Source organism: Mesorhizobium sp. CO1-1-11, assembly GCF_020164995.1.
Classification (GTDB): Bacteria; Pseudomonadota; Alphaproteobacteria; order Rhizobiales; family Rhizobiaceae; genus Mesorhizobium; species Mesorhizobium australicum.
The window spans coordinates 222,730-275,263 of sequence record NZ_JAIUHE010000006.1 but is presented as its reverse complement, the minus strand read 5'-3'; the positions used below and the strand labels follow the sequence as shown (position 1 = coordinate 275,263).

52 protein-coding genes (1 of these 52 cut by a window edge) are annotated in these 52,534 nt (G+C 63.9%); 18 read left to right on the top strand and 34 right to left on the bottom strand.

What is annotated here, in order from left to right; translation table 11 throughout:
* Window positions 1–142: 142 nt before the first annotated feature.
* From LB554_RS09485 to LB554_RS09440, 10 genes are all read right to left on the bottom strand, one after another.
* On the bottom strand, window positions 143–1,276 hold the full coding sequence (locus tag LB554_RS09485) for a glycosyltransferase family 9 protein (protein WP_224584225.1): 1,134 nt from the start codon (window positions 1,274–1,276) through the stop codon (window positions 143–145).
* Between the two features lie 147 nt (window positions 1,277–1,423).
* Window positions 1,424–2,122, bottom strand: a complete 699-nt coding sequence (locus LB554_RS09480; protein WP_224584223.1) for a hypothetical protein — start codon at window positions 2,120–2,122, stop codon at window positions 1,424–1,426.
* Window positions 2,119–2,757 carry a hypothetical protein gene (locus tag LB554_RS09475; RefSeq protein WP_224525446.1) on the bottom strand — a complete coding sequence of 213 codons (639 nt, stop codon included), beginning with the start codon at window positions 2,755–2,757 and terminating at the stop codon, window positions 2,119–2,121. Before LB554_RS09475 ends, LB554_RS09480 begins: the two co-directional genes overlap by 4 nt.
* A gap of 764 nt (window positions 2,758–3,521) precedes the next feature.
* Complete coding sequence (locus LB554_RS09470; RefSeq protein ID WP_224584222.1) at window positions 3,522–4,502, bottom strand: 2-dehydropantoate 2-reductase; 981 nt, start codon at window positions 4,500–4,502, stop codon at window positions 3,522–3,524.
* 2 nt (window positions 4,503–4,504) lie between these two features.
* Window positions 4,505–6,025: an acyl--CoA ligase gene (locus tag LB554_RS09465; protein WP_224584234.1), complete on the bottom strand. Its 1,521-nt coding sequence runs from the start codon at window positions 6,023–6,025 to the stop codon at window positions 4,505–4,507.
* 247 nt (window positions 6,026–6,272) lie between these two features.
* Entirely contained in the window at window positions 6,273–7,859 is a 1,587-nt protein-coding gene (ggt, locus tag LB554_RS09460; RefSeq protein WP_224584220.1) for a gamma-glutamyltransferase, read from the bottom strand.
* Window positions 7,860–7,924: 65 nt separating this feature from the next.
* Window positions 7,925–8,725 (bottom strand): ABC transporter permease, encoded by an 801-nt coding sequence (locus LB554_RS09455; protein ID WP_224584218.1) that lies wholly within the window; start codon window positions 8,723–8,725, stop codon window positions 7,925–7,927.
* Window positions 8,722–9,648, bottom strand: coding sequence for an ABC transporter permease (locus LB554_RS09450; RefSeq protein ID WP_140791978.1), 927 nt, complete (start codon window positions 9,646–9,648; stop codon window positions 8,722–8,724). Before LB554_RS09450 ends, LB554_RS09455 begins: the two co-directional genes overlap by 4 nt.
* A complete protein-coding gene (locus LB554_RS09445; RefSeq protein WP_140620556.1) occupies window positions 9,645–10,730 on the bottom strand; it encodes an ABC transporter ATP-binding protein in 1,086 nt (361 codons plus the stop codon). Before LB554_RS09445 ends, LB554_RS09450 begins: the two co-directional genes overlap by 4 nt.
* A 74-nt stretch (window positions 10,731–10,804) precedes the next feature.
* Window positions 10,805–11,845, bottom strand: a complete 1,041-nt coding sequence (locus LB554_RS09440) for an ABC transporter substrate-binding protein (protein ID WP_023772116.1) — start codon at window positions 11,843–11,845, stop codon at window positions 10,805–10,807.
* 216 nt (window positions 11,846–12,061) lie between these two features.
* Between LB554_RS09440 and LB554_RS09435 the strand changes: the two genes are divergently transcribed.
* Window positions 12,062–12,763 (top strand): GntR family transcriptional regulator, encoded by a 702-nt coding sequence (locus LB554_RS09435; RefSeq protein ID WP_181171410.1) that lies wholly within the window; start codon window positions 12,062–12,064, stop codon window positions 12,761–12,763.
* Between the two features lie 17 nt (window positions 12,764–12,780).
* Here LB554_RS09435 and LB554_RS09430 read toward each other — a convergent pair whose 3' ends face one another.
* The 7 genes from LB554_RS09430 to LB554_RS09400 all read right to left on the bottom strand — a co-directional run bounded on the left by LB554_RS09430 (window position 12,781) and on the right by LB554_RS09400 (window position 20,474).
* The gene (locus LB554_RS09430) at window positions 12,781–13,722 is read right to left on the bottom strand and encodes an alpha/beta hydrolase (RefSeq protein WP_224584217.1); all 942 of its coding nucleotides are present in this window, start codon (window positions 13,720–13,722) and stop codon (window positions 12,781–12,783) included.
* 66 nt (window positions 13,723–13,788) lie between these two features.
* Window positions 13,789–14,571 (bottom strand): carnitinyl-CoA dehydratase, encoded by a 783-nt coding sequence (locus tag LB554_RS09425; RefSeq protein WP_140620564.1) that lies wholly within the window; start codon window positions 14,569–14,571, stop codon window positions 13,789–13,791.
* The gene (locus LB554_RS09420; RefSeq protein WP_224584216.1) at window positions 14,564–16,642 is read right to left on the bottom strand and encodes an acetate--CoA ligase family protein; all 2,079 of its coding nucleotides are present in this window, start codon (window positions 16,640–16,642) and stop codon (window positions 14,564–14,566) included. The genes LB554_RS09425 and LB554_RS09420 overlap by 8 nt, the downstream gene beginning before the upstream one ends.
* Window positions 16,643–16,645: 3 nt before the next feature.
* Window positions 16,646–17,809 carry an acyl-CoA dehydrogenase family protein gene (locus LB554_RS09415; protein WP_224584214.1) on the bottom strand — a complete coding sequence of 388 codons (1,164 nt, stop codon included), beginning with the start codon at window positions 17,807–17,809 and terminating at the stop codon, window positions 16,646–16,648.
* Window positions 17,810–17,813: 4 nt separating this feature from the next.
* Entirely contained in the window at window positions 17,814–18,908 is a 1,095-nt protein-coding gene (locus LB554_RS09410) for a carnitine 3-dehydrogenase (protein ID WP_224584213.1), read from the bottom strand.
* The gene (locus LB554_RS09405; RefSeq protein WP_140719360.1) at window positions 18,905–19,534 is read right to left on the bottom strand and encodes an HD domain-containing protein; all 630 of its coding nucleotides are present in this window, start codon (window positions 19,532–19,534) and stop codon (window positions 18,905–18,907) included. Before LB554_RS09405 ends, LB554_RS09410 begins: the two co-directional genes overlap by 4 nt.
* A 22-nt stretch (window positions 19,535–19,556) precedes the next feature.
* Window positions 19,557–20,474 (bottom strand): 3-keto-5-aminohexanoate cleavage protein, encoded by a 918-nt coding sequence (locus LB554_RS09400; protein ID WP_023772124.1) that lies wholly within the window; start codon window positions 20,472–20,474, stop codon window positions 19,557–19,559.
* Between the two features lie 79 nt (window positions 20,475–20,553).
* On the opposite strand from LB554_RS09400, the gene LB554_RS09395 reads away from it, so the two are divergent.
* Window positions 20,554–21,531, top strand: coding sequence for a GlxA family transcriptional regulator (locus LB554_RS09395; RefSeq protein ID WP_015314601.1), 978 nt, complete (start codon window positions 20,554–20,556; stop codon window positions 21,529–21,531).
* A gap of 10 nt (window positions 21,532–21,541) precedes the next feature.
* Here LB554_RS09395 and LB554_RS09390 read toward each other — a convergent pair whose 3' ends face one another.
* On the bottom strand, window positions 21,542–21,751 hold the full coding sequence (locus tag LB554_RS09390; protein ID WP_015314600.1) for a hypothetical protein: 210 nt from the start codon (window positions 21,749–21,751) through the stop codon (window positions 21,542–21,544).
* A gap of 207 nt (window positions 21,752–21,958) precedes the next feature.
* Window positions 21,959–23,284 carry a xylose isomerase gene (gene xylA / locus LB554_RS09385; protein WP_224584212.1) on the bottom strand — a complete coding sequence of 442 codons (1,326 nt, stop codon included), beginning with the start codon at window positions 23,282–23,284 and terminating at the stop codon, window positions 21,959–21,961.
* Window positions 23,285–23,397: 113 nt separating this feature from the next.
* On the opposite strand from xylA, the gene LB554_RS09380 reads away from it, so the two are divergent.
* Window positions 23,398–23,760 (top strand): nuclear transport factor 2 family protein, encoded by a 363-nt coding sequence (locus LB554_RS09380; RefSeq protein ID WP_140620574.1) that lies wholly within the window; start codon window positions 23,398–23,400, stop codon window positions 23,758–23,760.
* A 299-nt stretch (window positions 23,761–24,059) separates the two neighbouring features.
* Here the strand turns inward: LB554_RS09380 and xylB are convergent, their stop codons facing one another.
* Both xylB and LB554_RS09370 read right to left on the bottom strand, forming a co-directional pair.
* Window positions 24,060–25,514 carry a xylulokinase gene (gene xylB, locus LB554_RS09375; protein ID WP_140719356.1) on the bottom strand — a complete coding sequence of 485 codons (1,455 nt, stop codon included), beginning with the start codon at window positions 25,512–25,514 and terminating at the stop codon, window positions 24,060–24,062.
* 80 nt (window positions 25,515–25,594) lie between these two features.
* Entirely contained in the window at window positions 25,595–26,920 is a 1,326-nt protein-coding gene (locus tag LB554_RS09370) for a tetratricopeptide repeat protein (protein ID WP_140719354.1), read from the bottom strand.
* Window positions 26,921–27,275: 355 nt separating this feature from the next.
* Here LB554_RS09370 and LB554_RS09365 point away from each other — a divergent pair, with 355 nt between their 5' ends.
* The gene (locus tag LB554_RS09365; protein WP_411962622.1) at window positions 27,276–29,933 is read left to right on the top strand and encodes an autotransporter outer membrane beta-barrel domain-containing protein; all 2,658 of its coding nucleotides are present in this window, start codon (window positions 27,276–27,278) and stop codon (window positions 29,931–29,933) included.
* Between the two features lie 30 nt (window positions 29,934–29,963).
* On the opposite strand, the gene LB554_RS09360 is transcribed toward LB554_RS09365, so the two are convergent.
* A complete protein-coding gene (locus tag LB554_RS09360; protein WP_224584210.1) occupies window positions 29,964–30,587 on the bottom strand; it encodes a LysE family translocator in 624 nt (207 codons plus the stop codon).
* Here LB554_RS09360 and LB554_RS09355 point away from each other — a divergent pair.
* The 5 genes from LB554_RS09355 to LB554_RS09335 all read left to right on the top strand — a co-directional run bounded on the left by LB554_RS09355 (window position 30,586) and on the right by LB554_RS09335 (window position 35,512).
* Window positions 30,586–30,855: a hypothetical protein gene (locus LB554_RS09355; RefSeq protein ID WP_224525015.1), complete on the top strand. Its 270-nt coding sequence runs from the start codon at window positions 30,586–30,588 to the stop codon at window positions 30,853–30,855. The two genes, LB554_RS09360 and LB554_RS09355, sit on opposite strands and share 2 nt — an antisense overlap.
* Window positions 30,856–30,919: 64 nt before the next feature.
* Window positions 30,920–31,687: a L,D-transpeptidase gene (locus LB554_RS09350; protein WP_224584209.1), complete on the top strand. Its 768-nt coding sequence runs from the start codon at window positions 30,920–30,922 to the stop codon at window positions 31,685–31,687.
* Window positions 31,688–31,840: 153 nt separating this feature from the next.
* Entirely contained in the window at window positions 31,841–33,007 is a 1,167-nt protein-coding gene (locus LB554_RS09345) for a diphosphate--fructose-6-phosphate 1-phosphotransferase (protein WP_224584208.1), read from the top strand.
* A gap of 51 nt (window positions 33,008–33,058) precedes the next feature.
* A complete protein-coding gene (locus LB554_RS09340) occupies window positions 33,059–33,778 on the top strand; it encodes an MBL fold metallo-hydrolase (protein ID WP_140620608.1) in 720 nt (239 codons plus the stop codon).
* A gap of 186 nt (window positions 33,779–33,964) precedes the next feature.
* Window positions 33,965–35,512, top strand: a complete 1,548-nt coding sequence (locus LB554_RS09335) for a DegQ family serine endoprotease (protein ID WP_015314590.1) — start codon at window positions 33,965–33,967, stop codon at window positions 35,510–35,512.
* 55 nt (window positions 35,513–35,567) lie between these two features.
* Here LB554_RS09335 and coaA read toward each other — a convergent pair whose 3' ends face one another.
* Genes coaA through hisB form a run of 9 tightly spaced genes read right to left on the bottom strand, consistent with a single transcriptional unit; the run spans window position 35,568 to window position 41,336 of the window.
* Window positions 35,568–36,527, bottom strand: a complete 960-nt coding sequence (coaA, locus tag LB554_RS09330) for a type I pantothenate kinase (RefSeq protein WP_140660227.1) — start codon at window positions 36,525–36,527, stop codon at window positions 35,568–35,570.
* Window positions 36,528–36,551: 24 nt separating this feature from the next.
* On the bottom strand, window positions 36,552–36,875 hold the full coding sequence (locus LB554_RS09325; RefSeq protein WP_015314588.1) for a phosphoribosyl-ATP diphosphatase: 324 nt from the start codon (window positions 36,873–36,875) through the stop codon (window positions 36,552–36,554).
* Window positions 36,876–36,935: 60 nt separating this feature from the next.
* Window positions 36,936–37,730 (bottom strand): imidazole glycerol phosphate synthase subunit HisF, encoded by a 795-nt coding sequence (gene hisF, locus LB554_RS09320; protein WP_181177739.1) that lies wholly within the window; start codon window positions 37,728–37,730, stop codon window positions 36,936–36,938.
* Window positions 37,727–38,563, bottom strand: a complete 837-nt coding sequence (locus tag LB554_RS09315; protein WP_224584207.1) for an arginase family protein — start codon at window positions 38,561–38,563, stop codon at window positions 37,727–37,729. The genes hisF and LB554_RS09315 overlap by 4 nt, the downstream gene beginning before the upstream one ends.
* A complete protein-coding gene (hisA, locus tag LB554_RS09310) occupies window positions 38,560–39,309 on the bottom strand; it encodes a 1-(5-phosphoribosyl)-5-[(5-phosphoribosylamino)methylideneamino]imidazole-4-carboxamide isomerase (protein ID WP_140660224.1) in 750 nt (249 codons plus the stop codon). Before hisA ends, LB554_RS09315 begins: the two co-directional genes overlap by 4 nt.
* Complete coding sequence (locus LB554_RS09305; protein WP_224584206.1) at window positions 39,310–39,600, bottom strand: DUF1330 domain-containing protein; 291 nt, start codon at window positions 39,598–39,600, stop codon at window positions 39,310–39,312.
* 3 nt (window positions 39,601–39,603) lie between these two features.
* Window positions 39,604–40,254: an imidazole glycerol phosphate synthase subunit HisH gene (gene hisH, locus LB554_RS09300; protein ID WP_015314583.1), complete on the bottom strand. Its 651-nt coding sequence runs from the start codon at window positions 40,252–40,254 to the stop codon at window positions 39,604–39,606.
* A gap of 1 nt (window position 40,255) precedes the next feature.
* Window positions 40,256–40,732: a DUF2628 domain-containing protein gene (locus LB554_RS09295; RefSeq protein ID WP_224584205.1), complete on the bottom strand. Its 477-nt coding sequence runs from the start codon at window positions 40,730–40,732 to the stop codon at window positions 40,256–40,258.
* 4 nt (window positions 40,733–40,736) lie between these two features.
* Complete coding sequence (gene hisB, locus LB554_RS09290; protein WP_140660220.1) at window positions 40,737–41,336, bottom strand: imidazoleglycerol-phosphate dehydratase HisB; 600 nt, start codon at window positions 41,334–41,336, stop codon at window positions 40,737–40,739.
* 233 nt (window positions 41,337–41,569) lie between these two features.
* Between hisB and hslV the strand changes: the two genes are divergently transcribed.
* From hslV to LB554_RS09265, 5 genes are all read left to right on the top strand, one after another.
* Window positions 41,570–42,121, top strand: coding sequence for an ATP-dependent protease subunit HslV (hslV, locus tag LB554_RS09285; RefSeq protein ID WP_015314580.1), 552 nt, complete (start codon window positions 41,570–41,572; stop codon window positions 42,119–42,121).
* 47 nt (window positions 42,122–42,168) lie between these two features.
* Window positions 42,169–42,684 (top strand): GNAT family N-acetyltransferase, encoded by a 516-nt coding sequence (locus LB554_RS09280; protein ID WP_140660219.1) that lies wholly within the window; start codon window positions 42,169–42,171, stop codon window positions 42,682–42,684.
* Window positions 42,685–42,692: 8 nt separating this feature from the next.
* On the top strand, window positions 42,693–43,292 hold the full coding sequence (locus LB554_RS09275) for a DUF2585 domain-containing protein (RefSeq protein WP_140620598.1): 600 nt from the start codon (window positions 42,693–42,695) through the stop codon (window positions 43,290–43,292).
* A 4-nt stretch (window positions 43,293–43,296) separates the two neighbouring features.
* Window positions 43,297–44,607, top strand: coding sequence for an ATP-dependent protease ATPase subunit HslU (gene hslU, locus LB554_RS09270; protein WP_015314577.1), 1,311 nt, complete (start codon window positions 43,297–43,299; stop codon window positions 44,605–44,607).
* 170 nt (window positions 44,608–44,777) lie between these two features.
* On the top strand, window positions 44,778–45,737 hold the full coding sequence (locus tag LB554_RS09265) for a DUF1402 family protein (protein WP_140620600.1): 960 nt from the start codon (window positions 44,778–44,780) through the stop codon (window positions 45,735–45,737).
* A 232-nt stretch (window positions 45,738–45,969) separates the two neighbouring features.
* Here LB554_RS09265 and LB554_RS09260 read toward each other — a convergent pair whose 3' ends face one another.
* The 3 genes from LB554_RS09260 to LB554_RS09250 are packed head-to-tail and all read right to left on the bottom strand — an operon-like array spanning window position 45,970 to window position 48,638.
* Window positions 45,970–47,199 (bottom strand): NAD(P)/FAD-dependent oxidoreductase, encoded by a 1,230-nt coding sequence (locus LB554_RS09260; protein WP_140620602.1) that lies wholly within the window; start codon window positions 47,197–47,199, stop codon window positions 45,970–45,972.
* 5 nt (window positions 47,200–47,204) lie between these two features.
* Window positions 47,205–47,519 carry a MocE family 2Fe-2S type ferredoxin gene (locus LB554_RS09255; protein ID WP_015314574.1) on the bottom strand — a complete coding sequence of 105 codons (315 nt, stop codon included), beginning with the start codon at window positions 47,517–47,519 and terminating at the stop codon, window positions 47,205–47,207.
* 27 nt (window positions 47,520–47,546) lie between these two features.
* On the bottom strand, window positions 47,547–48,638 hold the full coding sequence (locus tag LB554_RS09250) for a fatty acid desaturase family protein (protein ID WP_224584203.1): 1,092 nt from the start codon (window positions 48,636–48,638) through the stop codon (window positions 47,547–47,549).
* 135 nt (window positions 48,639–48,773) lie between these two features.
* Here LB554_RS09250 and LB554_RS09245 point away from each other — a divergent pair, with 135 nt between their 5' ends.
* From LB554_RS09245 to LB554_RS09230, 4 genes are all read left to right on the top strand, one after another.
* On the top strand, window positions 48,774–49,805 hold the full coding sequence (locus LB554_RS09245) for a LacI family DNA-binding transcriptional regulator (protein ID WP_015314572.1): 1,032 nt from the start codon (window positions 48,774–48,776) through the stop codon (window positions 49,803–49,805).
* Window positions 49,806–49,996: 191 nt separating this feature from the next.
* The gene (locus LB554_RS09240) at window positions 49,997–50,674 is read left to right on the top strand and encodes a hypothetical protein (protein ID WP_224584201.1); all 678 of its coding nucleotides are present in this window, start codon (window positions 49,997–49,999) and stop codon (window positions 50,672–50,674) included.
* 334 nt (window positions 50,675–51,008) lie between these two features.
* Complete coding sequence (locus tag LB554_RS09235) at window positions 51,009–51,950, top strand: sugar ABC transporter substrate-binding protein (protein WP_015314570.1); 942 nt, start codon at window positions 51,009–51,011, stop codon at window positions 51,948–51,950.
* A gap of 108 nt (window positions 51,951–52,058) precedes the next feature.
* Window positions 52,059–52,534: the 5' portion of an ABC transporter permease gene (locus LB554_RS09230; RefSeq protein ID WP_224525057.1), read on the top strand. 601 nt of this gene lie beyond the right edge of the window; 476 of the gene's 1,077 nt are visible here — the first part of the coding sequence; its start codon is at window positions 52,059–52,061; the stop codon falls past the right edge of the window.

Here is a 52,534-nt window from a genome sequence, read left to right as displayed (position 1 = left end):
GGGAAGGGGTGACTTAGGGTTTGCATCGCTACTGGCGATCCTTTACCGCCTGCCTATCACCGAATTGATGATCGCACGATCTCGTCGACATAGGTCTGCAGTGCCTTCTTCACGGTTTCACGCGGGCCGGTCATCGCTGTTTCTACCGGAGTGAGTCTGTTTGATTGGCCGTCTCGTTCGCCTGTTGCCTCACTGCATCCATCAGGTCTCGTGTCGCCTGGGCGACCTTGGCAACGGGTAGTCGATGAACGCAGTACACGCCGCCCGGATTGCCGGGCTTGCACAAATCGGGCGCAATGCACTGGCAAGGCAACGGCGGCTCAACGGTGCGGTGAAGCACCCCAAGAGGTCCCCAGATGTCGGGTGGCGTGAGGCCATAAAGGCCCACAACCGGGGTTCCGACTGACGCAGCCAGGTGCATTGGGCCGCTCTCGTTTCCCAGAAAGATAAATGCATCCGCAAGCAAAGCAGTTAATGTCTCAAGCGAGATCTTACCAACAACGCTCGCCAATGGTGACGCTGCCATGTCCAAGATTGTCTGCGCGGTTGAGCCTTCATTAGGTCCACCAACCAGTAGTGACCGCAGGCCCGTCGCGGCATAAACCTCGTCGATTATTGCAGCGAACCGTTCAGGTTGCCAACACCGCCCTTCGAACCTTGCTCCAGCGTGCACAGCGACGAAAGCTTTTACAGCCAGCTTGCTTTGCGCCAGAACCTGGGTAGACGCGCTTCGCCCAACCGGTGTGGGTTCAAGCCTCGGCGTCACTTCGCGTAATTCTATCCCAAGGGCTTCAAGCGGGGACAAATACCGGTACAAATAGTGCGCGCCTCCATGACCAAAGGGTTTAGCAAATATATTAGCAGGCTGACCTTCCCAAAACTTCAGGGGCTTTTCCGGGGGGTTGTACCCAACGCGCAGCGGAGCGCCGATTGACCTGTGCAATATCCTTGACGTCTTCGAGTCAGTTACATCAATGGTGAGATCGAATTTTCGGCGACGGAGGTCAGCTACCAAGCTTGAATATTCCTTCACCCGCTGAAGCAGACTTCTACCAGCACTTCTACCGTCGAACCCGATGGCCAGGTCCGCGATATTCTGGCTGATTACGAAGTCTCGCAGGCCAGGAGCGCAGAGCATGGCTATCGCAGCGTTTGGGTAAGCGAGGCGCAGATTTCGCACGAGCACCGAAGTTAGAATGATGTCCCCGATGTACTTCGTCTGAATAACGAGAATGGACTTGACAGTCTGCCGATCAACCATCGAGATATTCAGCACACCAACCTCCTGAAGGGCGGGTAATGTTGGTCATTGGTCGGTTCGCATCTCCGAGAAATGGATATCTCTTTTCACCACCGGAGCTAGATCATCTTTGCTATAGCGTTCGGGACAGCCCATGTTGCAAGCTTCCCTAAGAAGCACTCGTCATGGCATCTGTCCCCGCCACAAGGGCAATCCAGTTTCCGCGGCGAAGTCCCTATCCTCCGCGTAGATTGGCTCGCCTCTACTCACTACCAGGCGAAGCAAATACGCATCTTCGTCGGCATGATATCGAAAGGCATTTCGGGTGTCGTATCCATGCCCAGCCTGGGACAGGGAAAACCCGCTGACTACAACAGGGGCGAAGCCGGCGAAACGCGTCAACATGATCGCGAAGGCTCCGGTGGAGATTTTCCGGTGCCAGCCGCGGGACACATGATATTTGCCGCTAAGCCGCCAGACGATGTTGGCAAGTTGCCATTTGGTGAGCGCCTGCAAGGTATCGAAACCATAATTGAAGGTGCGACAACCAGCTTTCAGCTTGTCTTCAACGTCCGGCCAAACCGGTACGATCAGATGTTTCGCCTGCCGTCCCTTTAACAAATCGCGCTTGTAGAAGTCCTGTTCGCTCGCGCCGACCAAAATGCCGCGGCGGATGACTGCGATATCAGGAAGGCGGAGGCCGAACGTTTCCGCCAAAAGCTGGGAAGCATTGACGGTCACTAGGGCCCAATCGACACCATGTCCCTCCGGGAGGCGAAAATTCGGCGCCGACCCCATCACCAAGGCGGGACCAGTGGCCTTGGGCAACCGAAGAGTTGGCTTTGAGAAGATTGGCAAGAAATCCAAAAGCGGAGTTTTCATGCGGGAACCTGAACGGCATGTTCCTCAAACGCGCGCAGAATGCTCTCTTCTCGCCTCCATAATTCGTCCCATTGCGTGGTGCCGGACCAACCCGCAAACCAAGGGCCGCCGAGCGTGTAGTGCGCCAGCGAGACATCGGCGGGATCGAGTTCCGAAGCCGAAGCCCCTACGAGGTAGTTCCATGCCAGAGGCAATTCCCCGATCTCGTGGTCCTCAAGCCATTTGAAGGCGTGGAGGTCACGTCCAGGCCACGTATTGAGCATCTCGTTGGTCAGCCGTTTGTTGGAGGGATGATCTAGATTCCACAAAACGACCGACGACCAGTTTTTGCGGCGATAGAACGTCTGCATTTGTCCGTCCATCTTGACCGCTTCGGATTCGCGTTGCTGGTGCTTAACCGCCATAATCGCGTAGGAAGGATCGACTAGATCGAGCAGCTTGGCTGGATCCTTCAGAAACAGGACATCACAATCGCAGAACATGGCCCAGCCGCCTTGCCTTATAAACGGAACGGCAAAGCGCGATATGGCAAACTCTGTCGCCATCGGTGCCTCGGAAATCGGGCACCAGAGCTTACCATCCCGTACCACCATCGGTCGCTTCATAATTCCTTGGGCTTCAAGGTCTTTGAGCACCAATGGTAGTATCTGCAACGGCGTGCTTGTCCGCCGATAAGCGCTCCATCGCGCTACGTCTAGAACGCGGGATTCCCGTGGATCATAGCCGATGTAGATTGGTATCATGCCGCAACCCTATAATTGTGCAAATTTCCTCGAATTAAGCAGGGAAGCACTGCAAGCGGAAGACCGAAGTACAGCGGATCACTTGGTCACGGTGGCGAGCGTGCACGGTGATCGGCACCAAATGCGCTATTGGAAAAGATCTCGGGAGAAGCGGGCCACGGCCTCTTCCCCGTCCTTGGCGTAGCAAGGGTAAATCGTAGTCTTCGGCATTGCGCGTTCCTTTCAATCTGAAGTCAGCGTTCCGCGCTTGTTCCTACCCCTCTGAAGTAGGTCGCCAACTGTTTTTCTCCACCTTGCGGAAGAAAGTCGGCAGAAGCAGCTATCCACTCCGCGTCGGAGCGCAAATATCTTGACAGAACCCGGCCGCGGCTTGGCCGAGCTCGATCGTGTCTACCGGCTGTGGAACCTTGGCCTGCAGCGCTTTACGAGTGGGAACCCGAGGACAAATCGACATTACACGTTGGGTCACGGCTGGTGCGGTCCTGGCGCACCCGTCACATCTGATGCGTCGTCACTAACGTCCGCTTTTCGGCGGCGGCACAGCTGACTTCGATAATCGAGATGAGGCGCAAAGCGGCCGTCCAACCGTAGAGTTAGGGACGTCTCTCTCGGGTCATTCGGGACGGGCAGGCACTAACCGATGCCGGTTTCCCTATTCACCCATAACACCCCCGCTCCACCGCCAGCCTCTTCACCAGCGCCAGCACCCCATCGATCGCCGGCGTCGGCTTGCCCGTCAGCCGGCCCAGCTCCTGCACGGCGCCCACTAGCGCGTCGATCTCCATCGGGCGGCCGCGTTCCAGGTCCTGCAGCATCGAGGTCTTGTGGTCGCCGACGTCGCCGGCGCCCTTGATGCGGCGGTCGACGTCTATGGGGAAGCGCACGCCGAGGCTTTCGCCGATCGCCTGCGCTTCCAGCATCATGGCGCGGGCGAGCATGCGGGTGCCCTCGTCGGCGACGATCGCGGCAAGCGTCGAGCCGGTCAGCGCTGAGATCGGGTTGAAGGAGAGATTGCCCCACAATTTTATCCATATCTCTGCGCGTATGTCCTCGCGCACCGGCGCCTGCAGCCCGGCCTTGACCATCTCCCCGGCCAGGAGCGTGACCCTTTCGCTCTTCTCGCCCGAGGGTTCGCCGAGCGAGAAGCGTTTTCCTTCGACATGGCGGATCAGGCCGGGCGCATCGACCTCGACGGCGGGGTAGACCACCGAACCGATGACACGCCGCGGGCCGAGCCGGTCCCAGATCGTGCCGCCGGGGTCGACCTGCTGCAGTTTGGTGCCTTCGAGCGCGCCGCCGTTTTTGTGGAAATACCACCAGGGAACGCCGTTCTGCATGGTGACGACCGCTGTGTGGTCCCCAAGCAGCGGGGCGATCTGGTCGAGCGCGGGCGCGACGGAATGCGCCTTCAGCGCCAATACGACATAGTCCTGTTCGCCAAGCTCTTCCGCCTTTGCGGCGGTCCTGACCGGGGCGGTCGTTTCCTGTCCTTCCTCTATCAGGCGCAGGCCATTGGCCTTGATCGCGTCGAGATGCGCGCCGCGGGCGACGATCGACAGCTCGGTGCGGCCGGCAATCGCCAGCTTGGCCGCGAGGTAGCCGCCGATGGCGCCGGCGCCGAAGATGGTGATCTTCATCATCAGAGCCCGAGCTTGGCGGCGAGCCCGATGCGCTGCAGCTTGCCGGTCGCGCCTTTGGGGATCTCCTCCAGGATCAGCACCTTGCGAGGCACCTTGAAGTCGGCGAGCCGCATCGCGGCATGGGCGCGGATATCGCCCTCGCTGGCGCTCATGCCTTCGCGCAGCACCACGGCCGCGGCCACCTCCTCGCCGAGCTTGTCATGCGGCATGGCGAAGGTGACGACCTGCGCCACCGCCGGATAGTCCATCAGCACATTGTCGACTTCGAGCGGCGAGATCTTCTCGCCGCCGCGGTTTATGATCTCCTTCAGCCGGCCGGTGACCCTGAGATAGCCGTCATCGTCGAGCACGCCCTGGTCGCCGGTGTGGAACCAGCCATGCGCGAAGGCCGTGGCGTTGGCGTCCGGGTTCTTCTCGTAGCCTGAGGTGACATTGGGGCCGCGAATGACGATCTCGCCCGTTTCGCCGGCCTGCATCAGCCGGCCGTCCGGCGCCATCACCGCAACCTCGGGTCCGCCGGCCGCACCGACGCTGCCCGGCTTGCGCAGGCCGGGCGGCAGCCGGTTCGACGCCATCTGGTGCGCGGCCTCGGTCATCCCGTAGGACTCGATGACTGGGCAGCCGAAGGTCGCCTCGAGCTCGGCCATCACCTGCGCCGGCAGCGAGGCCGAGGACGAGCGGATGAAACGCAGGCGCGCCGCCGCCAATGCTTCCGGGTTACGCGCCGCGCGCGCCAGGATCGCCTGGTGCATGGTCGGCACGGCCGTGTACCAGCTCGGCCCGGCGTCGCTCAGCCACTGGAAGAAGCGCAGCGCGTTGAAGCCTGGCGTGCAGTAGATGCTGCCGCCCGATGCCAGCGACGACAGCACCGCCGCGATCAGCCCATGGATATGGAACAGCGGCATGATGTTGAGGCAGCGATCGCTAGCCGTCAGGCCGAGCGTCGCGCCGATATGGCGGGCGGAGGCCGCGACATTGGCATGGCTGAGCGGCACCAGCTTGGGCCGCGACGTCGTGCCGGAGGTGTGCAGCAAAAGCGCGATGTCATCATCTCCAGCCATGGCGGGAGCCGCTTGCGGTCCGACCGCCGCGCCTTCGATGGTGAAGCTGCCGGCCGGCGCGTCCGGCGGCGCGATGAGCCGCAGCACGCCGATGCCAAGGCGCTCGGCCACAGTCACGGCAGGGCCAGTCTCGGTCTCGGCGACCAGGATCGCCTTGGCGCCGATGTCGGTCAGGTAGAAATCGAGCTCGTCCGCCCGGTAGGCGGGGTTGAGCGGCGCCGTCGAGGCTGTGGCGGCGACAGCGATGAAGGCCGTCGCCATCTCCGGCCCGTTGGGCAGCACGATCGCCACCCGGTCGCCTCGGCCGATGCCGCGTGCATGGAGCTGCGTGGCGGTGGTGGCGATCAGCGCGCGCAGCCTGCCATGGGTCAGCGTCGGCCTGTCGGGCGCCAGGATCGCCGGCGCGTCGTCGGCGCCGGCGACGAGGCGGTGGGAAAGGTCTGTGTGGATTTGGGTCATGGTCACCAGCTATGTTTCAAGACTATGGCTTGCGAAAGTCCATCTGATGTCAGCGCCGCCCCTCATTGCCCTGCCGGGCATTTCTCCCCGTATAGGGACGGGGAGAAAGGGGCAGTTTCGGTCTCGGCGCCTGTTCAGCGTGGGCGATTGGCGAAACTGTCGATGACAGTGTCCCCTCTCCCCGTCACTATACGGGGAGAGGATGCCGGCAGGCAGGTGAGGGGCAGCGCCCGCGCCCGGTAGTTCCTCAATACCCCAGCGCCATCCCGTCCTTGCGCGGATCGGATGCCCCCGTCAGCGTTCCCTTTTCCCAGTCGATCAGCACCGCCTGGCCGCCGCCGAGCGGATGGTGCGGCTCGGTGATGGCGTGACCGCGCCGCCGCAGGCCTTCGACCGCCTCGGCGGGCACGTTGCGCTCCGCCTCCACCATACCGTCATTGTAGAACACGCGCGGCGCGTCGAGCGCTTGCTGCGGGTCCATGCCGAAATCGATCATGTTGGTCAGAAGATGGACATGGCCGAAGGGCTGGTAGCCGCCGCCCATGACGCCGAACGGCATCACCACGCGGCCGTTTTTGGTCGCCATGCCGGGCATGATCGTGTGCATCGGCCGCTTGCTGGGCGCGATGGCGTTGGGGTGGGCCGGATCGAGGCGGAAGCTCGAGCCGCGGTTCTGCAGCACGACGCCGGTCTTGGGACCGACGACGCCGCTGCCGAACGAATAATAGGTCGAGTTGATGAAGGAGACCGCGTTGCGGTCGCGGTCGACGATCGAGATATAGACCGTGTCGCTGCCCGGCAGCTGCACGTCGGGCAAATGGGTCATGGCGTGCTCGCGGTCGATCTCGGCGCGCAGCCGGTCGGCATAGGCTGCCGACAGAAGCTGCCTCACCGGCACCGGGACATGGTCCTGGTCGCCGACGAAACGGTCGCGGTCGCGATAGGCCAGCCGCCCGGCCTCGATCTCCAGGTGCAGGCGCTCGGCGCCGTTAGGGTCGAGCCCACCGAGCTTGAAGCCCGACAGCACGTTCAGCATCAAAAGCGCCGTCAGCCCCTGGTTGTTCGGCGGCATCTGGTGGATCTCGTGGCCGCCATAGCTGACGCTCACCGGCGCCACATAGTCGCCCCTGGTCGCGGCGAAATCGTCCGCCGTGTGCAGCCCGCCCAGCTCCTTGAGCCGGCGCACCATGTCGTCGGCGACCGCGCCTTCGTAGAACCCGGCGCGGCCCTGTTTGGCGATCACCCGCAAGGTCGCGGCCAGCTCCGGCTGCCTGTGCACGTCGCCGGCCTTCGGCGCCATGCCGCCCGGCAGGAAGATGCGCGCGGCATGCTCGTCGGCGGAAAGATCGGTTTCGGGTTCGGCCCAGTCGAAGGCGACGCGGTCGTGCACGACATAGCCGTTCTCGGCGTAGTGGATCGCCGGCGCCAGCACCTCGGCCAGGCTCTTGCTGCCATGGTCCTCCAGCAGCCGGCACCAGGCGTCGATGGCGCCCGGCACGGTCACCGCATGCGGCCCCTGTTTGGGAAGCTCGCTAAAACCCTTGTCGCGATACCAGTCGACGGTCGCGGCCGCCGGCGCACGCCCCGAGCCGTTGAAAGCCAGCACTTCGCTTTGCCCCTTGGGGCAGTAGAGGACAAAGCAATCGCCGCCGATCCCCGTCGATTGCGGCTCGACCACGCCCTGCACGGCGGCGGCGCAGATGGCGGCATCCATGGCATTGCCGCCGGCGCGCAGCATCTCGATGGCCGCAAGCGTCGAGAGCGGATGCGATGTCGCGGCAATCGCTTCCGTGGCACGAACCGGCGAGCGGCCGGGAAACTGGAAATCACGCATCTGGTCTGGGTATCCCCCGGTGTCTTGAAGCGAATGGGCACTTGAAGCGAATGGGTCCGATGAAATCAATGCCGGCGGCCGAAGATCTGCGCCAGTGACAACAGCGCGACAGACAGCACGATCAGGCAGGTCGAGATGGCGGCGATGGTCGGGTCGATCTGGTCGCGCAGCGCGTTGAACATGCGGCGCGTCAGTGTCGTGGTCTCCCCGCCCGAGATGAACAGCGAGACGACAACTTCGTCGAAGGAGGTGATGAAGGCAAACAGCGCGCCCGAGACGATCGAGAAGCGGATCTGCGGCATCGTCACCTGCCAGAAGGCAGCGACGCGCCCGGCACCCAGGCTGCGCGCCACCCGCTCCTGGTTCATGTCGTAGGAGCGCAGGCCCGACAGCACCGTCAGCACCACCAGCGGCAGCGCCTGTACCGTATGCGCGATGACCAGCCCGGTCAGCGTGTTGTTGAGGCCGATGCGCGCATAGAGGAAGAAGGTGCCGATGCCGACCAGGATCACCGGGATGATCAGCGACGCCGTCAGCAGCGCGTTGATGGTGCCGTTGAAGCGCAGCGTGCCCCGGTTGATAGCATAGGCGGCGGCAGTGCCGAGCGGCGTCCCCACCAGCGCGGTCATGACCGCGACCTTCACCGACACGATGGTGGCATCGCGCCATTCCAGCGACTGGAAATAGCTTTCATACCAGCGCAGCGACCATTGCCGCGGCGGGAACTGCAGCAGCGTCGAATCCGAGAACGACATGATGACGATGATGACCGACGGCGCGATCAGGAACAACAGCACGAGGCCGCCGAAGGCGTAGAGCCACAGCCGTTGCCGATGCGAGATCGGCAATCCGATATCTTCACTCATCGCGAACTCCATACGCCGGTGGCCCGCGCGCCGAGCAGCCACTGGAACAGGCCGAGAAGCGCCAGCGTGACCACCAGCAGCACCACGCCGAGCGCCGCACCGGCGCCCCAGTTGGAATAGAGGCTGGTGGTCTGTTCCATGCGCATCGCCCACATCACCACCTTGCCGCCACCCATCAGCGCCGGCGTCACGAAGAAACCGAGGCACAGCACGAAGACAATGACCACGCCGGAGGCGAGGCCCGGCACCGACAGCGGAAAGAAGATCTGCCGGAAGGTGGCGGCCGGGCCGGCGCCGAGGTTCATGCCGGCGCGCAGGCAGTCGGTGTCGATCGTCTTCATCGAGGCATAGAGCGGCAAAACCAGAAACGGCAGCAATATATGCGTCATGCCGATGACGACGCCCGAAAAATTGTTGGCCAGCGGCAGCGGCTGGCTGATCACGCCGAGATCGATCAGCCAGCTGTTGATCAGGCCCTTGCGCTGCAGGATCACCAGCCAGGCATAGGTGCGCACCAGCACCGATGTCCAGAACGGCAGGATGACGAAGATCAGGCAGATCGACGCGGCCCGGCGCGGCAGCTGCGACAGCATGTAGGCCAGGGGATAGCCTGTTAGCACGCAGGCGCCGGTGACGATGAAGGCGACCTCGAAGGTGGTGATGAAGGTCCTGATGTAGGAGGCCTGCTCGAAGAAGCGCGCATAGTTGGCGGCGCTCAAGGCGCCGGTCTCGTCGAACAGCGACAGCCAGAACAGCCAGCCGATCGGCACGACGATGATCGCGCAGACAAGGAACAGGCTCGGCGCCAGCAGCGCCAGCAGCCGCAATGATTCGCGCCGCGCGTCGGCGCGCAGGGCCTGCGCGTTCAGGTCCTGCCCCGCCGGCCTGGCGGTCTCCGTCATGAGGGCGGACTGCGCGCTCATCCCTCGGCCGCCACCAGGATCGTGTCCTTGGCATCGAGGCCGAGCGTGATCGGCTGGCCGGGCGCCGGCAGCCTTGCCAGCACATCGCTGCGGCAATAGTCGCGCAGCGTCAGCTGGCGGCCGTCGCGCAGGCTGGCATAGCAGACGAAACTGTCGCCCTGGTAGATGATGTCGCTGACCGTCGCATCGAGCACATTGACGCCGGTCGACGGGTCGGATGCCGTGACCAGCCGCAGCTTCTCCGGTCGCACCACCATCAGATGCGGACCGGCCGGCGGCGTCGGTGCGCCGGTCTGGATCAGCCTGTCCTCATACCAGACCGAGCCATTGCGGCTTTCGACCGGGATGAAGTTCGATTCGCCGATGAAGCCGGCTACGAATTGCGTCTTCGGCGCGGCATAAAGCGTTTCGGGCCTGTCGAGTTGTTCGATGCGGCCACCGTTCATCACCGCGATACGGTCCGACATGGTGATGGCTTCGCGCTGGTCGTGCGTGACATAGACCGTGGTCATGCCGAGACGGCGATGAAGCGCACGCAATTCGATCTGCATATGCTCGCGCAGGCCCTTGTCGAGCGCCGACAGCGGTTCGTCCATCAAGACGATGCGCGGCTCGAAGACGATGGCGCGCGCCAGGGCCACGCGCTGGCGCTGGCCGCCGGAAAGCTGGTCCACCCGGCGCTCGCCCAGGCCATGCAGCTTCACCAGCTCCAGCGCCTTCTCCACCCGCTGCGCTGTCTCTGTCACACCGACGCCGCGCTGCTTCAGCGGAAAGGCGATGTTGTGGAAGACGTTCATATGCGGAAACAGCGCATAGTTCTGGAACACCATGCCGATATTGCGCCGGTGCGGCGGCGTGGTGATGATCTCGTCGCCGCCGACCTTGATCGATCCGCCATTGGCTCGCACGAAACCGGCCAGGATCATCAGCAGCGTCGTCTTCCCCGAGCCCGAAGGCCCAAGCAGCGTCAGGAACTCGCCAGCCTCGACATCGAGGTTCAGGTCGCGCAGCACCGGCACGCTGCCAAATCGTTTCTCGATCGCGCGCATGCCGATCGGCAGCGCGGATGGTGCAATGGACAAGATCGTTATCTCCGAGGCAGAGACTGAAGGAGCGGGGCGGCGCTGCTGCCGTCCCGCAAGGTCAGGATTCCCGCCTATTGCTGGATCAGGTTGTTGAACTTTTCCGTCGCCTCGACGAGGTTGTCGCGCCAGAACTCGGCATCCTGCAACACCTGCTTCTTGACGTTTTCGGGCGCCGAATTGATGTCCTTGATCCGCTCCGGCGGGATCTTGCCGGTCTCGAAGGCCTTCTCGTTCACCGGTCCATTGTCGACATAGAGCGGCAGATTGGCCTGCAATTGCGGGCTGACGAACATGGCCAGCGCCTTCATCGCCGCGTCCTTGTTCTTGGCGCCCTTGGGGATGACCATGCAATCGGCGGTGAGCACGCCCTGGTCGAAGGAGAAGCTGACCGGCGCGCCCTCCTTCTTCAAAGTGCCGGCGCGGCCGTTCCAGATGCTCGCCATGTCGACTTCGCCATCCTTCACCAGTTGCATGGCCTGGGCGCCGGAGGTCCACCAGGCATCGACATGGCCTCGGATCTTGTCGACCGATTTCAGCGCGCCGTCGATATCGACGGGATAGACCTTGTCGATCGGCAGGCCGGAGGCGAGTGCTGCGACGCTCAGCGTCTCCGTCGCCTGGCTGCTGCTCAGCGCGCGCCGTCCCGGAAACTTTTCCACGTTCCAGAAGTCGGCCCATGTCTTCGGGCCCTTGTCGCCGAAGACATCGGTCCGGTAGATCAGCACGACGGACGTGTAGGAAATGCCGACCCAATCGTCATGCACCAGCTTGGGGTTGATGCCGCTCTTGTCGATGATGCCGTAATCCAGCTTTTCGAACAGCCCCTCCTTCGAGCCGCGCGCGCATTCGTCGGCGCCGAGTTCGGTGATGTCCCATTTCACCGCATTGCCGGTCACCTGCAGGCGTACGTCATCGAGGCCGTTGGTCGTGTCTTCCTTGATGGTGATGCCGAGCGCATCGGCGGTCGGCTTGAAGAAGGCCTTGGTCTGCGCCTCCTGATAGGTGCCGCCCCATGAGGCGACGGTGATCGTGTCGGCGGCGACGGCGGGCACTGCCACGGAGGCAATGAGCCCGGCTATCGCTAGAGTTCTAAAGCTGGTGGTCCTGTTCATTTCGGTTCTCCGACCGGTGTTCCCATTTGTTTTTTGATTTGGCATGCGATTTTGTATACAATTTAGAATGTAGCCGAGAGATCGGTGTTGTCAACTGCGACGGGCGCGATCGGTTGGACGGCGGGAACGGCGCCGCGGGGCGTGGCAAATTACGCCGACTGCGACTACAAACGAGGCGATGTCCGGCTAAAGCGGCCGGAGAACTGGAAACGGAACTTGGCCAAGGAACCAAAAAACACGCTGCGCGACTCGGTCTATTCCGCGCTCAAGGCGATGATCGTGACCGGCCAGATTCCGCCGGGTTCACGCGTCACCGAAAGCGACATCGCGGCGAAACTCAATGTCAGCCGCACCCCCGTGCGCGAAGCCTTCAATCGCCTTGAGCGCGACGGGCTGGTCACCGGCCGGCCGCGCCAGGGCTATGCCGTCACCGAGTTCGACATCAACATGTTCCGCGAGGCCTTCGCCATCCGCGAACTGCTCGACGGTCACGCGACCGAACTGGCGGCGGCCGCCGCGACCGAGAAGGACAAGGCGCGGCTGCGCGCCATGCTGGCCGAGTGCGAGCGGCTGGCCGCCATTCCAGATCGCACGACGCGGGAAAAATTCCAGGAACTGGAGGTCGGCATCGATCTCCACCGCGTCATTGCCGAGATCAGCGGCAATGTCATGCTGCATGGCATGCTGTGCGGCATCCTCGACAAGTGCCAGCATTATGTCTGGACCGAACTCTTGTGGCTCGATGAATGGAAGATCGCCCGCGACGAACACGCCGAGATCGTCGAGGCGATCTGCGCAAACGATGTCAGCCGCGCCGGCGCCCTGGCCCGCGCGCATGTGCGCGGTTCGCGCGAGAACGTGCTGCGCCTGCTGCAGGCGAAATCGGATTATCAGAGCTTCCTGGCCAAGGCGTCCTGAGCGGACAGCCATTCATCCTACCAGGTCCAGGCACCCTTTCCGAGCGTGGCCACCGCGTCGACGATCCGGGTGAAGCTCGCGCGGGCGCGGCCAACGGTATGCCGAGCCCTGAGATAGCCGTGCACCAGGCCGGGCTCCTCGAACCAGGTGGCGCGCCCGCCTGCCGCGACGATGCGATCGCGATAAGCCTCGCCATCGGATGACAGCGGGTCGCACTGGGCGGTGATCAGCATGGTCGGCGGCAGATTGGCGAAATCGGCATCGGCCAGCGGATACAGCGTGATGTCACCGGTCTGGTCCACGCCGCCGGTACGGATGTTCTTGTAGAATTCAAGGTCGCGTATCGTCAGCATCGGCGCCTCGGCATGCGTCACATAGGAGCCGCGCGCGCGATCGCCGCCGAGGCCGGGATAGATCAGCACCTGGCCGATCGGCTTTTTCGCGTGGCCACGTGTCGCGTGCGCAACGGCGGCGCAAAGATTGCCGCCGGCGCTGTCACCGCACAGCAAGACCGGGCGGTCGTAGGTCCCGGCGGCCCATTCGAAGGCGCTCATCGCATCGTCGAAAGCGGCCGGATGCAGATGCTCCGGCGCCAGCCGGTAGTCGACCGAGACCACCTCATAACCGGTGCGGCCGCAAAGCTCGGCGCAGACGTCGTCATGGCTGTCCAGCCCGCCGAGGATGAAGCCCCCGCCATGGAGGTAGAGCACCATGGCGGCACGGTCCGGCTTTGCGTTGCGGTAGATGCGGATCGGGATATCGCATGCCGGCCCGGCAATAGCGGTGATCTCCGCAGTCACCCCCTCGGGGTAGCCGGCAAAGAACTCGCGGCACATGCGATGGTAGATCTCGCGCTGCTGCGCGATGGTGTAATCGATCGTGTCGGGCGGATAATAGGAATTCGTCCGCTCGATGAAAGCCCAGGTCTCGGCGTCGATGAGTTTGCTGTAGTCGGTCATGCTGCTTGGACCGAATGTGGAGGTTGAGGCCAGAGGGGGGTGTGACGGAACATCATCGTCGGCGAGCTATCTCCCCTTCCAAACCGGCTCCCGCTTCTCCGCAAAGGCGCGGAAACCCTCCATGCCGTCCTCCGACCCGTAGAGCGCATCGACCGTCGGCAACTGCCGGCGCGTCACCTTGTTCATCGCCTCCTGGAAGGTGAGCGATTCCGCCACCCGCGCGGTCTCCTTGATCGCTGCGAACACCAGCGGCGGGCCGCTGGCGAGCAGCCGGGCGATCTCCCAGACGCGGTCCTCGAGCTTTTCCTTGGGCAGCACCTCGTTGACCAGGCCCCAGCGATGCGCCTCGGCGACATCCATCCAGCGGCCGGTGAGCAAAAGGTCCATGGCGACATGATAGGGGATGCGCTTCGGCAGCTTGATCGTCGCCGCGTCGGCCAGCGTGCCGGCGCGGATTTCGGGCAGCGCGAAGGAGGAATGATCGGAGGCGTAGATGAGATCGCAGGACAGCGCCAGCTCGAAGCCGCCGCCCACCGCCATGCCGTTGACGCAGGCGATGACCGGCTTATTCAGGTCGCGCAGTTCCTGCAGGCCGGCGAAACCGCCGACGCCATAGTCGCCGTCGACCGCGTCGCCGCTCGCGGCGGCCTTGAGGTCCCAGCCGGCGCTGAAGAACTTGTCGCCGGCGGTCTTGACGATGGCGACGCGCAGGTCGGGATCGTCGCGGAACGCCTTGAAGGTTTCGCCCATCAGCCGCGATGTTTTCAGGTCGATGGCATTGGCCTTGGGGCGGTCGAGCGTGACCTCGAGGATCAAGCCTTCGCGGCGGGTCGAAATGACGTCAGACATTCTTGTTTTCTCCCAGCACCAGCAATGCATCGGCGATCCAGGCGCCCTTGCCCTCGGAGCAGACGATCAGCGGATTGATGTCGAGTTCCTCGATCTCGCCGGCATTCTCCTGCACGAAGCCGGCAATGCCCGCGATGGCGTCGATTGCGGCCTGGACATCGGCCTTCGGCCGGCCGCGATAGCCCTCGAGCAGCGGGAACAGTTTCAGGCCGCGCAGTGCGGCCTCGATGTCGTCGCGCGTTGCCGGCAGCATCAGCGTGACGCTGTCGCGCAGCAATTCGACCAGCACGCCGCCAGTGCCCAGCGTCATCACGGCGCCGAACATCGGATCGCGGGTGAAGCCGACGATCAGTTCGGCGACGCCGTCGCGCACCATGCGCTCGACATAGAGCCCGGTGCCGAGCGGCAACAGGTCATGCGCCGCGGTGCTGACCGATTCGGCGTCCTTGAGGTTCAGCCTGACGGCGCCCACCTCGGACTTGTGGGTGACGCCAAGCGCCTTCAGGGCGACGGGGAAGCCGAGCGCCATGGACGAGATCACCGCTTCGACCGCATTGCCGGCGCGTTCGCCTTTTGGCACCGGAAGCCCGGCCTTGATCAGCCGCGCCTTGGCTTGCGCCTCGTCGGGCGTAACATGATCGCCACCGGCCGCGCCCGACGCCGATGTATCCACCGGCTGCGCCTGCGGCTCGCGCCAGGCCCAGCCGATGAAGGCCGCCGCCTGGGCGGCGTCCATCGCTTCGGAAATGCCGAAAAGCGGCACCATGCCGCGCGCCATCAGCTCGGCGGTGTATTCCTCCGGCAGGTTCTCCGGCAGCGAGGAGACGATGGCGCCATGCGCCTTGTTGGTCTTCAGCGCCGATTCGAAAGCGCGCAGCGTCGCCCACCAGTCGGTCACCGAGCAGCGATCGGGACGCGGGAAGTCGAGCACCAGCATGTTGAGGTCGAAGCCGCCCGACACCATGGCGGTGAAGGTGGCGGTCATCGCCGGCTCGTTGTTCCAGATGAAGGTGTGATAGTCCAGGGGATTGGCCACCGCGACCAGCGGCCCGAGCGTCGATTTGACATGGGCGCGATGGGTGTCGTTCAGGACCGGGAAGTTGACCCATCGGCCTTCGGCGCTGTCGGCCATGACCGATGCCTCGCCGCCCGAACAGCTCATCGACGACAAGGTATAGCCAGGCAGCGGGCCGGTGATGTGCAGCAGCTTCAGCGCCTCGATGAAGGAGGGGATGGAATCGACGCGAGCGATGCCAAGCCGCTTCAGGAAGGCGCCGGAAGCAGCGTCCGAGCCGGCGAGTGACGCCGTGTGCGAGACGGTTGCCTGCCGCGCCTGTTCGGAGCGGCCGACCTTCATGGCGATGATCGGCTTCTTGAGCTCACGTGCCCTTGCCGCCAGGCGCTCGAAGCCGGCTACCGAATCGAACGCCTCGATGTGCAGGCCAAGCGAGGTGACGCGCTCGTCCTCGATCAGGCCGAGCGCCATTTCGGACAGGCCGGTCTGCGCCTGGTTGCCTGCGGTCATCAGGAAGGCGATCGGTAGGCCGCGCTTCTGCATCGTCATGTTGATGGCGATGTTGGACGACTGGGTGATGATGGCGACACCCTTGCCGCCCTCTTCCAACCTGATGCCGCCATGCTGGTCTGGCCACAAAAGCGCGCCGTCGGCATAGTTGATCAGGCCGTAGCAGTTCGGGCCGATGATCGGCATCTGGCCGGCGGCGGCCACCAGTTCGGCCTGCAGCCTTTCGCCGTCCTCGTCATAGGCCTCGGTCTCGAGGAAGCCGGCGGCAAAGCAGACGGCGCCGCCGGCGCCGCGTTCGGCCAGCGCCTTGACCACCTCGATGGTGAGGTGCCGGTTGACGCCGACAAAGGCCGCGTCCGGCGCGCCGGGCAAATCGGCGACGGATCGGTAGGCCTTGCGTCCGGCCACTTCGTCCTTGGTGGGGTGCACCGGCCAGATCTCGCCGGCAAAGCCCATCTTGATCGATTGCGCCACGACGGCGGCGGCCTGCACGCCGCCGAACACGGCGATCGATTTGGGGCGCAGGAGGCGTTCAAGTTTATGCATCGATCAAGCCCCGAACGCGCGCAGCAGCGCCCGCGAAATAATATGTCGCTGAATCTCCGACGTGCCTTCCCAGATGCGTTCGACGCGGGCGTCGCGCCAGATGCGCTCCAGCGGCAGGTCGTCCATCAGACCCATGCCGCCATGGATCTGGATGGCCTCGTCGGCAACGAAGGCGAGCATTTCGGTGGCCTTCAGCTTGGCCATGGCCATGTCCTGGTCGGTGACAGTGCCCTGATCGTACTTCCAGCCGGCTTCGAACACCATCAGGTCGGCGGCCTTGAGTTCCGTCGCCATGTCGGCGAGCTTGAACGACACGCCCTGGAACTTGCCGATCTGCTGGCCGAACTGCTGGCGCTGCGCGGCGTATTCGACCGCATGGCCAAGCGCGCGCTCGGCACGGCCGAGGCAGGTGGCGCCGACCTGCAGCCGCGTGGCGCCGAGCCAGGAATTAGCGACGTCGAAGCCCTTGTGCACCTCGCCCAGAACCTGGGATGCCGGCAGCCGGCAATCGTCGAATTCGAGGATGGCGTTGGTGTAGCCGCGATGCGAGACATTGCGATAGCCGTCGCGCACCGTGAATCCCTTGGTGCCCTTGTCGACGAAGAAGGCGGTGATCTTCTTGCGCTTTCCGCGCGGTGAATCCTCTTCGCCCGAGGCCATGAAGACGATGGCGAAATCGGCGAGATCGGCGTGGGAGATAAAATGCTTGGTGCCGTTCAGCACCCAGTCGTCGCCATCCTGCACGGCGGTCGCCTTCATGCCGCGCAGGTCGGAGCCGGCGCCCGGCTCGGTCATCGCCAGGCAGTCCCATTTCTCGCCGCGGATGCAGGGGAAAAGATACTTTTCGCGCTGCTCCGGCGTGCCGGCGAGCAGGATGTTGGAAGGGCGCGCCACGCAGGTCCAGTGCAGCGCGTAATTGGCGCGGCCGAGTTCCTTCTCGTAGAGCAGCCAGGTCACCGTATCGAGCCCCGCGCCGCCGACATCGGCAGGCATGTTGGCGGCATAGAGGCCCGCCTCGATCGCCTTCGCCTTGATCTCCTCGATCAGCTCGCGGCGCAGCACGCCGGTGCGCTCGACCTCGCGCTCGTGCGGATAAAGCTCGTTCTCGACGAAGGCGCGCGTCGTCTCGACAATGAGTTTCTGCTCTTCCGAAAGACCGAAATCCATGGTCTCAGCCCTTCTTCTTTTTCTTCGGCTTTTCGGCTTTCTTCACCGGCTTGGCGGCCCTGGCCCTTTCCGCTGCCTTTGAGGCCACGGGCTTCTTCGCCGCCAGCTTGGCGAGCTGTCTTGTGTAATCCTTGTGCAGCGCGCCGGCGCCCCAGCCCTTGCCCTTGTTCTGCTTCGACAGCGCATCCATGATCGCGACCAGATTGTCGTCGCGGATCTTTTCCAGTTCGCGGATCGACAGGCCGTGCGCCTGGTCGTCAGACTGGGTGGCGATCAGGTCGACTAGCTCATCGTTGAACTCCGGCACGTCCATCAGCTTGGTCCACGGCCATTTCAGGCAGGGCCCGAACTGCGCCATGAAGTGGCGCATGCCGGCCTCGCCGCCGGCAACGCGATAGACCTGGAACATGCCCATCTGCGCCCAGCGCAGGCCGAAGCCGTAGCGCATGATGTCGTCGAGTTCCTCGACCGTGCAGATGCCGTCCTTGATCAGCCACAGTGCCTCGCGCCAGGCGGCTTCGAGCAGGCGGTCGCCGACGAAAGCCTCGATCTCCTTGCGGATGACGACCGGCTTCATGCCGATCGAGGCATAGATTTCCTTGGCGACTTCGATGGCTTCCGGGAAAGTCTGGTCGCCGCCGACGATCTCGACCAGCGGCAGCAGATAGACCGGGTTGAACGGATGGCCGACGACCAGCCGTTCCGGGTGCCTCTTCATCGCCACCTGCATGTCGGTCGGCTTGATGCCCGAGGTCGAGGAGCCGACGATGGCGTTGGCCGGCGCGTGGGTGTCGATCTCGGCCAGCACCTTGTGCTTTAGGTCGAGCCGTTCCGGCACGCTTTCCTGGACGAAGTCGGCATCCGCGACCGCCTCGGCGATCGTCTTGGCGAAGGTCAGCTTGCCCTCTTTGGGCAGGCCGCCCGGCACCATCTGCCTATAGGCGCGGCGCGCGCCCTTCATCACTTCCGAGACCTTGCGCGAAGCTTCGGGATCGGGATCGAAGATCGACACGTCGATGCCGTTGAGCAGGAGCCGCGCCACCCAGCCGGCGCCGATGACCCCGCCGCCGATGGCGGCCGCCTTGTTGATGATGCTCATTGAGAGGCTCCGGTTCTTGTCCTGGCGGTTTCGGGATCGGCGAGAGGCACGCGCTCGCCGGCGCGGATGACCGAGGGGTCGTAGGCTTTGCGGGCGAAGACTTCGAGCACGAACGGCCGGAAGAAGTCGATCGGCAGTGTCTCATAGTCAGGGTCGAAGCTCGACTGGTCCCAGCGTTCGCAAAACTGGTCGCAATCGTCGAAATAGGCATGACCGGCGAAGCGGTCGCGCGCATGGCGATTGCCGCCGAGATGGTGGGCGTAGTAGAGGCGCTGGAAGTCGCCATGCTTCTCCACCACCCAGGTGCATTGCTCGCGCACGAAAGGTTTCAGGATCGAAGCGGCGTATTCGTCGTGATTGTAGGGCGCGTAGATGTCGCCGATGTCGTGCAGAAGCGCACAGGCTATCCAGTCGGTGTCGGCGCCGTCGCGCCAGGCCCGCGTCGCCGCCTGCAGCGAATGACCCAGCCGCGTGATCTTGTAGCCGGACAGGCCTTCGTCGAGCTGCACCAGCGCGTCGAGCAGCCGCTCGCCGGTCCTGGCCGCGTAGTCGATCTCGTGCGCGGTCAGGAACTCGTAGTCTTGCCTGTCGCCATCCTTCATGGCGGTGAATTTTACAGTAGCCATATCGACCCTCCCTGCGAATAATTTATGCCGCGATCGGCGCTCGCTTGGTCAGGTTGAGCTTCTTGCGCACTTCTTCCGGCCCCAGGATCCGGGCGCCGAGATTGGTGACGATCGAGGCGGCACGCTCGACCAATTGCGCATTGGTCGCCAGCACGCCCTTGTCGAGCCACAGATTGTCCTCGAGGCCGACGCGGACATTGCCGCCGGCGAGCACGGCGGCAGCGGCGTAGGCCATCTGGTTGCGGCCGATGGCGAAAGCCGACCAGTTCCATGTCGACGGCACGTTGTTGACCATCGCCATGAAGGTATTGAGATCGTCGGGCGCCCCCCACGGCACGCCCATGCAGAGCTGCACCAGCGCGTCCGGATCGAGCACCTTTTCCTCGACCAGTTGCTTGGCGAACCAGAGATGTCCGGTGTCGAAGGCCTCGATTTCCGGCTTGACGCCGAGCGCCGTCATCATGCCGCCCATGGCGCGCAGCATGCCGGGCGTGTTGGTCATGACATAGTCGGCCTCGGCGAAATTCATGGTGCCGCAGTCGAGCGTGCAGATTTCCGGCAGGCACTGGCGCACATGTTCCATGCGGTTGGTGGCGCCGCCCATGTCGGTGCCTTTTTCGTTGAGCGGCAGCGGCGCTTCGGGCGAGCCGAACACCATGTCTCCGCCCATGCCGGCGGTGAGGTTCAGGATGACGTCGACATCCGCCGCGCGGATGCGCTCGGTCACCTCGCGGTAGAGATGCACGTCGCGCCTGGGCTTGCCGGTTTCGGGGTCGCGCACATGGCAATGGACGATGGCAGCGCCGGCCTTGGCCGCGTCGATCGCCGAATCGGCGATCTGCTTGGGCGAGCGCGGCACGTGGGGTGAGCGATCCTGCGAGCCGCCGGACCCGGTCACGGCACAGGTAATGAAGACCTCACGGTTCATCGCGAGCGGCATCGAAACTCTCCTCCCATTCGAAACAGCCCCTACCATCGCTCGACTTGATCAAAGCTGCTTTGCGTTTTACGAAGGCGACATGATCAAAAGCGAAAAGTCCGTCTTTCGCGCCGAACGTGAGACCCTCAAGGTAACGTTCCTGGTGTTTTCCGGCTCCTCGATCATGTGCGTCGCTTCCGCCGTCGACCCGCTGCGGGCCGCCAATCGCATTTCCGGCGAGACCCTGTTCGACTTCAAACTGGTCTCGGTGACAGGCGAGGCGCCGGTTACCACCTGCGGCCTGCCGGTGGCGGTCAGCGGCCGTTTCGACGCCAAGGAGACAACCGACGTTCTCGTCGTCGTCGCCGGTTTCGGCACCCAGAATTACGCGACGTCGGCTCTGCTTTCAGGTTTGCGGAGGGCAGCGCGGGCGGCCCGCGCGTGCGGCGGCGTCGAGGCCGGCACCTGGCTGGTGGCGCGCGCCGGCCTGCTGGAGGGCCGCAGCGCCACCACCCATTGGGAAGACATGGAGGATTTTTCGTCGGCTTTTCCCGGCGTCGATGTCCGGCCGGACCGCTATGTCATCGATGGGCCGGTGTTCACCTCGGGCGGCGCCTCGCCGACCTTCGACCTGATGCTGCACTTGATTCGCACGCGACTCGGCATGGCGGTGGCGCTCGATGTCGCCAGCGTCTTCATCTACGACCAGGCGCGTGCCGCGACTGATGCCCAGCCGCTGGTCTCGCTCGGCCGGCTCGACGGCTACGATCCGCGGCTGGCGCAAGCGATCCGCTTGATGGAAGCGCATGTCGACCAGCCGCTGACCATCGACGCGGTGGCCAGGCGCGCCGGGGTGACGGCGCGTACCCTGGAAAGCATCTTTCGCAAGTCGATCGGCGAGACGCCGGGCGCCTACTATCTCAGGCTGCGCCTGGGCGCCGCGCGCCGGCTCGTTGTCGACACCCGGATCGCCATGGCGGATATCGCCGGGCGGACGGGGTTCTCGTCTGCCGCGGCCTTTTCGAGAGCATTTTCAAGGGCTTTTGGCGAAGCCCCTGTCAGGCTTCGCCGAGGTTGATCCAGGTGGCTCAGGCGGCGTTTTGCCGGTCGCTGCCGCCATCGATCTGTGAGCGCATCTGTCTAGCCAGATGGGTCTCGAAACGGCTGGCAACAGCACGATCCCATTCGTTGGACCGGCGCGCGCCATCCCTGGGATGCGGCATTGCCATCAACCGGTCGATGATCGATCCGGCCTCGCCAGGTGAGAGCAGGGCGTCGATTTCACGTTCGTTCTGCATATCGGTTCGCCTCCTTCTTCCTCTCCCGCCACGAGCCATACCTATACGAGATTCGTGACGGCAGTTTGAAGGCAAGAGCGAGGTCATTGAGAGGCGGCAAGGGCAAAACCTTGTCGTCGATTTCAGCATGGCGCGCAGAAAGTTTCCGCGCGCCAAGCTTTCGAATCGCATAGTGCGCCGGCTTGGATTGCCGACGGTCAGGCAGCGTCAGACGTAGCGGTTGACGATGTTTTCGAGCAGTTCCTGGCGGCCGGAGCGCGGTTGCGGCTCGATCTTCTTCTTCACCACGCGCTCGGCGATCTCTTCCAGCGTCCGCTTGCCCGACAGCATCGCCTTGGCCTCGGCGCTGTTCCAGCCGGCATAGCGCTCGGCGAGCGGACCCGACAGCGCCTTGTCCTCTACCATCTTCGCTGCCGCCTTGAGGCCGCGCGCGCAGGAATCCATGCCGCCGATATGGCCGATCAGCAGGTCCTGCGGGTCGAGCGACTGGCGGCGCAGCTTGGCGTCGAAATTGGTGCCGCCGGTCTTGAAACCGCCGGCCTGGAGCACCTGGTAATATGCCAGCGCCATTTCCGGCACGTTGTTGGGGAACTGGTCGGTGTCCCAGCCCGACTGGTAGTCGTTGCGGTTCATGTCGATCGAGCCGAAGACGCCGAGCGCATTGGCCAGCGCCAGTTCGTGCTCGAAGGAGTGGCCGGCCAGGATGGCGTGGCCCTGCTCGATGTTGAGCTTGACCTCCTTCTCCAGGCCGAAGCGCTTGAGGAAGCCGTAGACGGTCGCGACGTCGTAGTCATACTGGTGTTTTGTCGGCTCCTGCGGCTTCGGCTCGATCAGGATCGTGCCCTTGAAGCCGATCTTGTGCTTGTAGTCGACGACGAGGTTCAGGAAACGGCCGGCCTGTTCCTGCTCGCGGGCAAGGTCGGTGTTGAGCAGCGTCTCATAACCCTCGCGCCCGCCCCACAGCACGTAATTCTCGCCCTTCAGCCGCTTGGTGACGTCGATGCAGCTCTTCACCGTCGCCGCCGCGTAGGCGAACACATCCGGATCGGGATTGGTTGCCGCGCCCGACATGAAGCGGCGGTTGGAGAACAGGTTCGCCGTGCCCCACAAAAGCTTGACGCCGGTCTGCTTCATCTTGCCGGCGAAATAATCGGCGATCTCATCGAGGCGGGCCGCACTTTCGGAAAAATCCTTGCCCTCGGGCCGCACATCGGCGTCGTGAAAGCAGAAATAGGGAGCGCCGAGCAGCGAGAACATCTCGAAGGCGACATCCGCCTTCAGCTTCGCCAATTCCATCGTGTCGACGCCGCCAGCCTTGGGGAACCAGGGACGGTCGAAGGTCTGGCCGCCGAACGGGTCGCCGCCCGGCCAGGCGAAGGAATGCCAGTAGGCGACGGCAAAGCGCAGATGGTCTTCCAGCCGCTTGCCGGCCACCACTTCGTCGGGATTGTAGAAACGGTAGGCCAGCGGATTGGTCGAATCCGGTCCTTCATATTTGATTGTCTGGATATCGCCGAAAAAGCCGCTGCTCATGGTTCTCTTCCTCTCCAAGATAGGTTTGCCCGATTACCTCAGGCGTAATTGGTTTCACGCCGGCGCTGGTCGAAAACGGTCCTGTCCAAACCGTCAAACGAAGGAGACAGACCATGACCGACCTCAACACGATCGCCCTGAACTACATCACCGCCTGGAACGAAAGCGATGCCGACCGCCGGGCGGCCTTGCTCAAGGCTGTCTTCACCGAGGACGTCAGCTATCGCGATCCGCTCATGCAGGGCGACGGCCATGAAGGCGTCGCGGCGCTGATCGGCGGCGTCCAGCAGCGCTTTGCCGGCTTCCGCTTCTCGCTGAAGGGCACGCCGGACGGCTTTGCCGACAAGATCCGCTTCTCCTGGAATCTCGGGCCCGAGGGCACTGCTTCCGTCATCGAAGGCACCGACATCGGCATCATCGAGAACGGCCGCCTGAAGAGCGTCACCGGCTTCCTCGACAAGGTGCCGGCGCAGTGAGGTCTTGCTGGCAAGTTGAGTGGCTCCCACGTTTACAGTAGTTGCTTGTCCAATCTGTAGAGGGGACCGATTGGCGAAGTCGGCGCCGCCCCTCATCGCCCTGCCGGGCACTTCTCCCCGTAGAGTGACGGGGAGAAGGGGGCCGGCGGCAATCTCGACGCCTTTCCTGCGACGTTGGTGATTGGCGAAACCAGCAATGACAGCGCCCCTCTCCCCGTCTCTATACGGGGAGAGGATGCCGGCAGGCAGGTGAGGGGCAGCGCCAGCGCCCGGACGAAAGGAATGGGACAAACGCCAACTCACGCGGTTACGGCCTTGATCGCCGGATAGAGCGCGCGGTATCGGTGATAGGCATCGGCGAAGGCGCCGCCAAGAGCTGCATCCGGCTCGATCGTGGCATCTGTCCTCGGCGCGGAGCACACGGCCAGCGGATCGGCGCCGGTCGCGGCGATCAGGCCAAGTCTGGCCGCTCCAAACGCAGCGCCGAAATCGCCATCAGCCGGAATATCCACCGGCAATTGCAGCGCGGTGGCGATCGCCTTCAGCCAGTAGCGCGAGCGCGAGCCGCCGCCGATCGCGGTCACGCGCGTCAAGGTCGTGCCGGCGGTTTTCAATGCCTCCAGGCTGTCGCGGAAGGCAAAGGCGACGCCTTCGAGCACGGCCTGTGTCAGCACTGCGCGGCCCGATTCATGCGCCAGGCCTGTGAACGAACCGCGAATGGCGGAATCATTGTGTGGCGTCCGCTCGCCCGAGAGATAGGGCAGGAAGGATACGCCGGTCGGCGCCTTCAGCGTCTCGCCGAGTTCCGATGTCAGTTCGCCCGCGCCCTTGCCTGTGATCTCCGACAGCCAGTTGAGCGAATCGGTTGCCGACAGGATGACGCCCATCTGGTGCCAGGTATTGGGCAGAGCATGACAGAAGGTGTGCACCGCGCTGGCCGGGTTGGGCAGATAGGCGGCGTTGGCGGCAAACAGCACACCCGATGTGCCGAGCGAGACAAAAGCGTGGCCGGCGCCGACCGTGCCCATGCCGCAGGCGGAAGCCGCATTGTCGCCGGCGCCGCCAGCCACCGGAGTGCCGGCCGCGATGCCCCACCGCGACGCGAGTCCGGCGCGCAGGGCGCCGGCTTTTTCCGTGCCCTCAACCAGCGACGGCATCTGCTTTTCCTCAAGCGAGGTCGCCGCAAGCAACTCGGAAGACCAGCGCCGCTTGCCGACATCGAGCCAGGACGTGCCTGCCGAATCCGACATTTCCGAAATATGCTCGCCGGTCAGCCAGAGCCGCAGGAAATCCTTGGGCAAAAGCACCTTTGCCACCTTGGCGAAGACAGCGGGTTCGTTGTTCTTCACCCAGGCGAGCTTGGGCGCGGTGAAGCCGGGAAAGACGATGTTGCCGGTGAGCGCGCGGAAGCGCGGATCGGCGTCCAGTGCCGCCGCCTCGACATGGCTGCGCGTATCGTTCCACAGGATGCAGGGCCGCAACACCTGATCGGCCGCATCGAGCAAGGTCGCGCCATGCATCTGGCCCGACAGGCCGATGCCCTTGATTGCGGCGAACTGCCCGGGATGTGCCGCCTTCAGTTCGGCGATCGCGTCTTCGCAGGCGCGTATCCAGTGCAGGGGATCCTGCTCGGACCAGCCCGGATGAGGGCGAGAAACATCAAGCGTGCCATGGCCGGAGCCGATGACGCCCTGTCCGGCATCGATCAGCAGCGCCTTGACGCCCGATGTGCCCAGGTCGAGGCCGAGATACATGGTTTCCTCCCACGTTCTTATTTTTTTCGGAACCCGAAAAATATGTTTGAGCCAGTTTTTAAGGCAAGATCCGCTCCGGGTCAATTCTCTGACAAATCGGCGGCACGTCTCGAAAACAGCGCCGACAGCGGACTGTCCGGGCGTACGGTCGAGCGCTCCGTCGTCAGCGCCCTGGCCAGTGCACCGTCGCCGGCACGCAAGGCGGCTTCTATCAGCGTCAGATCGATGACGTCGCGCTGCGCGTGGCTGCCGCCAAATCGATGGGCGATGGTCCGGATCGGCCGGATCAGTCGGATGGTTTCGGCGTAGTTGCCCTCTCCGAACGCCTTGATCGCAAGCGTCAGGGGATGGCCGACATCCCGCGTGAAAGCGGCATTGTCGTCACCGCCCCGCATCGCTTCGCGCTGTGCCCCGAGCAAGGTCCGGGCCGGAGCATCGAGCCCGGCGCCGACAAAGGCCATCATCGCGTGGGCGTCGTTGAAGGCATAGTTGGAGGCAGCGGCCTTGGGCACCCAATTGGCGGCTAGCGCCGTCCAGCGGTCGCCGACGTCGACGCCGCCGAGGTGAAGCCGCCACAGGATCGCCGATGCATCGACCATGTTGAGCGCCAGCGTCGATCTGCTGCCATAGATCGGCCCGTCATAGAGCGCCAGCACCTCGCCGGTCTCGCCGAGATCGTAGTGGAACAGCGCCAGGTGCCACCAATTGTGGACCTGGAGGAAGCTCTCCTTCGTCCAGGCTTCGGGATCGGTACGCATCCAGGCGATGCCGTCCCTTTGCCGGCTTTGCATCTCCATCACATGCGCGACCGCATGTTGCGCCCAGCCATCGCGCGGTTCGATCTCGACCGCCGTACGGCCGAGCCTTTCGGCCTGCGCATACTCAGCCATCTCTTCGAGCCCGAAGGCCTGCATGCCGAGAATGGCGTGATACCCCGGCATGTCCGCCTGCCATGACGGCAGGGCGCGGGCGATGCGGTCGCGCAGCATGCGGGCGTTGCCGGTGAAGAAATCGACCTGGTGTCCGACCTGGAGCGCCACGGCGTCGAGCGGAAAATCGATCGCTATGTCCCGCAGAATGCCGGAGGCCTGATGCCAGCGCCCGTTGGCGAGGTGGCCGAGGGCCGAGACATGCGCCCGCTCACGCGTTGTCGCGGCAAGCGGCAGCGCCGCCTCGTGGCAGATCCTGGCCACGGCCGTCGCCTCCGGTTCGGTGGCAAGGCCGAAAAGGTAGCCCTTGAAGACATGCGCCATGACAAAACCGGGGTCCTGCGCGATGGCGCGATCGACGGATTTCACGGGATCGCCGATGAAACACTGCAATTCGCGCACGGCCTGGCCGTAGGGCGCGAATCCGGCTTCCGTCGCGCCCGAAAATGCCAGGCCAAATGCGTCCCTGATGGCCATGCGAGAGTCCCTGGTCGAGGCCCGATGGGCATGATGCCCACGGTCCTACGTGATCTTAAAGCATAGGCTACGGCTACGCCATTTCACGAGTCGCGCCGCGGCATGTCAGGCATTTTTGCAGTTTATCAACCATGGGAGACAGAATAGGCTTTGTAAAACCGGACGAATTGTGGCTTGATTGCGGCGCGGGCAAGGGGCTTAAGATCGCGATCTGAGAGGGGACGCGATGCGGCATTTTGAAATACAGGGTCCGAACGGCGGTTCGGAGCACATTGGCCGGGCTGTTTCTTTGCTGCGCCGAAGACCCAGGCGAATCAATGCTGGGTTTATTAGCTTGCTTGCAACTACGACGCTTATGTTGCTGCCGAACTCCGCGGCCCTGGCGGCATGCCTGCTGGTTCCGTCTCCGGGCAATGACGTCTTCACTTGCGATAGTGGCGATTCGGGTGGCGGCCTCAACGACACCCTCGGCAACAACACGCTGAACTTTCCCGCCGGCGGCACCGGCCAGGTGAGCGGTAACGTCACCTTCGGCCCCGGCACGGACCGCATCAACATGCAGTCCGGCACCATCACCGGCACGGTCGATCAGGGCGACGGCACGGATTTCTTCACCATCGGCGGGGGCACCGTCGCCGGCAATGTCCAGCAGGGCGCAGGCATTGACGACTTCAACATGAGCGGCGGCCAGATCGGTTCCCTGAACCAGGGCGACGGGCTGGACACCTTCACCATGAGCGGCGGGCGCATCGTCGATTTCTTCGACGATGGCGACCGTGCCGTGATGACCGACGGCCGCATCGGCCGCGTCAACATGAAGCTCGACAAGAACTATTTCAATATGTCGGGCGGCATCATCGACCGCAACCTGGTCACCGGCTTCGACCAGGACACCATCATTCTCTCCGGCGGCACGATCGGCGGCAACATCAGCGTCAGCGGCGGCAACGACAGCGTGACGATCACGGGCGGCACCGTCGGCGGCGATGTGCTGATGAGCTTCGGAGCCGACAGTTTCGTCTGGAATGGCGGCGGCATCATCTATGGCGCCGTCGACCTCGGCGGCGACAACGATACGGCAAAGCTGAGCAACCTGACCAATGCCAATCTGGGCGGCGCCGACGCGCTGAATGGCGGTCTCGGCACCGACACGCTGACCTTCGACAACGTCAAGCTCGATGGCATCAGCCGGGTCCAGAACTGGGAAACTATCGACGCCACCAACGACACCCAGCTCACGCTGGACGGCAATCTGGTGCTTGGAGACAGCGGCACCGGCACGGGATCGCTCAATGTCGATGCCGCGAGCACGCTCTATGGCGGCGGCTTCAACGCATCGATCCAGGCCTTTACGTCGGGCCAGCTTGCGGACGTCGTCAATGCCGGCCGCATCGACCTGACCAATGGCAGTACCGGCGCGATGGACCGGCTGACGATTTCGGGCAATTACACCGGGCTCGGCGGCCTGCTGCTCATCCAGACCGAGCTCGGCGATGATTCGTCGGCGTCGGACAGGCTGGTGCTTTCGGGCGGCACGGCTTCCGGCTCGACCGGCATCGCGGTGGTCAATGTCGGCGGCGCGGGGGCCGAAACGATGCAGGACGGCATCATGGTCGTCCAGGCGGTCAACGGCGCCACCTCCACCTCAAGCGCCTTCGCGCTCGACGTGCCGGTCGCGGCAGGCGCCTTCGAATATTATCTGTTCAAGGGTGGCGTCACCGCAGGCAGCGCGGAGAACTGGTATCTGCGCTCGTCGCTGATAACCCCGACATCGCCGGCCGCGGCGCCGCCGGCGGCAGAACCAGCACCCGCCCCGGAACCGGTGCCGCCCGAGGCCGAACCTCCGCCGCCGCCATCCGCGCTGCCGCCGGTGCCGGCGCCGACCGAGGGCGACATCAACACTCCGCCGGTCGATCCGACGCCGCCGGTGCAGGCTAGCGATCCGGTGCCCGTGCCACCGCCACCGCCGCCGCCGGCGCCGGCGGCTGATCCACCGCCACCGCCCCCGCCGGTCCCGACTGCCGTGCCCGATCTTCCGACGCCCACGGCAGGGGAGGAAATCCTGCTCTATCGCGTCGAGGTGCCGGTCTATTCCGCGGTGCTGCCTGTGGCCGAGCATCTGGCGATGACGACACTTGGCACCTTCCATGAGCGGCGTGGCGAACAGAGCCTGTTGTCGAACACGGAGCTGTCGCCGGTCTGGGGCCGCATCTACGGCCAGGACGCCAGGATGGGCTGGTCGGGAACGGTGTCGCCGTCCTTCGACGGCACCTTGTTCGGCCTGCAGGCGGGCTTCGACGTCTCCGGACGCGAAACCGCGTCGGGCGGGATCGATCGCGCCGGCCTGTTCGTCGCCTATGCCAGCATGAAGGGCGATGTGCGCGGCCAGGCGCTGGGGCAGAATGATCTGTCCGTCGGCGGCATCGATGTCAGCGGCACCAGCGTCGGCGGTTACTGGACCCGCATCGGCCAAGGCGGCTGGTACCTCGACGGCGTCCTCATGGCCACCTTCTTCGGCGGCGACGCGACGTCGTCGCGCGATGTCGGCATCGACATTGGCGGAACAGGTGTCACCGCCTCGCTGGAGGGCGGCTATCCCATTGCACTGGCGCAGGGCTGGACGCTCGAACCGCAGGCGCAACTGATCTGGCAGCATCTGTCGCTCGACGATGCCAAGGATCGTTTCTCGTCGGTTTCCTTCGATAGCGACGGCAGCGTCACCGGCCGGATCGGGGCTCGGCTGCAGGGCGAGTCCGCTGTCAATGGCATAGCGCTGCAGCCCTACCTCAAGGCCAATATCTGGCATGATTTTGGCGGCACCGATCGTGTCAGCTTCGACACCACCGACATCTCGACGGAGGGCAGGTCAACCTCGTTCGAGTTCGGCGGCGGTATCGTCGCCAAGGTGACCGACAAGGTCAGTATCTTCGCCACCGGCGACTACACCACCAATCTCGGCGGCGACAAACGCCGCATCCTCGAGGGCAATCTGGGCTTCAGTGTTAAATGGTGAGGCCCTCCGGGCCTCACCCGCGTCAGGACATCAATTGCCGGAACGCATCGCCACCGTGGCGATGCCGGCGCCGACCAGGAGCGTGCCGCCGGTACGGTTGAAGATGCGGATCGCCTTGGGATTGCGGACCACGTTGCGGGCGCGTGCCGCGATCAGCGCGTAACCGAAGGCGTTGGCGAAGGCGAGCGCCAGGAAGGTCGTCTCGAAGATCAGCATCTGCGTCCAGAAGTCGGCGTGCCGGTCGAGGAACTGCGGCAGGAAGGCGACGAAGAAGGTGATGCTTTTCGGGTTGAGCGCGGTGACCAGCCAGGCATGCGCCATCATCTTGGCCGACGACACCGCGTCGGTGCGTGGTTCGGCCTTCAGCGCGCCGCCGGCGCGGAACAGTTTCACGCCGAGATAAATCAGATAGCCGGCGCCGATCAGTTTCAGGATGGTGAAAACACCAGCCGAAGCGGCAAGCAGCGCGCCGATGCCCAGCATCGACAAGGTCATGGCGGTGAAGTCGCCGAGCGCCACGCCGACGGCCATCGGCAAAGCGGTGCGCCAGCCCTGGCCCAGCGCATAGGAGACGACCAGAAGGATTGTCGGGCCCGGGATGATGAGGAGGATGGTCGACGCGGCAGTGAAGGCGGCCCAGTTTTCGAAGGACATGCTCGTCTCCTTTGAGCTCAAGGAAGAGGATAAATCCTTGGCTCCCGAAGAATGTAAAGGGGCCGAATCCTTGTTTTTGCGTATTCCGGCCGGGCAACCGGCACGACTCTTACGGGACCGCGACGTCAATTGCGCCAGCGGCAAAAAGCTTGATGACGGTTTCAACGTCTTGCAGATGTTTAATGGCGACCGCGCGGGAGGGCGGAGCGGCGCCTCGGCAAGGCGCAAACGCAAGCAGCGCAAGGCATTCACGCTTTATCAACCATGAATGATGAAAATGCCCGCTATCCGGCCGGACCGTGCTTCCCGCCGACAGAGTAGGGTTTGGGTATATGCGTGAGTTGCCGCAAGGTCCGACGCCGCCACGAAACGGCGACGCAATCGAAACCGATCTTCTTCTCTCCCGCCGCGCCATCCTGTCCGGGGCGGGCGCTTTGGCATTGCTCGGCGTCGCCGGCTGCTCGACCTCGGGTGGTGGCGATCTGCCGGCGCTGCAGCTCGACGATACGGTCACCGGTTCGGTGCCGATCCGGCCGTCGATCAGCGTCGACAAGAACATCACCAGCCCCCACGTCATGTATGCCTCCTTGACGGATAACGGCTTCAACGTGCCCGAGGTGCCCTATCTCAAGGTCAAGCCGGAGTTCCGTCGCCAGATCGTCGTCGATACGACCGGCGAGGCGCCCGGCACCATCGTCGTGCATCTCAAGGAACGCATGCTCTATCTCGTCCAGCCGGGTGGCGACGCCATCCGCTACGGCGTCGGCATCGGCAAGGACGGTTTCCGCTGGTCCGGCCGCGCCAACATCCAGTACGGCAGGGAGTGGCCGACCTGGACGCCGCCGCCCGAAATGATCCAGCGCAAGCCGGAACTGGTGAAGTGGCAGGGCGGCCAGCCCGGCGGCCTGACCAATCCGCTCGGGGCGCGTGCGCTCTACATCTACCAGGACGGCAAGGACACCGGCTACCGCATCCATGGCTCGCCGGAATGGTGGAGCATCGGCCAGGCGATGTCGTCGGGCTGCGTGCGCCTGATCAACCAGGACATCATCGACCTCTACAGCCGGGTGTCGAAGAAAAACCCCGTCGTCGTCATGTGATCGTCCAGCCCTCCGTTTCTCCCGTTGCGCGATGCGGCAAGACAGGCCAAGGTGACCTGAAAACCATCGCCTAGAGCCGGATGATTTCAGGTCCGTTCGACTTGAAATCCGAATCCGTCTCTTTCGGCGTCATGCTCCAGGGAGACATCAAGCATGGCTGGAACTTTCGTCATCGCGCAGGGCGGCGGCCCGACCGCCGTCATCAACCAGACGGTCGTGGGCGCCGCGCTGGAGATCCGCAGGCGCCATCCCGGTGCCAAGGTGCTGGGCTCCTTGCACGGTGTGCGTGGCATCCGTGACGGCAACTATGTCGACCTCTCCGCCATCCCCGAGGACCGGCTGCGGCTGATCGCCGGGATGCCGAGCGCTGCCCTCGGGTCGACGCGCGACAAGCCGGATGCCGCCTATTGCGAGGTCATCCTGAAGGGCCTGCAGAAGGCGGGCGCCGACGCTTTCATCTATATCGGCGGCAACGACACCTCGGGCACGCAGCAGATCCTGACCGATGCCGCCGGCGGCAAGATCGCTTTCGTCCATGCGCCGAAGACCATCGACAACGATCTCGAGGAAAACGACCATACGCCGGGCTTCATGTCCGCGGCCGAATTCGTCGCTGGCGCCTTCCTGTCCGTCGATCTCGATTTTCGCGCGCTTCCTGGCATCTATGTCGGCATCGTCATGGGCCGCCATGCCGGCTTCCTGACCGCGGCGTCGGCGGCCTGGCAGCTCGATTCCGACAGCGGCCCGCATTTGGTCTACGTCCCGGAGCGGCCGTTCTCCGCCGCCGGTTTCATCGACGACGTGCGCGCCACCCTCGACCGCCACAAGCGCTGCATCGTCGCCGTGTCGGAAGGCGTCAGCACCGCCGACGGCAAGGCACTGGTCGAAAGCCTGGTGCCGGCGGACAAGCTCGAGCGCGACCAGCACGGCAACGTCAAACTCTCGGGCAGCGACCTGCCGGCGGCGCTCGAACGGGCATTGGCCGAGGGGCTGCCGGGCAAGCGTGCCCGCGTCGACGCACTCGGCTACATGCCGCGCGGCTATGTCGGCTCCATCAGCCCGGTCGATGCGCAGGAGGCCTTCGATGCCGGCGCCTTTGCCGTCGGCGTCGCCGAACAGGGCGGCGGCTCGGTGGCGTTGCAATATGATGGCAGCAAGATAGTGCTGAAGAAGGTGCCGCTGAAGAACGTCGCCGGCAAGACCCGTCACATGCCCGACGATTTCATGAAGCCCGACGCCAACCAGCTGTCCGAGGCCGGCATGGCCTATCTCAAGCGGCTGGTGCCGGAAAAATACAAGGTCGGAAAGCCGTTCGTCTGATGCCGGGTTCGCTTGATGCCCGGCTCACACTTGATGCCCAGGCTCATCCTGATGGATAACTGGTTCTCCAGGCGCATCGTCGACGGCAGGACGACGATGCTGACCGAGCCGTTCGTGCACGACTATGTGCGCGCCAATATCTGGCATTTCACCGGCCGCGACGCCGACCTTCTGGTCGACACCGGGATGGGCATCTGTCCGCTGGCGCCGGAGATAAAGACGGCCGAAGGCAAGCCGCTTCTGGTCGTCGCCACCCATATCCACCTCGACCATGTCGGCTCGCTGCACGAATTTCCGCTGCGGGCCGGGCCAAGGATGAGCGCAGCGCAATTCGAGAGCATGGATGAGGCCGCGACTTACGCCTACATGTTCCACGATCTCGAGGGGGCCGTTTCGAAATTGCCGGCGCCTGGCTGGAAGTCGGCCGACTATGCGATAGCGCCGGCACCGTTGACGCGTATGCTCGACGAAGGCGACGTGGTCGATCTAGGCGACCGCCGGTTTCGGGTGCTGCATCTCCCCGGACATTCGCCGGATTCGATCGCGCTTTTCGATGAGACCGACGGCCTGTTTTTCAGCGGCGACGCCATCTATGACGACACGCTGATCGACGATTTGCCGGATTCCGACCGGGAGGCCTATCGCAACACGATGCGCCGGCTGCTCGACCTGCCGATCAGGATCGGCCATGGCGGCCACGGCCCGAGCTTCGACGGCGGGCGCATGCGCGAAATCGCGTCGGCCTATCTGCGATCCGTAAGCGCACTCTGAATTAAATCTTCGTAAGGTCGGGCTAAAACCCTAAATCGCGCGGATCGGCGCCCTAGATAGTTGTTGTCGATCCGGCCGGCTGCCATGCGTGGCGAGGCAGGCAACCCGGGCCGTCGGCACGCTGACGGGCACTTCTCCCAGGAAGACCCGCGGCGCGGATCAACCCCTCGCCCGGACAGAACGACCATGTCAAACCTGAGCATTCTTCGTAGGCATCGCATCGCCGCCCTGCTGGGCGCCGCGCTGCTGGTTTCTCCCTTTGTCGTCTCATTCGCCGACAGCGCGAACGGCGTCGGCACGGGCAACACGGTTGCAACGACGCAGACCCCCGTTGCCGGGACCACGGCCCCGAGCGGTTCGTTGGCGCCGATCGTGGCCACGACCAAGCCGGCCGTCGTGACCGTGACCACGGTCATGAAAGGACAGCCGGAAGCAATGAACGAAGCGTCGCCCTTCGATGGCGCCTCGCCCTTCGACGATTATTTCCGCCAGTTCTTCGGCGATCAGGGCATGCCCGCTCCCAAGACGCCTCCGCAACAGCGGTTGCCGCGGGCCGAAGCGCTCGGTTCGGGCTTCATCGTCGGTGCCGACGGCACCATCGTCACCAACAACCATGTCGTCGACGGCGCTTCCTCGATAAAGGTCACGCTCGACGACGGCACGGAGCTCCCGGCCAAGCTGGTCGGTCACGATGCCAAGAACGACCTCGCCGTGCTGAAGATCAACGCCGGCAAGTCGTTGCCAACCGTGAAGTGGGGCGACTCCGACAAGCTCATGACAGGCGACCAGGTGCTGGCGATCGGCAATCCGTTCGGCATCGGCACCACGGTAACGGCCGGTATCGTCTCGGCGCGTGGCCGCGACCTGCATAGCGGGCCCTTCGACGATTTCATCCAGATCGACGCGCCGATCAATCACGGCAATTCCGGCGGCCCGCTGGTGGACGTCAATGGGAATGTCGTCGGCATCAACACGGCGATCTATTCGCCCAATGGCGGCAGCGTCGGTGTCGGTTTCGCCATTCCGTCGGACCAGGCCGAGAAGGTGGTCGCCAAGCTGATGAAGGGCGGCAACATCGAATACGGCTATCTCGGCGTCGAGATCCAGCCCGTCACCCCGGATGTGGCAAGCGCCATCGGGCTGGACCGTCCCAGCGGTGCCTTGGTCTCGCAGGTCAATGACGGCTCGCCCGCGGCCAAGGCCGGCGTCGAGACCGGCGACGTCATCACCGGCTTCGCCGGGCAGGACGTCAAGGATCCCAAGGACCTGTCACGAGCCGTCGCCGACGTCGCGCCGGGTGCCAAGGAGAGACTGGATGTCTGGCGCAAGGGCAAGGCCATGCAGATCTCGGTGGAGGTCGGACGCAACAGCGACGATGTGAAAACGGCGTCTACGGATGACTCCAGCGCGCCAGGCACCGAACAGGGTTCCCGCGTGCCGGCCGTCGGCCTCGGCTTGATGGATATCACGCCGGACATCCGCCAGCAGATGAACCTCCCCGAGAACGAGCACGGCGCGGTGGTTGCGAGCGTCAATCCCGACAAGCCGGCAGCGACTGCCGGCATCCAGCCGGGCGATGTCATCGTCGCCGTCAACCAGGCTCCGGTGAAGAGCGCCAGGCAGGTGACCCAAGCGATTGCCCAAGCCGGCAAATCCGGACGCAAATCGGTGCTGCTTCTGGTGGAGCGTGGCGACACCCAGATCTATGTCGCCGTGCCGTTCGCCAATGGCTGAACATAAACAGCGCGTGGCGGGCTTGCGGACGAGCCCGCCACGCCGGTTCGGTTGGCTACAACTTGCGCAGCGCCACTTCCTCGATCAGGTGGTCGGCGCCCTTGCGCAGGATCAAGTCGGCGCGGGCACGCGTCGGCAGGATGTTTTCGCGCAGGTTCTTCAGGTTGATGTTGGTCCACAGGCCCTCGGCGATCGCCTTGGCCGCATCCTCCGACAGCTGCGAATAGCGGTGGAAGAAGGAGTCCGGATCGCGGAAGGCGGTTTCGCGCAGCCGCATGAAGCGGGAAATATACCAATTGTGGATCAGCTTCTCGTCGGCATCGATGTAGATGGCGAAGTCGAAGAAGTCCGACAGGAAGGGCACGATCTTGCCGTCCTGCGGCAGCTTGCCCGGCTGCAGCACGTTGATGCCTTCGAAGATCAGGATGTCGGGCCGGTCGATGGTGACGAACTCGCCGGGGATGACGTCATAGGTAAGGTGCGAATAGACCGGCGCGCGGACATCGGGCAACGCCGACTTGATACCCGAGAGGAAACGCAGCAGCGCGCCGACATCGTAGCTGTCGGGGAAACCCTTGCGCTCCATCAGGTTTTCGCGGCGCAGCACCTCGTTGGGCAGCAGGAAGCCGTCCGTGGTGATGAGGTCCACCTTCGGGCTCGACGGCCATCGCGCCAGCAATTCCTTCAGCACGCGCGCCGTGGTCGATTTGCCGACCGCGACAGAACCGGCAATGCCGATGATGAACGGCGTCTTGGCCACGTCGGCGGCGTTGAAGAAGGCCTGGCGCTGCCGGAACAGAAGCTGGCTCGCCTCGACATGCGCCGACAAAAGCCGCGACAAGGACAGATAGATGCGCTTGACCTCTTCGAGGTCGACCGGGTCGTTGAGCGAACGCAGGCGGCGGAACTCGTCCTCGCTCAGCGTCAGCGGCGTATCGGCTCGGAACCGCGACCATTGCTCGGCTGAGAAGAAGCGAAACGGAGAATATTTCTCGGTTGGCGCGAGCTGATCCATCGAGATACCTGCCCTTCCTCCCGATCAGCCCTTGGGCCGCGACGCCTTCTCGGCGATGCCCGAACGCCCGGTACGGGCTTCAAGCTCCTTGAGCACGTCGTTCAACGGGACACCCGAGATGCCGAGAACGACAAGCCAATGATATATAAGATCGGCGCTTTCGGAAACGAGGCCCTGTTTGTCGCCCTTGACGGCGGCGATCACGGTCTCGACCGCCTCCTCGCCGAGTTTCTGCGCCGCCTTGTCGATGCCCCGGGCGTAAAGCTTGGCCGTCCACGAATCCGGATCGCCGGAATGGGCGCGGTCGCTGACGATTTTTTCCAGGTCGGAGAGCGAAAACTCGGCCATGTCGATCTATCTTCTTGTTTAAACCGGGTTTTTCCCGAAAGCCGGCTTCGGGAGCATGCTCTAGGACCTGTTGCCCAGCGAGTCCAGCCGCATCGGCAGGCCGGCCTTGGCCATATGCGCCTTGGCTTCGGCGATGGTGTAGGTGCCGAAATGGAAGATGGACGCCGCCAGCACAGCACCCGCATGGCCGTCGCGAATGCCTTCGACCATGTGGTCGAGCGTGCCGACGCCACCCGAAGCGATGACCGGCGCGCGCACCGCGTCCGACACCGCGCGGGTCAGCGCGATGTCGTAGCCGGCCTTGGTGCCGTCGCGGTCCATCGAGGTCAACAGGATCTCGCCGGCGCCGCGATCGACCATTTTCCGCGCGAATTCCACGGCGTCGATGCCGGTCTTCTCGCGCCCGCCATGGGTGAAGATCTCCCAGCGGTCGGCCTCGCCGGGGCCGGAGATTTTCTTGGCGTCGATGGCGACGACGACGCATTGGTTGCCGAACTTGTCGGCGGCTTCGGCGACGAAATCCGGGTTCTTCACCGCCGCCGTGTTGATCGAGACCTTGTCGGCCCCGGCCAGCAGCAATCTTCGGATGTCGGCCACCTGGCGCACGCCGCCGCCGACGGTCAGCGGCATAAAGCATTGTTCCGCGGTGCGGGCGATGACGTCGAAGATGGTCTCGCGATTGTCCGACGAAGCGGTGATGTCGAGAAAGCAGAGTTCGTCGGCGCCGGCGGCATCATAGGCCTTGGCGGCCTCCACCGGATCGCCGGCGTCGATGAGGTCGACGAAATTGACGCCCTTGACGACACGGCCGTCCTTGACGTCGAGGCAAGGGATGACGCGGGCCTTCAGCATCAGCGGCCCTCTATCGTGGCAAGCAGATCGTTGAGCAGCTGGCCGACCAGCGGCGGCACATCGGCCTGGGCATCGAAGGCGGGATCGTAAGCGGAAACGGTGATGCCGACGACCGGCACAGCAAGCGCCATGGCGCAGGCCGCGTCGCGCAGCTGCTCCGGGTTCGGTCCGCCTGATGTGACGTAGCGGTTGGCCTGCAGCGCCTTGGGGTCGTGCACGTCGAGATCGAGATGCATGTGCACGCTGTTGGCGCCGGCGGCCTTCAGTTTTTCCGTCGCTTGCGCCACGCCTGGACATTCCGTCCGGATGACCGGCAATGTTTCGAGTAGTTTTTCCTCCGCCGGATCGAGATCGCGGGCGTTGACGAGCACGCAGCGCGCGGGATCGATCGGCCTGAAGCCGGGAATGGCGGCCGCCATCGGACGCCAGCACAGGCCGAGCACCGTCGACAGCGCCATGCCGTCGAGAAAGCCGTAGACGGACGTCTCCGGCGTGTTGAGGTCGCCGTGCTGGTCTGCCCAGATGATGGCGTCGGCGCCTTCGCCGGCGACCGCGCCGGCTGACGTCAGGCAGTTTCCGGCCAGCACGATGGGGAACCGCCCCCTGTCGCGGGCCATGCGGACCTCGCCCGAGACGGCGTTGCAGACGGCAAAACCCGTGGCGATCTCGCGCTCCTGGCCGTCGCCGACCCTGCCGATATCCTCGACCGTGACGTCGTGGCCGGCAAGGGTGAGGGCATCGACGAGCCCGCCCGATATCAGCGCGTCGGGCCCCTGGCCCATGCCGCCATGATAGTGGCCGCTGTCATAGGAGGCCAGGATGAGCGAAACTTTCACGACCGCGCCTCCATCGCCGGCCGGCCCCGCAGGATGGCCAGCGCCTCTGTGGGATCGATGCGGCCGTCATAGAGGGCACGGCCCGAGATTGCGCCTTCGAGTTTTTTCGCATCGGGCATGGTCATGCGCACGATGTCGGCGATCGAAGCCAGTCCGCCCGAGGCGATGACCGGGATCGACACGGCGTCGGCAAGGTCGATGGTGGCGTCCCAGTTGATGCCGGTCAGCACGCCGTCGCGGTCGATGTCGGTATAGATGATGGCGGCGACGCCGGCGCCCTCGAATTTCCTGGCCAGTTCGATGACTCCGAGGCTCGAGGCTTCGGCCCAGCCTTCGACCGCTACCTTGCCGCCCTTGGCATCGATGCCGACCGCGACCTTGCCCGGAAATGCCTTGCAGGCCTGCCTGACCAGATCGGGATCGCGCACCGCCACCGTGCCGAGGATGACGCGGGCCAGCCCACGGTCGAGCCAGTCCTCGATCTGCTCCAGCGTGCGAATGCCGCCGCCGAGCTGCACCGGGTTCTTCGTCGCCTTCAGGATGGCCCCTACCGCGGCGCTGTTGACGCTCTGGCCCTGGAAGGCGCCGTTGAGGTCGACGACATGAAGCCACTCGAAGCCCTGCTCTTCAAAGGCTTTTGCCTGCGCGGCGGGGTCATCATTGTAGATCGTCGCGGTCGCCATATCGCCGTGCTTCAGCCGCACGCATTGGCCGTCCTTGAGGTCGATGGCTGGAAACAGGATCACTCAGGCACCCTCGACGATCGCGAAATGTCCGGTCGAAGCCGCCAGTCTGTTCTGCAACGCTGTCTGGTAGGCTGGCGATCGATAGCAGCTGAGCGCGGTTTCATAAGAGTCGAACTCGACCACCACCTGCCTGCCAAATTCCGACCCTTCGGGATTGGTCACTTGTCCGCCGCGCACGAGATAGCGGCCTCCGAAAGACGAAACCGCGTCGCCGATGGCGTCGCGGTAACGCTGATATCCTTCCGGGTCTGTCACCGTCAGCATTACCAGCCAATAGCCCTTCTTGCACATGGTTCAGGGCCTCCAGCGCAGGAAATTGGTGATCAGCGCCAGGCCCAGCGCCTGGCTCTTCTCAGGATGGAACTGCGTGCCGGCGAGATTGTCACGCGCGACCGTGGCCGTCACCGGGCCCCCATAGTCGGCGACCGCGAGGATCTCGTCCGGTTTTTTTGCGTCGAGATGGTAGGAGTGGACGAAATAGGCATGCAGTCCGGCCGCGCCGGTCGGAATGCCGGAGAACAATGGGTGCTTATGCCTCAATTCGATCGTGTTCCAGCCGATCTGCGGGATCTTTAGCGCCGGATCGGAAGGCGTGATCTCCTTGACGTCGCCCGATATCCAGCCGAACCCGTTGGTGACGGTCTTTTCGAGGCCGCGCTCGGACATCAGCTGCATGCCGACGCAAATTCCCAGGAAAGGCCGGCCCTTGGCGATGGCGACGTCCTCGACCGCCTCCCACATGCCGTCCACGGCACGCAGGCCGGCCGCGCAATCGGCGTAAGCGCCGACGCCGGGCAGGACGATGCGGTCGGCCGTGCGCACCCGGTCGGCATCGGCCGTCAGGTCGATCTCGGCCGCGATGCCGGCCTCGCGCGCGGCGCGCTCGAAGGCCTTGGTGGCCGAGCGCAGATTGCCCGAACCGTAATCGATGATCGCAACCCGCATCTCAGCGCCGTCCCGGAATGTGGGTCAGCCCCAGCGCCATGCCTGGCTGTGCCGGGCGCGCCAAAGCGGCATCTGGGACGATGCGCGGCGCGGGTGCCGCTTCATCCGAAAGCCCTTCCACCTCAAGGGCATAGCGCATGTCGGCATCGCTGAGCCAGCCGGCCTCGACGACGCCCCACTCATGCCAACCGCGGCGGCGCAGTGCCGCGATGCGCAAGCCCTGTCCTTCCAGTCCGACATAGAGCGAGACGAGCAGCGACAAAAGCGAGCCGGCCACACCGAGCCCAAGTCTCTCGCCAAGCATCGACAGCACGCCCATGACGACAAAGGCGAGCGCCGCTTCGACCCACAGCCGGTGCCAGGCAAGCCACAGCGGCGGCACAAGCAGGCCGAGCCAGGTGAAGCCGTCGCGGACTAAGGTCGTCGTGTCGACGTTCTCGCTGCGGCCAGGTGGCTCCATCACGACATAGGCGGTCATGAGGCTATCCCTTCAAAGAACCCTTGGTGGAGGGAACCGCGTCAGGCTGGCGCGGATCGCGCTCGAGCGCGGCGCGCAGCGCGCGCGCCACCGCCTTGAAGCAGGTCTCGGCGATATGATGGTTGTTGGCGCCATAATGGTTGGTGACATGCAGCGTGATGCCGGCGTTCTGCGCCAGCGCCTGGAAGAATTCGCGCACCAGTTCGGTGTCGAAGGTGCCGATCTTGGGCGACGAGAACGACACGTTCCAGACCAGGAAGGGGCGGCCCGACACGTCGATCGCCGCGCGCGTCAGCGTCTCGTCCATGGCAAGGTCGATCGAGGCGTAGCGCATGATGCCGCGCCGCTCGCCCAACGCCTTGGTCAAGGCCTGCCCGAGCGCGATGCCGGTGTCCTCGACCGTGTGGTGGTCGTCTATATGCAGGTCGCCCGTTGCTCTGACGGTCATGTCGATCAGGGAATGGCGGGAAAGCTGGTCCAGCATATGGTCGAAGAAGCCGACGCCGGTGGCGATGTCCGATTTGCCAAAGCCGTCGACATGGATCGACACCGAGATGTCGGTTTCCCCAGTCTTGCGGCTTGCATCGGCGGAACGAGGCGCCATCACTCTATCCTTGTGCCAGTGGTTCAGATCGTGACCGGTTCACGGGCCTCAAGCGCTCGCTGGCTTGAAAACGAGAGCCTTCTAGCAGCATGATCCGGCGATTGCCAGTTGCGATCCCGGCCGCTATCGAGCGGTTTGCAATCATTGGCCCCGTGCATACATATGGCCGATCAAAGTCACTCGTACCGCGCCAAATCGCCTTTTGAAGGGATGGTGCGAATCGGAGCCAAGAAATGTCCAATGAATTGACCATGCACGCCACGACCATCGTGACGGTGCGCAAGGGCAACAAGGTGGTGATCGCCGGCGACGGCCAGGTCAGCCTGGGCCAGACCATCATGAAGGGCAATGCCCGCAAAGTGCGCCGCATCGGCAAGGGCGGCAATGTGATTGCCGGTTTCGCGGGCGCCACCGCCGACGCCTTCACGCTGCTGGAACGCCTCGAAGCCAAGCTCGAACAATATCCCGACCAACTGACGCGCGCCTGCGTCGAGCTCGCCAAGGACTGGCGCACCGACCGCTATCTGCGCCGGCTGGAGGCGATGATGCTGGTCGCCGACAAGTCGGTCTCGCTGGCGCTGACCGGCAATGGCGATGTGCTGGAACCCGAACATGGCGTCATGGCCATCGGTTCGGGCGGCAATTATGCGCTGGCCGCGGCGCGCGCGCTGATGGATACGGACAAGGATGCCGAGGAGATCGCCCGCAGGGCGATGCAGATCGCGTCCGATATCTGCGTCTACACCAACAACAATTTCGTCGTCGAAACGCTCGATGCCGCCTGAACCAGACCATGACCCCGCAAGGTGGGAACCGGTTTTCGGAAAAGATCATGGTCAAACAAGAAAGTAGCTACGATTTTCGGCCGGTGACCAAAAAGGACCTGCCGATGATCGCCGGCTGGCTCGCCGAGCCGCATGTTGCAGAATGGTGGGATGATCCTGAGACGGAAATCGCGGAGATTGCCGATCACATAGACTCGATTTCCGTCGAGCCGCTGATCGTTGAGCTCGACGGAAAGCCGATCGCCTATCTGCAGAGCTATGACCCGCACATGGAAGACGGCCATCCCTATGCCGATCAGCCGTTCGGCACGCTGGGCATCGATGTCTCGATCGGCCGGCCGGAACTGATCGGCATCGGCCATGGCTCGGCCATCGTGCGTCAGTTCGTCGAAGACCTGTTCGAGGAAGGCGTGCCGCGTGTCATCATCGATCCCGACCCCGCCAATCTCAGGGCCATCCGCGCCTATGAAAAGGCGGGTTTCCGGGCCATTGATCGCAGGCAGTCAATCTATGGCGACGTCGTGCTGATGGCGATCGATGCCGAAGACGCGCAAGAGGGGTAATCCAGGGCATGGTCATATCCAGCGGGGACAAGGGCCTTTCGGCCTACGAGGACAGCTGGCGGATGGGGCTGCTGATCGTCGCCGGCCTGCTCGCCGCCCAGGCTGTCACGCTCTATCTGATGGGCCATCCGCCGATCTGCACCTGCGGCTATGTCAAGCTGTGGCATGGCGTGGTGAACAGTTCGGAGAACTCCCAGCACATTTCGGACTGGTACACTTTCTCGCACATCATCCACGGCTTCCTGTTCTATGCGCTGGCCCGGTTCCTGTTCCCGCGCTCGCCGATCGGCTTGCGGCTGGCATTCGCCGTCCTCGTCGAGGGCGGCTGGGAAATCCTCGAAAACAGCCCGTTCATCATCGAGCGCTACCGCGCCGGCACCATTTCGCTCGATTATTACGGCGATTCGATCATCAATTCGGTGTCCGACACACTGGCCATGGTGCTGGGATTTGTGATGGCGCGAAGGCTACCTATATGGGTGATCGTCAGCCTCGCCATCCTCTTCGAACTGGGTACCGGCTATCTTATCCGGGACAATCTTACACTCAACGTGATCATGCTGCTGCATCCGTTCGAGGCCATCAAGCAGTGGCAAAGTGGAATTTAGTGATATGAGCACATTTTCTCCCCGCGAAATCGTTTCGGAACTCGACCGCTTCATCATCGGCCAGAAGGACGCCAAGCGCGCCGTGGCCATTGCCTTGCGCAACCGCTGGCGCCGCCAGCAGCTCGAAGGCCAGATGCGCGAAGAGGTGATGCCGAAGAATATCCTGATGATCGGCCCGACCGGCGTCGGCAAGACCGAGATCTCGCGCCGCCTGGCCCGGCTGGCCGGCGCGCCTTTCGTCAAGGTCGAGGCGACCAAGTTCACCGAAGTCGGCTATGTCGGTCGCGACGTCGAGCAGATCATCCGCGATCTGGTCGAAATCGCCATCGGGCTGGTGCGCGAAAAGATGCGCGAGGACGTGAAGGCACGCGCCCATGTCAACGCCGAGGAACGCGTGCTGGAAGCGCTGGTCGGCAAGACGGCGAGCCCGGCGACGCGCGATAGTTTCCGCAAGAAGCTGCGCGACGGCGAACTCGACGACAAGGAAATCGAAATCGAGGTGGCCGACACCGGCAATGGCGGCATGCCCGGCTTCGAAATTCCCGGCATGCCGGGCGCCAATATCGGCGTGCTCAACATCAACGACATGCTGTCGAAGGCAATGGGCGGCAAGAAGACCAAGCTGCGCAAGACGACGGTGAAGGAATCCTACGACCTGCTGGTCAGCGACGAGTCCGACAAGTTGCTCGACCAGGACGAGGTGGTGCGCCGGGCTCTGGACGCAGCGGAAAATGACGGCATCGTCTTCCTCGACGAGATCGACAAGATTGCCGCCAGGTCGGACATTTCGGGCGGCCCGTCGCGCGAAGGCGTGCAGCGCGACCTGCTGCCGCTGGTCGAGGGCACCACGGTGGCGACCAAATACGGGCCGTTGAAGACGGACCATATCCTGTTCATCGCCTCGGGCGCGTTTCACGTCTCGAAGCCGTCAGACCTGTTGCCGGAATTGCAGGGCCGCCTGCCGATCCGCGTCGAACTGCGTGCACTGGAGAAGGACGATTTCGTCCGCATCCTGACCGAGACGGAGGCCAGCCTGATCAAGCAGTACATCGCGCTGATGAAAACCGAAGGCGTCGAGCTGACCTTCACCGACGACGCCATCGATTCGCTGGCCGGCGTCGCCGTCGACCTCAACGCCAGCATCGAGAATATCGGCGCGCGGCGGCTGCAGACGGTGATGGAGCGGGTGCTGGACGAGATCTCCTATGATGCGCCCGACCGCAACGGCACGGCCGTCACCATCGACGCCGCCTATGTCCAGAAGCATGTCGGAGACCTCTCCAGAAACACCGATCTGTCGCGGTTCATCCTCTGAACGAAGATGCCGGAGCAGTCCGGCGCGGCATCGAGTAACAACTCCGGCAGGAGCCATGTGTGGCCAGATGGTATCATCTGGCCACCTTTCGTCTCGCCGGATGAAGAGGCGCTCTCGACTCGACCAGGTGCTTTACCTAGTTTGCGCGGCAATTCTCTAGGCGGCGGCGCATGAAAAAACTCATCCTGGTCATTCTCGGCTTGACGCTGGCGGCGACGCTGTTCGCCGCCGACGCGGCGACATTGGTGCCGCCGGGAAACCGCAATGCCGAGCAGCCCGACATTCCCGGCGCCTCCAGTCGCCGCACCCAGGCGACCAACACCAGCTTCCAGGCGAAGTATCGCAAGGTCTACGCGCTGTTGCAGAACGACCCCGACCTGCGCGGCAAGATCAAGAAGGCGGCAAGCGCCTATGGCATCGACCCGATGCACATCGTCGGCGCCATCGTTGGCGAGCACACCTACAATGTCGACGCCTATGACCGGCTGCAGACCTATTATGTCAAGGCGATCTCCTACCTCTCGAGCAAGCTCTCCTTCGCCTATGATGGTGAGGACATCAGCGATTTCGTGCAGCGGCCGGAATTCAGGAAATGCGACGCGATTTCGGACAGCTACGATCTGTGGGAATGCCGTGAACAGGTTTGGAACCGCTCGTTTCGCGGCAAGACGGTCGGCGGCGAGGATTTCCCCGACAACCGCTTCGGCGCCACCTTCTTCCAGCCCTATTATGCCGGCCAGACCTTCGGTCTCGGCCAGCTCAACCCGCTCACCGCCCTGCAGATGAGCGATCTCGTGCACAAGGTCTCCGGCTTGCCGAAGCTCGACGTCTCCGATCCCAATTCGGTCTACAAGACCATCATGGATCCGGACCTGACGCTTCCTTACGTCGCCGCGACGATCAGGAAGTCGATCGACGCCTATAAGAGCATCGCCGGCTTCGACATTTCGGGCAATCCGGGCCTGACCGCCACGCTCTACAATGTCGGCAATCCGGAACAGCGCGCTTATGCGCTGAAGGTGGAAAACGAAAAACGCCGCGCCACCGGCGAGCCGGAGAAGCTGCCGGAAGAGAATTATTACGGCTGGCTGGTCAACGACAAATTGCCGGAGCTGAAGGCGCTGTTTTAGGGCGGACCCGGCGCGCTGACGTTGATTTGCCAAAGCCGCGCCGCCCCTCATTGTCCTGCCGGACATTTCTCCCCGTGTAGTGACGGGGAGAAAGACGCTGTCATCAATGATTTCGCCAATCGGTGCATGAATTGCGGCGAGGTTGCCATAGCCCCCTTCTCCCCGTTCTACGGGGAGAAGATGCCGGCAGGCAGATGAGGGGCGGCGCCGACATCCACAAGGTGCACGACCCCTATGCCGCCAGCAACGCCTTCAGCTTGACTTCAGGCGATCCCAGCGCGTCCGCCGACGGTTTTGCCCGCTTCGCGATCAGCATCTCGGCCAGCCTGATGTCGCGCGCCACCGCATTGCCCGGGCCGATGCCGCTGGCCGCCACCAGCCTGCCGTCCTCGGCCAGATGAAAGAGGATGAAGGCGCCGTCACCGAGATCGCGGCGCACGGTGCTACGGCCTTCGTCGGATAATCCCGCGATCTGCAGGGACAGGCCATACTGATCCGACCAGAACCACGGCACCGCGGCATGCGGCTCGCCGGCGCCCAGCATGTTCCTGGCCGCCAGTGCGCCCTGTTCCTGCGCGTTGCGCCAGGCTTCCAGCCGCACGCGGCGGCCGCCATAGATGGCAAGCGGGAACGAGCAGCAGTCGCCGGCGGCGAAGATGTCGGGATCGCTGCTGCGCAGTTCTGCGTCGACCGCGATGCCGTTTTCGATGGCCAGGCCGGCCCCCGCCGCCAGTCCGGTCACCGGCACGGCGCCGATGCCGATCACGGCGAGGTCGGCAATGATCTCCCGGCCGCCGGCGAGCGTCACCCGCACCTCCTTGCCGTCGTCGGCGACGGCGGAGATGCCTTCCCCACAGATCACGTCGACACCCTCGGCGACATGCGCGTCATGGGTGATTTCGGCGATCTCGGCCGGAACGCCGCGCATCAGGATGCGCGACTGCGCCTCGATGACGGTGACATCTGCGCCGAGCTTGCGCGCCGCCGCGGCAAGCTCGAGGCCGATGAAGCCGCCGCCGATGACGGCGATGCGATTGCCGGCGCTGAGATGAGCGCGGATGGCCAGCGCATCGGCGAAGGTCCTGAGATAGACGCAGCGCCCGCCAAGGCCAGGCATCGGCAGCTTGCGTGGGGTCGAGCCAGTGGCCAGCAGCAGCTTGTCGTAGGGCAGCACCGAGCCGTCGGACAGGCGCACCGTGTGCGCCGCGCGATCGATCGCGATCGCCTGAACGGAATGGATATGCCGGATCGCTTTTCCCGCCAGGATTTCGTCGCTGGCAATCGCCTTGATTGCAGGCGCGTCGCTGGCCATCGCCTCCTTGGACAGAGGTGGCCTCTCATAGGGCAGATGCGGCTCGTCGCCGACCAGCGTCACCGGCCCGTCATAGCCGAGATCGCGCAGCGTCAGTGCTGCCCGTCCGCCGCATTCGCCGGCCCCGATGATCACCATTCCCGGCGTCATGCCCTTTACCCGATCTGAACCAGCACTTTGCCGGCGTCGACCTTGACCGGATAGGTCCTTAGGTTGACGCAGACCGGCGCGCCCCTGGCCGCGCCCGTCTTGTAGTTGAAGCGGCCATTGTGCTTGGGGCATTCGATGATGTCGTCCATCACCAGCCCGTCGGCGAGATGCACCTTCTCATGCGTGCAAAGTCCGTCGGTGGCGAAATAATCGTCGTCAGGGCTGCGATAGATGGCGAAGGTACGCCCGCCATGATCGAAGCGCATCACATCTTCTTCGTCGATGTCACCGGCGGCACAGGCCTCGACCCAATCGCTCATTCAGTCCTCCCCTGGAGTTGTCGGATGTCATTCCGCCGCCGCGGCGACGATGTCGTTGTGGAATTCCTCGCGGTACGGCCTGGCGGTCGGCGGCAGCTCGCGCTTGAGGAAATAATCCTCGTTGCGCAGCTGGCGGCGGAAGGCCGGGATCATCTCGCGGTAACCGGCCAGGATCGAGGGCGTCGGCGCCGGCAAATCGTGCTTGATCAGCGCGTGCAGCCTGGGCAGCGCATGGTAGGGCACCATCGGGAACATGTGATGCTCGACATGGTAATTCATGTTCCAGTAGATGAAGCGGCTGATCGGGTTCATGTAGACGGTACGGCTGTTCAGCCGATGATCGGTGACGTTGTCGGCAAGGCCGCCATGCTGCAGCAGGCCGACCATCACATGATGCCAGGCGCCGTAGAGCCGGGGCAGGCCGACCAGCATCAAAGGCAGGAACGACCCGGTATAGAGTGCCAGCGCGACAGTCGCTGCATAGATCGCCGTCCAGATGCGGGCAATATGGATCGCCTTGGGCTGCTCCTGTTCGGGAATGAAGGTTTTTTCCGCAGCGCTGATGTTGCCTGCGGCGTTGCGCAGCATGTCCGACATCGCGTGCCAGGCGTCGAGCACGCCGACAAAACCGAGGACGAGGCGCGCCAGGTCCGGCGGCCGCATCACCGAGATCTCGGGATCGCGGCCGACGATGATGGTGTCGGTGTGATGGCGCGTGTGGCTCCAGCGCCAGGTCACCGGGTTGCGCATGATCATGAAACAGGCGATCTGATAGACCGCGTCATTCATCCACTGTGTGCGGAACGCGGTTCCGTGGCCGCATTCGTGCCAGCGTGAATCGGTCGACGAGCCGTAGAGCACGCCATAGACGAAGAAGAAGGGCACGCACCACCAGCTACCCCAGAACCAGGCACCGCCGGCGCCGCTGACGATGAGGGCGGCCAGCCAGATCGCGGTGTCGCGGATCGCCGGGCCATCGGAGCGCTGCATCAACTCCTTCATCTGCTTGCGGGGAATGTCGGTGTGATACCACTCGGCCGCCGACAGGCCGTTCTCGACGGCAAGCCGGGCGTCGCGGCCGATCAGGCTGTAGTCACGCCGGGACGGCGCTGCGGTCATGATTGCCTCCCAAGGCAACGGGCTCGATACCCAGAAATAACGCCGCGCCATGATAGACTCAACATCACAAAGATAGTTTCTATCATTTCCTATCAAAGTAAGGTATCGATATCAGGCAATCGAGCGAGGGCGATCATGGCGAAACGGCCGACCATCACTGATCTGGCGCGCGTCTCCGGCGTCAGTGTCGCCACGGTGGACCGCGTGCTCAACAATCGCTTGCCGGTGCGCGAGGAAACGGCGCGCCGCGTCTACGAGACCGCGACCGAGATCGGCTATCATGCCGCCGGCCTGATCAAGCAGAGGATGCGCCACGAGCTGCCGGAATACCGGCTGGGCTTCCTGCTTTTGAGAGGCAACGACGTCTTCTACACGGAGTTCGCGCGGCAGCTCGAACTCGCGGTGTCGCAATCGCAGCGCTTCCGCGGCGTCGCCATCATCGACTTCGCCAGTTCGCTGACGCCGGATGAAATCGTCGAGCGCACGCGCAAGCTGGCGGCCAAATGCAGGGCGGTCGCCCTGGTCGGGCCCGATCATCCGGCGCTGACGGTCACCGTCGAGGAGATGAAGGCCAAGGGATTGCCGGTCTTTTCCCTGCTGTCCGACTTCGCGGCCGGCATTCGCGAGGGCTATGTCGGCCTTGACAACCGCAAGGTCGGCCGCACCGCGGCCTGGATGATCTCCAAGGCGGCGAAGCGGCCGGGCAAGGTTGCGCTCTTCGTCGGCAGCCACCGCTTCCACGGCCATGAACTGCGCGAGATCGGCTTCCGCTCCTTCTTCCGCGAGCAGGCGCCGGACTTCACCTTGCTGGAAACGCTGGTCAATCTCGAGGCCAACCAGATCACGCAGGACACGCTGCTCGACCTGCTCGGCCGCCACCCGGACCTCGTCGGCTGCTACGTCGCGGGCGGCGGCATGGAAGGCGCGGTCGCGGCGCTGCGGCAGGCTAGGCCCGCCGAGATGCCGGCGGTCGTCTGCAACGAGATATCGGCGGTCTCGCGGTCCGCCCTGGCGGACGGGGTGCTGACCATGGTGATCTCCACGCCGCTGGCTGCCTTGTGCCGCGAACTGCTCGGCCTCATGGCGCATGCCATCGAGACGGGCGCGGCCAACGCACCCGGCCAGACCTTCCTGCCGTTCGACATCTACCTGCCCGAGAACATCTAGCGAGCTTTGGCCTAAAGCATAGCGCCCGACCTGCATCCAAATTGACGCATTACCGATCGCTAATATATACATACCCAATGGACGGGGATGGGTTTGGGTACATCGCTTTTGGGAGCGACGAGCTCTATGCGCGTGGCGCGCTCTTCAGCGCGCTTCGCTTGCTTCACTATTGCCCGGGTGCCAGGATCACGGTGCTGACCGACCGACCCTCCATTTTCGACGGCTATCCCATCGAAGCGATCGAGCTCACGGCCCAGAGACAGACCGAGATGTCCTTCGGCAATCGATACAGATTTGGCATCAAGGCCGCCGGCATCATCGATCTGCTTCAACGTTGCGAGCGCCTGTTCTTCATGGATGCGGACATGTATCCGACCGGCGACATATCGCGCTGTTTCAACCGAATTTCAGCCTTGTCCTCGATAATGTGGCGGTGCGAAGGGCGCCCAAAGGCTCCCTATCGCTCGCTCGAAGGCGGGGGGCTCTCCATTGGAGGCCGCATCCTGATCGGAGATGAAACGATGTGGGCGAGCGGCGTCCTTGGCGTTCATCATCACAACATTCCGGCGCTGGAGCGAGCATACGCGGCCAGCGAGAAAGTCAGTGAAATCGTGCATTTGCACACCCCGGAACAATTCTGTACCGGCGTCGCGCTATCCCAGGATGGGCGAACGATCAGCCGCCACTGGCTGCCGATCCGCAACTACAGTACCAGGGGAAAGAAGCTCCATGCCCGAAGGCGAATTGGAGCTTTCTTCGATCTCAACGGCAAGCTCAGTGTCGAACGGCAGGTGAAGCAGGCGGCGTCGTGCAGGGTCTGGAGAGCGCCGCTCGATCTCTTGTTGCAGAGAGACATCTGGCATTTCTGAACGCCATGCCATCGCCCGCCGACGGCATCCAAGGAATGGACCCGGCGCGCAGACGCCGTCGGCTCCGCACCGCATTCCCGTGTCCGCCAAAATCGCACATCCGGTTCTGGAATCTCCCTTGACGCCTCCCGAGCAAATGGAATAAATATTTCACCAGTCACGTATTTTGGTTCTTTCGTTCCGGAACATCTGTTTCATCAAGAGGCCTTGGCGTTCCAGCAAACGGCAGGCGCAACCCGGGGAGAGAGACGGTAATCGGGAGAGATTCCCCAGGCAGAACGGGGATTCCGGAGAGATCGGTGCAACCGGACACCAAAAGTGGAGGAGAAATACAATGAAGAAACTGCTTTTGGGCGTCGCCTTCGCGGCGCTGATGAGTTCATCGGCCATGGCCGCCAAGATCGGCGTGTCGATGGCCAAGTTCGACGACAATTTCCTCACCGTGCTGCGCAACGGCATGATCGAGCAGGCCAAGGGCATGAGCGGCGTCGAGTTGCAGGTCGAGGACGCGCAGAACGACGTCGCCAAGCAACTCGACCAGATCAAGAACTTCGCCGCTTCGGGCGTCGACGCCATCATCGTCAACCCGGTCGACACCTCGGCCACGCAGGCGATGTCGGATGCGGCGGCCGCGGCCAAGATCCCGCTGGTCTATGTCAACCGCCAGCCGGTCAATGTCGACACGCTGCCAGACAACCAGGCCTTCGTCGCCTCGAACGAGGCCGATTCCGGCACGCTCGAAACCAAGGAAGTCTGCCGCCTGTTCAAGGAAGCCGGCAAGAAGGAAGCCAATGTCTATGTGATCATGGGCGAGCTTTCCAACCAGGCCGCCGTGCAGCGCACCAAGGACATCGACGATGTCATCGCCACACCGGACTGCAGCTTCATCAAGATCATCGACAAGCAGACCTCGAACTGGGATCGCGACCAGGCGCAGAACCTGATGACCAACTGGCTGTCGACCGGCAAGAAGTTCGACGGCGTCATTGCCAACAATGACGAAAGCGCCATCGGCGCCATCCAGGCGATGAAGGCCGCCAACATTGACATGAAGTCGGTTGTCGTCGGCGGCGTCGACGCCACCCAGGACGCGCTTGCCGCCATGCAGGCAGGCGACCTTGATGCCACCGTCTTCCAGGACGCCGCCGGCCAGGGCGCGGGGGCGCTGGATGCCGCGCTGAAGCTCGCCAAGGGCGAGAAGGTCGAGCACAAGGTCTATGTCCCGTTCCAGCTGGTCACGCCGGCCAACATCGACAAGTTCCTGAAGAAGAACTGAGCCGCGGACATACGGAGCGGCGCTCTCGCGCAGCGACAGCGCCGCTCCGCTTCCCTCGGGGCCCGAAGGTGCTCGGGGAACGACCGCGGCTGACGGAGGATAGAAGAATTGGCACAGACATCTCACGGCGTCGGCGGGGTCAGCTATGACGCCAGGAAGCGCACATGGCCGGCCGAATTCAACGTCTTCCTGGCGCTCGTCATCCTCGTCGTCGTCTTCGAATTGATCGGCCGGGTCTTTCTCGGCGACAGCTTCCTGTTCAACACCCGCAGCGACGTCTCCGGCCTCTTCAACGAGGCGCGCCTGCAGATCATCATTCTGCAGGTGTCGATCGTCGGCATCATCGCCATCGGCGTCACGCAGGTGATCATTACGGGTGGCATCGACCTGTCCTCCGGCTCGATCGTCGGCGCGACGGCCATGATCGCCATGAGCTTTGCCCAGGTCGCGACCGTCAACGGCAATCCCAACCCTAAGGCGATGTTTCTGGCCCAAGGCTGGACCGACCTCCCCGTGATCGTCCCGGTGCTGGTGGCGATCGGCTGCGGCCTGCTCGCCGGCCTCGTCAACGGCGCGCTGATCGC

Coding starts and splice junctions, on each gene's coding strand:
- coaA (WP_140660227.1), bottom strand. CDS start 36,527: ATGGATCAGCTCGCGCCAACCGAGAAATATTCTCCGTTTCGCTTCTTC.
- hslU (WP_015314577.1), top strand. CDS start 43,297: ATGAGCACATTTTCTCCCCGCGAAATCGTTTCGGAACTCGACCGCTTC.
- LB554_RS09245 (WP_015314572.1), top strand. CDS start 48,774: ATGGCGAAACGGCCGACCATCACTGATCTGGCGCGCGTCTCCGGCGTC.
- LB554_RS09335 (WP_015314590.1), top strand. CDS start 33,965: ATGTCAAACCTGAGCATTCTTCGTAGGCATCGCATCGCCGCCCTGCTG.
- LB554_RS09415 (WP_224584214.1), bottom strand. CDS start 17,809: ATGGATTTCGGTCTTTCGGAAGAGCAGAAACTCATTGTCGAGACGACG.
- LB554_RS09430 (WP_224584217.1), bottom strand. CDS start 13,722: ATGACCGACTACAGCAAACTCATCGACGCCGAGACCTGGGCTTTCATC.
- LB554_RS09255 (WP_015314574.1), bottom strand. CDS start 47,519: ATGAGCGATTGGGTCGAGGCCTGTGCCGCCGGTGACATCGACGAAGAA.
- ggt (WP_224584220.1), bottom strand. CDS start 7,859: ATGCGTGATTTCCAGTTTCCCGGCCGCTCGCCGGTTCGTGCCACGGAA.
- hslV (WP_015314580.1), top strand. CDS start 41,570: ATGTCCAATGAATTGACCATGCACGCCACGACCATCGTGACGGTGCGC.
- LB554_RS09325 (WP_015314588.1), bottom strand. CDS start 36,875: ATGGCCGAGTTTTCGCTCTCCGACCTGGAAAAAATCGTCAGCGACCGC.
- LB554_RS09275 (WP_140620598.1), top strand. CDS start 42,693: ATGGTCATATCCAGCGGGGACAAGGGCCTTTCGGCCTACGAGGACAGC.
- LB554_RS09345 (WP_224584208.1), top strand. CDS start 31,841: ATGGCTGGAACTTTCGTCATCGCGCAGGGCGGCGGCCCGACCGCCGTC.
- LB554_RS09250 (WP_224584203.1), bottom strand. CDS start 48,638: ATGACCGCAGCGCCGTCCCGGCGTGACTACAGCCTGATCGGCCGCGAC.
- LB554_RS09365 (WP_411962622.1), top strand. CDS start 27,276: ATGTTGCTGCCGAACTCCGCGGCCCTGGCGGCATGCCTGCTGGTTCCG.
- LB554_RS09380 (WP_140620574.1), top strand. CDS start 23,398: ATGACCGACCTCAACACGATCGCCCTGAACTACATCACCGCCTGGAAC.
- LB554_RS09360 (WP_224584210.1), bottom strand. CDS start 30,587: ATGTCCTTCGAAAACTGGGCCGCCTTCACTGCCGCGTCGACCATCCTC.
- xylB (WP_140719356.1), bottom strand. CDS start 25,514: ATGTATCTCGGCCTCGACCTGGGCACATCGGGCGTCAAGGCGCTGCTG.
- LB554_RS09440 (WP_023772116.1), bottom strand. CDS start 11,845: ATGAACAGGACCACCAGCTTTAGAACTCTAGCGATAGCCGGGCTCATT.
- LB554_RS09400 (WP_023772124.1), bottom strand. CDS start 20,474: ATGCCGCTCGCGATGAACCGTGAGGTCTTCATTACCTGTGCCGTGACC.
- LB554_RS09405 (WP_140719360.1), bottom strand. CDS start 19,534: ATGGCTACTGTAAAATTCACCGCCATGAAGGATGGCGACAGGCAAGAC.
- LB554_RS09350 (WP_224584209.1), top strand. CDS start 30,920: ATGCGTGAGTTGCCGCAAGGTCCGACGCCGCCACGAAACGGCGACGCA.
- LB554_RS09410 (WP_224584213.1), bottom strand. CDS start 18,908: ATGAGCATCATCAACAAGGCGGCCGCCATCGGCGGCGGGGTCATCGGC.
- LB554_RS09425 (WP_140620564.1), bottom strand. CDS start 14,571: ATGTCTGACGTCATTTCGACCCGCCGCGAAGGCTTGATCCTCGAGGTC.
- xylA (WP_224584212.1), bottom strand. CDS start 23,284: ATGAGCAGCGGCTTTTTCGGCGATATCCAGACAATCAAATATGAAGGA.
- hisH (WP_015314583.1), bottom strand. CDS start 40,254: ATGCGGGTTGCGATCATCGATTACGGTTCGGGCAATCTGCGCTCGGCC.
- LB554_RS09370 (WP_140719354.1), bottom strand. CDS start 26,920: ATGGCCATCAGGGACGCATTTGGCCTGGCATTTTCGGGCGCGACGGAA.
- LB554_RS09305 (WP_224584206.1), bottom strand. CDS start 39,600: ATGTGCAAGAAGGGCTATTGGCTGGTAATGCTGACGGTGACAGACCCG.
- LB554_RS09420 (WP_224584216.1), bottom strand. CDS start 16,642: ATGCATAAACTTGAACGCCTCCTGCGCCCCAAATCGATCGCCGTGTTC.
- LB554_RS09455 (WP_224584218.1), bottom strand. CDS start 8,725: ATGAGTGAAGATATCGGATTGCCGATCTCGCATCGGCAACGGCTGTGG.
- LB554_RS09465 (WP_224584234.1), bottom strand. CDS start 6,025: ATGACCCAAATCCACACAGACCTTTCCCACCGCCTCGTCGCCGGCGCC.
- LB554_RS09480 (WP_224584223.1), bottom strand. CDS start 2,122: ATGAAAACTCCGCTTTTGGATTTCTTGCCAATCTTCTCAAAGCCAACT.
- hisB (WP_140660220.1), bottom strand. CDS start 41,336: ATGGCGCCTCGTTCCGCCGATGCAAGCCGCAAGACTGGGGAAACCGAC.
- LB554_RS09390 (WP_015314600.1), bottom strand. CDS start 21,751: ATGCAGAACGAACGTGAAATCGACGCCCTGCTCTCACCTGGCGAGGCC.
- LB554_RS09355 (WP_224525015.1), top strand. CDS start 30,586: ATGCTCGTCTCCTTTGAGCTCAAGGAAGAGGATAAATCCTTGGCTCCC.
- LB554_RS09235 (WP_015314570.1), top strand. CDS start 51,009: ATGAAGAAACTGCTTTTGGGCGTCGCCTTCGCGGCGCTGATGAGTTCA.
- LB554_RS09450 (WP_140791978.1), bottom strand. CDS start 9,648: ATGAGCGCGCAGTCCGCCCTCATGACGGAGACCGCCAGGCCGGCGGGG.
- LB554_RS09340 (WP_140620608.1), top strand. CDS start 33,059: ATGGATAACTGGTTCTCCAGGCGCATCGTCGACGGCAGGACGACGATG.
- LB554_RS09265 (WP_140620600.1), top strand. CDS start 44,778: ATGAAAAAACTCATCCTGGTCATTCTCGGCTTGACGCTGGCGGCGACG.
- LB554_RS09260 (WP_140620602.1), bottom strand. CDS start 47,199: ATGACGCCGGGAATGGTGATCATCGGGGCCGGCGAATGCGGCGGACGG.
- LB554_RS09395 (WP_015314601.1), top strand. CDS start 20,554: ATGATCAAAAGCGAAAAGTCCGTCTTTCGCGCCGAACGTGAGACCCTC.
- LB554_RS09470 (WP_224584222.1), bottom strand. CDS start 4,502: ATGAAGATCACCATCTTCGGCGCCGGCGCCATCGGCGGCTACCTCGCG.
- LB554_RS09295 (WP_224584205.1), bottom strand. CDS start 40,732: ATGACCGCCTATGTCGTGATGGAGCCACCTGGCCGCAGCGAGAACGTC.
- LB554_RS09280 (WP_140660219.1), top strand. CDS start 42,169: ATGGTCAAACAAGAAAGTAGCTACGATTTTCGGCCGGTGACCAAAAAG.